Origin of the sequence: Vibrio sp. CK2-1 (assembly GCF_021726515.1) — a bacterium.
Taxonomy (GTDB): Bacteria; Pseudomonadota; Gammaproteobacteria; order Enterobacterales; family Vibrionaceae; genus Vibrio.
Window position 1 is genome coordinate 230,687 of record NZ_JAKKCJ010000003.1, and the last position, 57,671, is coordinate 288,357.

At 42.0% G+C, this 57,671-nt stretch carries 52 protein-coding genes and 1 tRNA gene (2 of these 53 running past the window's edge); 37 read left to right on the plus strand and 16 right to left on the minus strand.

What is annotated here, in order from left to right; translation table 11 throughout:
* The 3 genes from L3V25_RS09725 to L3V25_RS09735 form a co-directional block, all read left to right on the plus strand.
* Positions 1-354: the 3' portion of a tripartite tricarboxylate transporter TctB family protein gene (locus L3V25_RS09725; protein ID WP_237295173.1), read on the plus strand. Its footprint begins 99 nt before the window's first position; the window shows 354 of its 453 coding nt (coding positions 100-453); the start codon falls outside the window, past its left edge; it ends in the stop codon at positions 352-354.
* A gap of 10 nt (positions 355-364) precedes the next feature.
* On the plus strand, positions 365-1,885 hold the full coding sequence (locus L3V25_RS09730; RefSeq protein ID WP_237295174.1) for a tripartite tricarboxylate transporter permease: 1,521 nt from the start codon (positions 365-367) through the stop codon (positions 1,883-1,885).
* A 113-nt stretch (positions 1,886-1,998) separates the two neighbouring features.
* A tRNA-Arg gene (locus L3V25_RS09735) sits at positions 1,999-2,075 on the plus strand.
* Between the two features lie 74 nt (positions 2,076-2,149).
* Here the strand turns inward: L3V25_RS09735 and L3V25_RS09740 are convergent.
* A complete protein-coding gene (locus L3V25_RS09740) occupies positions 2,150-2,692 on the minus strand; it encodes a hemerythrin domain-containing protein (protein ID WP_237295175.1) in 543 nt (180 codons plus the stop codon).
* 221 nt (positions 2,693-2,913) lie between these two features.
* Between L3V25_RS09740 and L3V25_RS09745 the strand changes: the two genes are divergently transcribed.
* The 3 genes from L3V25_RS09745 (at position 2,914) to L3V25_RS09755 (ending at position 4,506) form a co-directional block, all read left to right on the plus strand.
* Positions 2,914-3,486 carry a hypothetical protein gene (locus L3V25_RS09745; protein WP_237295176.1) on the plus strand — a complete coding sequence of 191 codons (573 nt, stop codon included), beginning with the start codon at positions 2,914-2,916 and terminating at the stop codon, positions 3,484-3,486.
* A 78-nt stretch (positions 3,487-3,564) separates the two neighbouring features.
* The gene (locus L3V25_RS09750) at positions 3,565-4,035 is read left to right on the plus strand and encodes a GIY-YIG nuclease family protein (protein ID WP_237295177.1); all 471 of its coding nucleotides are present in this window, start codon (positions 3,565-3,567) and stop codon (positions 4,033-4,035) included.
* Positions 4,036-4,086: 51 nt separating this feature from the next.
* Positions 4,087-4,506: a GNAT family N-acetyltransferase gene (locus L3V25_RS09755; RefSeq protein ID WP_237295178.1), complete on the plus strand. Its 420-nt coding sequence runs from the start codon at positions 4,087-4,089 to the stop codon at positions 4,504-4,506.
* 166 nt (positions 4,507-4,672) lie between these two features.
* Here the strand turns inward: L3V25_RS09755 and L3V25_RS09760 are convergent, their stop codons facing one another.
* Positions 4,673-5,371 (minus strand): hypothetical protein, encoded by a 699-nt coding sequence (locus L3V25_RS09760; protein ID WP_237295179.1) that lies wholly within the window; start codon positions 5,369-5,371, stop codon positions 4,673-4,675.
* Positions 5,372-5,777: 406 nt separating this feature from the next.
* On the opposite strand from L3V25_RS09760, the gene L3V25_RS09765 reads away from it, so the two are divergent.
* From L3V25_RS09765 to L3V25_RS09840, 16 genes are all read left to right on the plus strand, one after another.
* Positions 5,778-7,019, plus strand: a complete 1,242-nt coding sequence (locus L3V25_RS09765; RefSeq protein ID WP_237295180.1) for an aromatic amino acid transporter — start codon at positions 5,778-5,780, stop codon at positions 7,017-7,019.
* 174 nt (positions 7,020-7,193) lie between these two features.
* Positions 7,194-7,742 (plus strand): hypothetical protein, encoded by a 549-nt coding sequence (locus tag L3V25_RS09770; protein ID WP_237295181.1) that lies wholly within the window; start codon positions 7,194-7,196, stop codon positions 7,740-7,742.
* Between the two features lie 132 nt (positions 7,743-7,874).
* Positions 7,875-8,510 (plus strand): hypothetical protein, encoded by a 636-nt coding sequence (locus L3V25_RS09775; protein WP_237295182.1) that lies wholly within the window; start codon positions 7,875-7,877, stop codon positions 8,508-8,510.
* Positions 8,511-8,649: 139 nt separating this feature from the next.
* Positions 8,650-9,369 (plus strand): response regulator transcription factor, encoded by a 720-nt coding sequence (locus L3V25_RS09780; RefSeq protein WP_237295183.1) that lies wholly within the window; start codon positions 8,650-8,652, stop codon positions 9,367-9,369.
* Positions 9,370-9,407: 38 nt separating this feature from the next.
* Positions 9,408-10,853 carry an ATP-binding protein gene (locus tag L3V25_RS09785; RefSeq protein WP_237295184.1) on the plus strand — a complete coding sequence of 482 codons (1,446 nt, stop codon included), beginning with the start codon at positions 9,408-9,410 and terminating at the stop codon, positions 10,851-10,853.
* 204 nt (positions 10,854-11,057) lie between these two features.
* On the plus strand, positions 11,058-12,308 hold the full coding sequence (locus L3V25_RS09790; protein ID WP_237295185.1) for an ABC transporter substrate-binding protein: 1,251 nt from the start codon (positions 11,058-11,060) through the stop codon (positions 12,306-12,308).
* A gap of 190 nt (positions 12,309-12,498) precedes the next feature.
* A complete protein-coding gene (locus L3V25_RS09795) occupies positions 12,499-13,404 on the plus strand; it encodes a sugar ABC transporter permease (protein WP_237295404.1) in 906 nt (301 codons plus the stop codon).
* The gene (locus L3V25_RS09800; RefSeq protein WP_237295186.1) at positions 13,401-14,315 is read left to right on the plus strand and encodes a carbohydrate ABC transporter permease; all 915 of its coding nucleotides are present in this window, start codon (positions 13,401-13,403) and stop codon (positions 14,313-14,315) included. Before L3V25_RS09795 ends, L3V25_RS09800 begins: the two co-directional genes overlap by 4 nt.
* A 53-nt stretch (positions 14,316-14,368) precedes the next feature.
* Complete coding sequence (ugpC, locus tag L3V25_RS09805) at positions 14,369-15,475, plus strand: sn-glycerol-3-phosphate ABC transporter ATP-binding protein UgpC (protein ID WP_237295187.1); 1,107 nt, start codon at positions 14,369-14,371, stop codon at positions 15,473-15,475.
* Positions 15,476-15,983: 508 nt separating this feature from the next.
* Entirely contained in the window at positions 15,984-17,288 is a 1,305-nt protein-coding gene (gene tig / locus L3V25_RS09810; RefSeq protein ID WP_237295188.1) for a trigger factor, read from the plus strand.
* Between the two features lie 311 nt (positions 17,289-17,599).
* The gene (clpP, locus tag L3V25_RS09815) at positions 17,600-18,226 is read left to right on the plus strand and encodes an ATP-dependent Clp endopeptidase proteolytic subunit ClpP (protein ID WP_027697062.1); all 627 of its coding nucleotides are present in this window, start codon (positions 17,600-17,602) and stop codon (positions 18,224-18,226) included.
* A gap of 174 nt (positions 18,227-18,400) precedes the next feature.
* Complete coding sequence (gene clpX, locus L3V25_RS09820) at positions 18,401-19,681, plus strand: ATP-dependent protease ATP-binding subunit ClpX (RefSeq protein ID WP_237295189.1); 1,281 nt, start codon at positions 18,401-18,403, stop codon at positions 19,679-19,681.
* 129 nt (positions 19,682-19,810) lie between these two features.
* The gene (gene lon, locus L3V25_RS09825; protein WP_237295190.1) at positions 19,811-22,162 is read left to right on the plus strand and encodes an endopeptidase La; all 2,352 of its coding nucleotides are present in this window, start codon (positions 19,811-19,813) and stop codon (positions 22,160-22,162) included.
* Between the two features lie 241 nt (positions 22,163-22,403).
* Positions 22,404-22,676 carry an HU family DNA-binding protein gene (locus tag L3V25_RS09830; protein WP_027697065.1) on the plus strand — a complete coding sequence of 91 codons (273 nt, stop codon included), beginning with the start codon at positions 22,404-22,406 and terminating at the stop codon, positions 22,674-22,676.
* A 203-nt stretch (positions 22,677-22,879) separates the two neighbouring features.
* Complete coding sequence (gene ppiD, locus L3V25_RS09835) at positions 22,880-24,739, plus strand: peptidylprolyl isomerase (protein WP_237295191.1); 1,860 nt, start codon at positions 22,880-22,882, stop codon at positions 24,737-24,739.
* A 263-nt stretch (positions 24,740-25,002) separates the two neighbouring features.
* Complete coding sequence (locus L3V25_RS09840) at positions 25,003-25,269, plus strand: ComEA family DNA-binding protein (protein WP_237295405.1); 267 nt, start codon at positions 25,003-25,005, stop codon at positions 25,267-25,269.
* A 113-nt stretch (positions 25,270-25,382) separates the two neighbouring features.
* Here the strand turns inward: L3V25_RS09840 and rrtA are convergent, their stop codons facing one another.
* Entirely contained in the window at positions 25,383-25,940 is a 558-nt protein-coding gene (rrtA, locus tag L3V25_RS09845) for a rhombosortase (protein WP_237295192.1), read from the minus strand.
* Positions 25,941-25,944: 4 nt separating this feature from the next.
* Here rrtA and L3V25_RS09850 point away from each other — a divergent pair, with 4 nt between their 5' ends.
* Positions 25,945-26,565 (plus strand): DTW domain-containing protein, encoded by a 621-nt coding sequence (locus L3V25_RS09850; protein WP_237295193.1) that lies wholly within the window; start codon positions 25,945-25,947, stop codon positions 26,563-26,565.
* A gap of 30 nt (positions 26,566-26,595) precedes the next feature.
* Here L3V25_RS09850 and L3V25_RS09855 read toward each other — a convergent pair whose 3' ends face one another.
* The 4 genes from L3V25_RS09855 to L3V25_RS09870 form a co-directional block, all read right to left on the minus strand.
* Entirely contained in the window at positions 26,596-27,966 is a 1,371-nt protein-coding gene (locus tag L3V25_RS09855) for an anti-phage deoxyguanosine triphosphatase (protein WP_237295194.1), read from the minus strand.
* A 14-nt stretch (positions 27,967-27,980) separates the two neighbouring features.
* On the minus strand, positions 27,981-28,574 hold the full coding sequence (gene yfbR, locus L3V25_RS09860; protein ID WP_237295195.1) for a 5'-deoxynucleotidase: 594 nt from the start codon (positions 28,572-28,574) through the stop codon (positions 27,981-27,983).
* A 78-nt stretch (positions 28,575-28,652) separates the two neighbouring features.
* Positions 28,653-29,867 (minus strand): pyridoxal phosphate-dependent aminotransferase, encoded by a 1,215-nt coding sequence (locus tag L3V25_RS09865; protein WP_027697071.1) that lies wholly within the window; start codon positions 29,865-29,867, stop codon positions 28,653-28,655.
* Between the two features lie 275 nt (positions 29,868-30,142).
* The gene (locus tag L3V25_RS09870; protein ID WP_237295196.1) at positions 30,143-30,289 is read right to left on the minus strand and encodes a hypothetical protein; all 147 of its coding nucleotides are present in this window, start codon (positions 30,287-30,289) and stop codon (positions 30,143-30,145) included.
* A gap of 206 nt (positions 30,290-30,495) precedes the next feature.
* Between L3V25_RS09870 and L3V25_RS09875 the strand changes: the two genes are divergently transcribed.
* The 6 genes from L3V25_RS09875 (at position 30,496) to L3V25_RS09900 (ending at position 37,226) form a co-directional block, all read left to right on the plus strand.
* Positions 30,496-31,812: an isochorismate synthase gene (locus L3V25_RS09875; protein WP_237295197.1), complete on the plus strand. Its 1,317-nt coding sequence runs from the start codon at positions 30,496-30,498 to the stop codon at positions 31,810-31,812.
* A complete protein-coding gene (menD, locus tag L3V25_RS09880; protein ID WP_237295198.1) occupies positions 31,809-33,632 on the plus strand; it encodes a 2-succinyl-5-enolpyruvyl-6-hydroxy-3-cyclohexene-1-carboxylic-acid synthase in 1,824 nt (607 codons plus the stop codon). Before L3V25_RS09875 ends, menD begins: the two co-directional genes overlap by 4 nt.
* Positions 33,622-34,431 (plus strand): 2-succinyl-6-hydroxy-2,4-cyclohexadiene-1-carboxylate synthase, encoded by an 810-nt coding sequence (menH, locus tag L3V25_RS09885; RefSeq protein WP_237295199.1) that lies wholly within the window; start codon positions 33,622-33,624, stop codon positions 34,429-34,431. Before menD ends, menH begins: the two co-directional genes overlap by 11 nt.
* Before the next feature lie 6 nt (positions 34,432-34,437).
* Positions 34,438-35,466 carry an o-succinylbenzoate synthase gene (gene menC / locus L3V25_RS09890; protein WP_237295200.1) on the plus strand — a complete coding sequence of 343 codons (1,029 nt, stop codon included), beginning with the start codon at positions 34,438-34,440 and terminating at the stop codon, positions 35,464-35,466.
* Positions 35,467-35,488: 22 nt separating this feature from the next.
* Entirely contained in the window at positions 35,489-36,913 is a 1,425-nt protein-coding gene (gene menE / locus L3V25_RS09895; RefSeq protein ID WP_237295201.1) for an o-succinylbenzoate--CoA ligase, read from the plus strand.
* A gap of 136 nt (positions 36,914-37,049) precedes the next feature.
* Entirely contained in the window at positions 37,050-37,226 is a 177-nt protein-coding gene (locus L3V25_RS09900) for a hypothetical protein (protein ID WP_237295202.1), read from the plus strand.
* 18 nt (positions 37,227-37,244) lie between these two features.
* Here L3V25_RS09900 and L3V25_RS09905 read toward each other — a convergent pair whose 3' ends face one another.
* A complete protein-coding gene (locus tag L3V25_RS09905; RefSeq protein WP_237295203.1) occupies positions 37,245-38,177 on the minus strand; it encodes a putative sulfate exporter family transporter in 933 nt (310 codons plus the stop codon).
* Between the two features lie 129 nt (positions 38,178-38,306).
* Positions 38,307-39,602 (minus strand): MFS transporter, encoded by a 1,296-nt coding sequence (locus L3V25_RS09910; protein WP_237295204.1) that lies wholly within the window; start codon positions 39,600-39,602, stop codon positions 38,307-38,309.
* Between the two features lie 256 nt (positions 39,603-39,858).
* On the opposite strand from L3V25_RS09910, the gene L3V25_RS09915 reads away from it, so the two are divergent.
* Positions 39,859-40,734 carry a TIM44-like domain-containing protein gene (locus L3V25_RS09915; RefSeq protein WP_237295205.1) on the plus strand — a complete coding sequence of 292 codons (876 nt, stop codon included), beginning with the start codon at positions 39,859-39,861 and terminating at the stop codon, positions 40,732-40,734.
* A 424-nt stretch (positions 40,735-41,158) separates the two neighbouring features.
* On the opposite strand, the gene pta is transcribed toward L3V25_RS09915, so the two are convergent.
* Both pta and L3V25_RS09925 read right to left on the minus strand, forming a co-directional pair.
* A complete protein-coding gene (pta, locus tag L3V25_RS09920) occupies positions 41,159-43,300 on the minus strand; it encodes a phosphate acetyltransferase (protein ID WP_237295206.1) in 2,142 nt (713 codons plus the stop codon).
* Between the two features lie 92 nt (positions 43,301-43,392).
* Positions 43,393-44,589, minus strand: a complete 1,197-nt coding sequence (locus L3V25_RS09925) for an acetate kinase (RefSeq protein ID WP_237295207.1) — start codon at positions 44,587-44,589, stop codon at positions 43,393-43,395.
* 330 nt (positions 44,590-44,919) lie between these two features.
* Between L3V25_RS09925 and yfbV the strand changes: the two genes are divergently transcribed.
* The 5 genes from yfbV (at position 44,920) to L3V25_RS09950 (ending at position 50,019) form a co-directional block, all read left to right on the plus strand.
* Positions 44,920-45,369: a terminus macrodomain insulation protein YfbV gene (gene yfbV, locus L3V25_RS09930; protein WP_237295208.1), complete on the plus strand. Its 450-nt coding sequence runs from the start codon at positions 44,920-44,922 to the stop codon at positions 45,367-45,369.
* A gap of 214 nt (positions 45,370-45,583) precedes the next feature.
* A complete protein-coding gene (locus L3V25_RS09935) occupies positions 45,584-46,552 on the plus strand; it encodes an ABC transporter substrate-binding protein (protein WP_237295209.1) in 969 nt (322 codons plus the stop codon).
* Positions 46,553-46,695: 143 nt separating this feature from the next.
* A complete protein-coding gene (locus tag L3V25_RS09940) occupies positions 46,696-47,595 on the plus strand; it encodes an ABC transporter permease (RefSeq protein WP_237295210.1) in 900 nt (299 codons plus the stop codon).
* Positions 47,592-48,386 (plus strand): ABC transporter ATP-binding protein, encoded by a 795-nt coding sequence (locus tag L3V25_RS09945; RefSeq protein WP_089123220.1) that lies wholly within the window; start codon positions 47,592-47,594, stop codon positions 48,384-48,386. The genes L3V25_RS09940 and L3V25_RS09945 overlap by 4 nt, the downstream gene beginning before the upstream one ends.
* Before the next feature lie 148 nt (positions 48,387-48,534).
* The gene (locus L3V25_RS09950; protein ID WP_237295211.1) at positions 48,535-50,019 is read left to right on the plus strand and encodes a diguanylate cyclase; all 1,485 of its coding nucleotides are present in this window, start codon (positions 48,535-48,537) and stop codon (positions 50,017-50,019) included.
* A 29-nt stretch (positions 50,020-50,048) separates the two neighbouring features.
* Here L3V25_RS09950 and dusC read toward each other — a convergent pair whose 3' ends face one another.
* Complete coding sequence (gene dusC, locus L3V25_RS09955) at positions 50,049-50,987, minus strand: tRNA dihydrouridine(16) synthase DusC (RefSeq protein WP_237295212.1); 939 nt, start codon at positions 50,985-50,987, stop codon at positions 50,049-50,051.
* A gap of 174 nt (positions 50,988-51,161) precedes the next feature.
* On the opposite strand from dusC, the gene L3V25_RS09960 reads away from it, so the two are divergent.
* Positions 51,162-51,785 (plus strand): SEC-C metal-binding domain-containing protein, encoded by a 624-nt coding sequence (locus L3V25_RS09960; RefSeq protein WP_237295213.1) that lies wholly within the window; start codon positions 51,162-51,164, stop codon positions 51,783-51,785.
* Positions 51,786-51,845: 60 nt separating this feature from the next.
* Here L3V25_RS09960 and dsbB read toward each other — a convergent pair whose 3' ends face one another.
* Both dsbB and nhaB read right to left on the minus strand, forming a co-directional pair.
* The gene (dsbB, locus tag L3V25_RS09965; protein WP_237295214.1) at positions 51,846-52,364 is read right to left on the minus strand and encodes a disulfide bond formation protein DsbB; all 519 of its coding nucleotides are present in this window, start codon (positions 52,362-52,364) and stop codon (positions 51,846-51,848) included.
* Positions 52,365-52,514: 150 nt separating this feature from the next.
* Positions 52,515-54,107 (minus strand): Na(+)/H(+) antiporter NhaB, encoded by a 1,593-nt coding sequence (nhaB, locus tag L3V25_RS09970; RefSeq protein WP_237295215.1) that lies wholly within the window; start codon positions 54,105-54,107, stop codon positions 52,515-52,517.
* Positions 54,108-54,521: 414 nt separating this feature from the next.
* Here nhaB and fadR point away from each other — a divergent pair, with 414 nt between their 5' ends.
* A complete protein-coding gene (fadR, locus tag L3V25_RS09975; protein ID WP_237295216.1) occupies positions 54,522-55,361 on the plus strand; it encodes a fatty acid metabolism transcriptional regulator FadR in 840 nt (279 codons plus the stop codon).
* 99 nt (positions 55,362-55,460) lie between these two features.
* Here the strand turns inward: fadR and L3V25_RS09980 are convergent, their stop codons facing one another.
* Together L3V25_RS09980 and metG are read right to left on the minus strand one after the other, a co-directional pair.
* A complete protein-coding gene (locus L3V25_RS09980; RefSeq protein WP_237295217.1) occupies positions 55,461-56,297 on the minus strand; it encodes a hypothetical protein in 837 nt (278 codons plus the stop codon).
* Between the two features lie 295 nt (positions 56,298-56,592).
* A protein-coding gene (gene metG / locus L3V25_RS09985) for a methionine--tRNA ligase (RefSeq protein ID WP_237295218.1) crosses the window boundary here: on the minus strand, positions 56,593-57,671 show its 3' portion. 970 nt of this gene lie beyond the right edge of the window; the window shows 1,079 of its 2,049 coding nt (coding positions 971-2,049); the start codon falls outside the window, past its right edge; its stop codon occupies positions 56,593-56,595.

Consider the following 57,671-nt stretch of genomic DNA (forward strand, 5'->3'; position numbering starts at 1 on the left):
ACACCTGAAAACATGATCTTAATTCTTCCTGTCAGTGTGATTGCGTTAATTCTTTGTGCAATTGAACTCATTCAGCAGGTATTAGGAAAAGCTCAATCAGTTGAAAAAGGCCAACCAGTGAAAGAAGTGGCACCTATTATGGGGCTATTTACGGCTTACGTATTATCACTTGAATGGATTGGCTTTGATGTTGCAACCGTCTTATTTGTTGCTAGTTTTTTATTGGTTCAAGGTGAGCGCCGTTGGGTATGGATTGTTGGGTACAGCATTTGTTTCGGATTAGTTATGTCGGTGTTTTTTGCCCAAATGCTGCCGTACCCAATGCCAATGAGCTTGTTACCAACGGATTATTAAGGATTTAATCATGTTAGATTTTGATGCGATTTTTGCTGGAACAAACTTGGTGTTTTCCTCTTTTGGTCCATGGCTAGTGGTGATTCCTGGGATCATTATTGGTTTGATTTTCGGCGCTATTCCAGGCTTGCAGATCTCGATGGCAATGGCGATATTTTTGCCTGCTACTCTGTATATGGATTTCTTAGAGGCGATGCTTTTCTTAACGGCCATTTTCACCGGGGGCTCGTTCGGTAGTGGTATTCCCGCTATTTTGATGAATATTCCGGGAACCTCGTCGGCGATCGCGACCGCTTTTGATGGCTATCCAATGGCGAAAAAAGGTGAGCATAACAAAGCACTTGGTGTGGCATTAGGTTCTTCGTGTTTTGGGGTTTTATTTGGCTACATCATTTTATTCCTATTGATCCAACCGATATCCGGCTTTGTTTTACAACTTGGGCCGTCGGAAATGTTTATGGTGATCTTATGGGGTATGACATTGATTGCCAGTCTGCGTGGTGATGCAATGGCGAAAGGTTTGTTATCCGGCTTTATCGGACTTTTGATTGGCACGATTGGTTTCTCTGAGGCAGGCGTATTGCGTGGCACCATGGGTAATGAATATTTGCTCGATGGCGTACCTGTGATCCCAGCGATGATGGGCATGTTCGCCGCGTCTGAATTATTTAAACTAGTGAAGACCAACTATTTAGTTGAAAACCAAAGTGCCCGTAAAGTGAGCGTAAAAGAGATTTTATCTGGCTTTAAGAGTGCCTTTGCGCATCCGTGGATCATGCTACGTGGCAGTATCATTGGGGTGTTTGTTGGCGCGGTTCCGGGAGTAGGCTCTTCGGTTTCAAACCTTCTGTCTTATATCGAAACCAAACGTCGTGACAAAGATCCTGAGTCATTCGGTAAAGGTAACCCGAAAGGCGTGATTGCAGCGGAATCTGCTAACTCGACATCGGAAGCCGGTTCAATGGCGACTCTATTAGCTTTAGGTATTCCCGGTGGTGGGGCAACCGCTGTCATGCTAGCGGCATTTGCCATGCATAATATTACCGGTGGCCCACAGTTTATCCGTGAAGAAACCGACGTGGTGTATGCCATCATTATGGCTAACTTCGGACAAGTATTGATTCTATTAGTGCTTGGTCTGCTGTTTATTCCATTGCTTGCCAATGTGGTGAAAGTGCCAATGAACTACCTAATTCCTTCTGTACTTTCCATGGCGGTATTTGGCTCATTTGGGTTAACCGGTAACATCGCTGGCCCTGTAACCGTTCTGGTGTTTGCTTTGCTTGGTTGGGTGTTTAGCCGATTAAATTACTCAGTGCCGGCAGCCGTAATCGGGATCTTACTTGGCGGCATGGCAGAGTCTTCGCTATTACACAGTTATCAAATCAGTGGTGGACAATTAAGTTATGTATTTGATCGCCCAATTACCTTGGTGATTTTAGGATTGTTATTGATTTCACTGTTTGGTGGCAAGGTAACATCGATGCTGACCAAGAAAGCATCCGTAGCAACGGAAGATAAGCTGGCATAATGAGTTCAAGCGATGGGGTTTATGTTGATTGATCTTTTTTTCAGCACTTACACCATGATATGAAATAAAGGCGTTGATCTTATGGGGGCATCTCGTATAATCCTCCACTCAAAGCGCCCTTAGCTCAGCTGGATAGAGCACCTGCCTTCTAAGCAGGTGGTCACAGGTTCGAATCCTGTAGGGCGTGCCATATACAAAGAAACCCCAGATAACTTAATCAGTTGTCTGGGGTTTTTTGCATTCTATCTATAATCTTTTTGCAGCTTAATCAGCCAGCTCTATCGCAGCCGGAAAGAGAATCGTATCTTCTACATGTATGTGATTGATTAAATCTTGGCAAAATTCTTCGCAGACTTTATAGCAACGTTGCCAAGTTTGGCAGGCTTCTTCTGGAGCTTGGAAGTTTTGAGTCACTTGTTGTAATGCCACTACAATTTGATCAGCTTCATTATGCTCATGGGTCATAACGCGGATAGGGTTACCAATGTGACCAAAGCAGGTTTGCTGCGGTGTTTGTGTGGCAAGACCTCTAATCGCTGGGAATAAAATTTGCTCTTCTTTGTATAAATGTGGAGTGAGTTCATTCACTAAAGCATGAATCAAAGGTGTCAGCTTCTGAATAGTCTCAGATTCTTCGCCATGTACTCGTAACAGTTTATCTGCCATTTCAATTAATTGTGGCCCTGTTTCTCGAATATATTGATGGTGAGTAGATTCAATCAAATCAGCAAGTTGATCTGCTGGCATCGATTCTAGTTGGCTTAATTGATCTTGAGTTAGGTTTGTTTTTCCACATTGTAAGCTCATAATATGCTCCATTAATCAGTGCAGTGTTCATCATAACTCTTAAATGAAACATGGCCATCGGCTTTAAGTGGTATTTTAAATGCAACTTAAAGTTGCTTTGATTTAAATCAAAATAAATGGTAACCACTATTGTCCTCGTTGCGATTGTGCTTGGTATGTTAGTTATGGTGAGCTATACGGATTTTTCCATATATTAAATTGTTATGTGATCTGGAGGATTAGTGAATAGAATCGAGCAAATAATCCGTGCAACTGACGTGAAAATTCGCAGAGATATAGATCTAGAGACTACTTGGTCATATAGTGATTATGAGCATATGGTTGAGGAGGCGCTGTCTTATCATTGTCCTAAATATAACATTAGTGACCTTTTAAAACTCCAACTGTCTCAGTTATATCACCAAGGGTACGTTGTTATTGAAAATATTGCAGTCGCTGTTCCTGTCACTTCGGTGTTGTCTGTTCTGGAACGCATTGGTGATATTGGTAACGGTCGGGGTAAACTGAGAAATATATCAAACAAATTAGGCTTTAAGGTATTGCATACTCATTTTGGACAGTCTTCGTTTATTGTTGAAAATTGGACGAATCACGCTAAGCGCACCAAGTTACAAGATCAAAGCTTGGATATCGAAACAATGTACCAATCGTTAATGGAGTCAGTTTCGAGTGATTACAAAACCGGTGAGTGGATTGTCTACAGCAAGCATAATGGTTCGATTACACTTTGGTGTTTGTGGTTGCATAAAGCTGGTGATGAGGCTTTGGTGCGTGAACTTAAAGCACGCACATAACAACGTTTAAGGTAGTATGCGGTAACTTCGGTATTGTGTTGCTCATACCTTAACAGGTCGTTGACTACAAGGAGATATATGGCACTCTATTTTATCATTGAAAATGAAGACTTGATGAATCAAAGAATTAAGATCGGCATTAGTAAAGATCCAGCACAGCGCCTTAAAAATCTTCAAACGGGAAACTCCCGAAGACTAGCTCTAATGGGTTGGATCAACAGCAATAATGATCGGAAGCTAGAAAAAGAATTTCACCAGAAATATAGCGATATTAACGTTATTGGTGAGTGGTTCGAAATAAATCATGAGATAGTTTTAGAACTACTTAAAGAACACAGTTACTGTAGCTACATAGCCAAACAAACTAATGCTGGTGGACTGATAGGTCATGATAGGGATGGTATTCCAGAGTATATGGATACTTGGGAATGGGCATCACTAGATATTTCAGAATTTTGCCCTGAATGTGGTAGTGGTCTAGGGCTTAGTTACAATGAAAATTACGGTGGTGAACGGTGTCTACAATGTGGGTTCACGGTGCCGTCGTAACCCTATAAACAACATCGCCTTATAAGCAAATCCAGCCTAAGAGGGTGAAAAATGGAAATTGAGTACAAAGTAAACCAACCGATATCAGTTGCACAATTTGTGAATTTGCTAAAGAAAACATCGCTTGGTGAACGTAGGCCACTAGAAAATGAAGCAACAATTAAAGGCATGCTTGAAAACTCGAATCTAATTGTTACTGCATGGATAAAAGATCAGCTTGTTGGTGTGGCTCGTTCTGTGACAGATTTTCATTATTGCTGTTATTTATCAGATCTAGCGGTTGATGAAAGTGTTCAATCTAGTGGTATTGGTCAATACCTTATCTTGGTTACTAAAGAAGAGTTGAGTCCCAGTTGTAAGGTGATTCTACTGTCAGCTCCTCAGGCTCAAGGCTATTATCCAAAAATTGGCTTTGAGCCTCATAATAGTGCTTGGGTTTTATCCAATGTTGAACAGTTAAAAATGAGTTAGTTTAAGTCTATCGATTGCCTTAACTTAACCCAAAAGAATCCAGCGTAAACTGAAACAACTCGGCTTGTTGCTTGACGAGTCGTGTCATATACAAAGAAACCTCAGATAATTTAATCAGTTGTCTGAGGTTTTTGTGTTTAAGTAGTATGGAATTAAAACCAGTTCTTTATGTGTTGAATATTTCAGGCATCAGACAAGCCGTAACTTTTTCATCTTTATATATTACCGATTCTAATAATTTTCCGCCTTCAATTTTAATCGGTGGAAGTTTCATTGCTTTCATGTCATCTAACGTGTAATACCAACCCAATGTTTGTTTGCTTTTTTGGCAGGTATTGAATTTGGTTTGTCCATAAGTTGTAATATTGATGGCAACATCCATATCTTGTAAAAATTGATATTCTTTACCTCTTAGTCGTTCCAGATAAGGGTAAAAGTCATCCCACTGGCTATTAGGAATACTTTGTTTCCATATAGCATTACTTTGTCTTGCCCCTCCATGCCAACCTAATAGAGTGTCTTTTTTAATAGTGATGCTGTGGGCTGCCGGTAATAAATAGTTGGCACAGGCAGAAAAGCACAGTTGGGTAATGATTAAATCAAGATTATTTTCTTTGATGAAATAGCCTAACTCTATACCCGGTTCAATCATTCCACCTGGACTGGTGATTTGTAATTTCGTGATTTTCGTTGGGCTGTTTCTGGCGATGCGTTGTGCGGTTAATACGCCATCTCCAGAGATTATGCCGTTATAAATAAGCATGTCATCTTTGAGGCTAATCTGTGGGAAGGGAAATGGTTTAGGAAGTTGGCTCGTACAGGCAGTGAGAAATAGTAAGAGACCGATTAATATTGTCATGCGCATAAGAGCTCTCCAGTAAGTCTAAATAAATTGGCTAGATTTATACTATTTCTAGAAGCTGGTTAGGTAATAAATTTAAATATCAATTGGTTATGTTTTATTTGTTTGAATACAAGTCTTACTGGAATGTAATTGATATTTTTACTGTTTACCCAAGAGGCGATATTATCTGCGTTCAAATCTTAATCAGATCTTCTTTTAATTCACAAAATCACGACATTGTATCAGCTAACTAGTTTACTAGTCTGGTTGTTATCGCTATGATGAGCGCATACATCAGCACAGAACTTGGTTGCCTTTCTTTTTGAATACCGTTTTCGGCCAACTTCCTATCTTCTTCGCTTGATGCTTGTTTGTTTTTAAGGGGTACAGGATGTACTTGCTTAATTTAGCGTAAAGAGAATCTATTATGACTACCGTTACAACAACGACAACAACGAAACAGCCTTCATTGGTGGGGGGCGCTTGTATTATTGCAAGTGTCTGTGTTGGTGCAGGTATGCTTGGGCTGCCGAGTGCAGGAGCTGGCGCATGGACGGTTTGGTCTGTACTGGCGATTGCTTTAACCATGGCGGTAATGACGGTGTCGGGTTGGTTATTGCTAGAAGCATTTAAGCATTACGATTTGAATGTGTCGTTTAATACGGTGACATCCGATTTATTAGGTGAAAAGGTGAATGCCTTTAATAACTTAACGGTGTATTTCGTGGGTGGGATTCTACTTTATGCCTACACCACATCGTTTGGATTGATTCTACAAGGCTCACTTGGGCTGGAAAGTAAAACGGCATCGGTGTTGTTTGTGTTTATTGCTTCTAGCGTAGTGTGGCATTCAACTCGCGCGGTAGACCGTATTTCAGTGGTGCTAATTTGTACCATGCTGCTAAGTTTTGTTTTTGGTGTGTTTGGTTTAACTGTTCATGTCGATTTCTCTTTATTGATGGATGCGGCAAACCAGCAAGGTGAATACGCTAAATACGCCATGGCATTGCTGCCGATAGCTTTAACCTCATTTGGTTATCATCACTCTGTTGCTTCGATGCGTGCTTATTATGGCGAAGAACGTAAAGCCAAATATGCGATTCTAGGCGGGACTTCAATTGCTTTATTCTTATATGTGATTTGGTTGGTGAGCATTTTTGGTCACTTATCTCGAGATTCATTTGGTCCGGTGATCGAGCAAGGCGGTAATGTTGACGTACTACTGGGCGCACTAGGTACCGTAGTGGCATCCGATAAAGTCTCGCAAGCGATTAATATCTTCTCGGTGTCTGCGATTTTATCCTCCTTCATTGGGGTCGGTTTAGGGGTGTTTGATTACATTGCTGACTTATTCCGCTTTGATAACCGCAGCAAATCAGGCCGTACTAAAACTTGGGCGGTGACTTTCATGCCACCTCTAGTGCTATCGTTATTGTTCCCATTTGGTTTTATTTTAGCCATTGGTTACGCAGGCGCGGCAGCAACAGTGTGGACTTGTATCATTCCAGCATTGCTTGTATTGAAAGCTCGCCAACGCAAAGGCGCAGAGCAGGGCTTTGTGGTTGCAGGCGGTAAAGTGATCCCATACGCAGTGTTACTATTTGGTGTGGCGACCGCGGTGTTCCACTTCTTGGCCATGCTAGATATTTTGCCTGTATTCAAAGGCTAATGCTGAAAGGCGAATTGAGTCTGGTTTATTAGAAATAACATTAACCCTCAGTGTGAAAGTGCTGGGGGTTTTGTTTTATCGAAAAAAGAGATTTGGATGATAGCTTTGAAATCTGCATCTTAAAGTCACTTGGGTATATACTCTGAATGTAATTTTGTTATGAAGGAATAAACAATGGCTCGTATTGGAATGGTGATTCAGGCGGTATTAGCCGCGTCGATTTTTTATCTGGGGTATACCATTTATAGCTTCACTTCTACGGTAAATACGGTAGTCGATAGGTACCCCGAGATGCTGACGGAAATTTCAAATACTGCGCAAACATTGAAAATCGATCAGTGGCTTGAGGTAGCAGATAAGTTTGCCACCATCACACCGGATGCCGTGAAAACCGCGCAAGATATCAATAAGACTATTGGTGAAGTGAATACTACGGTAGGTGAGGTCAATAAAACCGCCTCTGCAATCAATACGAATATTCCAAGTGTATTGGCTGAAGTGAAAGCGATTCGGACACAGGCGCTTCCTGGTGTTTTAAAAGAATCAGCTCAACTGCGTCAAGATGTGCCGCCTATGTTAGCCAAAGTAGATGAGCTGATGGATAAAAGTGAAGAGCTATCCAAACAAGCGGCGCAAGGGGCAGTAAAAGGGGTAATTTTATCGCCAATCGATTTATTAAAAGATGCCGGAAGCGGTATTAAATCTCGAGTGAAAGATGAGTAACAAATCTGCACTGTTATATTTTTAAGTGATGCTGAAAAATATCATGACAAGATCCCACCTAGTTCCGATTAGGTGGGATTTTTAATTGGGTATAATTAAGGTACAGTGAAGAAGTATTCTAGGAGAGTTATTATGCTATCGGTATTCAAAAAAATAGTCTTCAAAAAAACAGCCTTCAAAAAAAGTCAGTGTATTTTAGTTAGCTTGCTGGTTGCGATATTAGCTGGCTGTTCTTCTTCTTCATCTGTTCCTTCTACCTCAACTAATTACTATTACACCGATAGCTGGTGGCATGATGATTTCTGGTTTTATCAAGATCATGTTTATCCTGATTGTTGTCACACTGATGGTGAGTTTAAGCAAGTTGTCGAGAATTGGTGGCATACGCTTGATCCTGAAAAACAAGATCAGATTAAAGATAAGATTGATGGCTGGAAAGAGGGCGATGGCCCAGATATCCCCGCATTGAAAAAAGATTTTAATCAGAAGTTTGAGTCACTGCCGGAAGATAAGCAGCAAGCGATAATGGAAAAGCGTGAAGCGGTACGCCAGAAAGTGTCGGATACTCAGCTCACCACCGAGCAAAAACAAACGCTGCAAACTAAATGGAAAAGTAAACAAAGGCCCACTTTAGATCGTGCACCGAATAAGCCGGTTACTCGACCTGCAACAAGACCAACTACTCGACCAGCAATTCGCCCTAATATTAGAAGTGGTAATTTTGGAGGAAGAACGGGTGGGGGAAGGCTAGGGGGCGCAAGGCGTTAGTTGCTACCCTAGACTTAGGTCAAGTTATTACAACCTATCTTGAGGAATTCCTCGCCTTGAGAACTGATTGTTACTATTGTGTTAACAAATGCCTTTGCCAATGGAATAAGCAAAGTATAAACACTTAGGTTGTAGGGAAATGACGCAGAAATATAAGCATATATTAGTCGTGGATGATGATGAGGAGATCCGAGAGTTACTTGATGAGTATTTAAGTAAGATGGGGTTTGTTGTCTCGACGGTCAATGATGGTGATGAAATGCGTGATTATATTGCGCAGCATAGCTATCCCGATCTATTACTGCTCGATGTCATGCTACCTGGCGAAGATGGCTTTAGCTTATGCCAGCATGTTCGTAAGCATTCTAATGTGCCAATTATTATGCTGACCGCGGTATCCGATGAAGCCGATCAAATTGTCGGTCTGGAAATTGGTGCCGATGATTATATCGCCAAGCCGTTTAGCCCTAGGCAGCTTATGGCGAGAATTAAAGCGCTGTTACGCCGCACTCATATTGATGAACAAGCCAACCCTAGTGTGATCTCATTTGGTGATTGGAAACTAGATACTCTTTCTCACACCGCTTATCACACCGAAACACAAGAAAAAATTGAATTGTCAGGCAGTGATTTTTCGCTCTTGATGCTATTTTTGTCTCGCCCCAATGAAGTACTCGATCGCGATACTATTTCCTATGAAATCAAAGGCCGTGAAGCTTTGCCACTTGAACGTGGAATTGATGTACAACTAAGTCGCTTACGCCAACGTTTAGGCGATACTGGCAAGCAGCACAAATACATTAAAACCATGCGAGGTAATGGTTATATTTTTACCGCGCCAGTGCATTATGGTCAGTAATCTCATGATGTATTTTCAGTCTAGGGTGGCGTAGTCGCATGCGCTATTTTTGGAAGTCTCAATCCTTAGTTGCACGTACACTCATGCTCACGCTATTAACTGTAGTGCTTGCTCAAGGTATCTCGACCGCCATTTGGTATACCAATTCTCGTCAGCAAGAAGAGGCGGGAATTAAAACCACTACAGTGAGTATGGCGTCATTATTTGCCTCTACCGTATCTTATTTTCAAGCGCTACCGGTGAACTATCGTCATGTGATCATGGAGCAATTACGCAAAATGGGCGGCACGCGATTTTTCGTGTCGTTTAATCATGAGTACCTTGATATTCAACCGATTAACGATAGCCGCTTAAAACAAGTGGCAATAAATTCAATGGCTGAAGCGCTTGGCGATAAGTTGAATAATGTTCGTTCGATTCATGTGGAATTCTCTAAGCCGGAACAGCTAAAGATTTTAAAAAACGATATTTATTTAAGTGATCTCCCTAAATCCTGGGCGCACTATACTCTGACGCTAGAGCCATTGGATCCGCCGATTATGGTAGTGCAAATTGAGCTTGAATCGGATGAATGGATTTATATTGCCGCGCTATTACCGCCACCTTACAACACGTTAGAAGACACGATTTTACCGCCATCTCAATGGTTGTATTTGCTTCTTTCTACTGCCTTATTGCTGCTTTTTAGCTACTTTATGATCCGTCGTCAGGTGCGACCTTTACGTAACTTGGCCAGAGCGGCTAATCAGATGAGTATTGATGGCGAACAGTCACCTTTACCAGAAGAAGGCGCGAATGAGGTCGTGACCGCAACCCTTGCGTTTAATCGTATGCAGCAACGTATTCGTCATTATGTGATGGATCGAGAGCAGCTGTTTTCAGCGATTTCTCATGATCTTAAAACTCCGATTACTCGCTTACGTTTAAGAGCGGAACTACTAGAAAATGACGTAAAGCGCGCCAAGTTTAATCAAGATTTAGATGAGCTCGAAATGATGGTTAAAGGGGCACTACAGTGTGTGCATGACACTGAGTTGCATGAAAACTCAAACCTCGTCTATCTCAATGAACTGTTGCTTGCGGCGGCAGAGACCCATAATGTTCATCACACTAAAGTTACCTTACCTAAAGAGACTATCGCTCCAGTATTAGGCAAGCCGTTAGCCTTAAAGCGAGTGATGACTAATCTAGTCGATAATGGGGTCAAATATGGCAATAGCCTCAATATTACTTGCCAGCAAACTCAAGATTATGTGGAACTCAATTTTGTCGACCAAGGCTCTGGAATCCCAGAAACCCAATTAGAATCGGTGTTTGAGCCTTATGTTCGGTTAGCCAAAGATAAAGAAGGGCACGGTTTAGGTCTGGGTATTTGCCGTAATATTTTGCATGCTCATGGCGGCACTATTCATATTCGAAATGCCCCTAATGCCGGTTTACATGTTCAAGTGATCTTGCCGTTTAATACTCAACTCCCCCAGTAGATTTGTAGTGAATCATAGTGACAAAACTCACATGTAACACATTTGTTACAGTGGTGTTACCTTTCGTGCCGATGCTCTTACCACTCTTTGCATATAGTGATGTTAAGCCAAACCACTGCTGGGCCAATTAGGATGATTTACGGTGTCTGGCTCTAATCCAATAAGCAATAACCAACAACCAATAACTAAACATGGACGATGACGATGAATACAATGAAAAAAAGTCTTCTTACCCTTGCGCTGCTTTCTACATCACAACTATCTCAAGCGGGGGAAGTCGAAGTACTTCACTGGTGGACTTCAGGCGGTGAAGCGAAATCGGTCGCGGTACTTAAAGAGATGATGGAAAAAGATGGTCACTCTTGGAAAGATTTCGCGGTAGCCGGTGGTGGTGGTGAAAGTGCCATGACAGTGCTGAAAACTCGCGCGGTATCGGGTAACCCTCCGGCTGCGGCGCAAATGAAAGGTCATAACATTCAAGAATGGGCAGACTTAGGCTTTTTAACCAACCTTGATGATGTGGCTAAGCAAGGTGATTGGGATGGTATCTTGCCGAAAGTCGTTGCGGATACTGCGAAATATGAAGGTCACTATGTGGCGGTACCCGTCAATGTACACCGTGTAAACTGGCTATGGGCGAACAAAGCGATTTTTGATAAAGAAGGCTTGAAAGTACCGGCCTCTTGGGATGAATTTTTTAAAGTGGGCGATAAGTTAAAAGCCGACGGTATTATTCCTTTAGCTCACGGCGGTCAGCCTTGGCAAGATGCGACATTATTCGAAGCGATTGCACTTGAGAAGCTAGGTAACGCAGATTACAACAAAGCCTTTGTCGAGCTAGACCAAGATGTATTATCGGGCGATAAAATGGTTGAGGCTTTCACTACCTTTAAAAAGGTTCGTGACTATATCGATAGTAACTCGCCAGGTCGAGATTGGAACGTTGCCACATCAATGGTAATTAATGGCCAAGCGGCAATGCAAGTGATGGGCGACTGGGCGAAAGGTGAATTCAGCGCGGCCAATAAACAGCCGGGTACCGACTATACTTGTTCACCAACACCGGGCACTTCTGATTCATTTACCTTCAACGTGGATAGCTTTGCCTTCTTCCAAATTAAAGATAAAGAGAATCAAAAAGCGCAGCAAGATTTGGCGAAAACCATTTTGTCTAAACCTTTCCAAGAAGTTTTTAATTTGAATAAAGGCTCGATTCCGGTTCGTCTAGATATGGATATGTCGAAGTTTGATCAATGTGCCTTAGATTCGATGGCAGCATTTAAAGCAACGGCGGATACAGGTGGTTTAGTACCAAGTATGGCGCATGGCATGTCCACAACCAGCTATGTACAGGGCGCGATGTTTGATGTGATCACTAACTTCTTTAACGATAAAGATGCCGATCCAAAAGCGGCGGCTGAGAAACTCGCGAAAGCGGTTAAAGCGGCTCAATAACCCTTCTTAAATATAAATCTCACTGAACTTAGGCTGCGTGTGAATTCACGTAGCCTAGATAACCTTTGCCTAAAATTCATTCAATTGCATTTTAGGTATGGATGTAAACAAAGGATCGGTTATGGACAACGCTTTCGATTCCACTAAGCATCAACCTCACGAAAGGGGCGGTGCTCAATCAGGCTCAGCCATGCCTACTCGGCGAGCCGCGCCAAAACTTAAATTGGCAGATAGGCTGCAACATTGGCTGCCTAAAATTGTACTAGCACCTACCTTGGTGATTACCGTGGTGTGCATCTATGGCTACATTATTTGGACAGGGGCTTTATCGCTCACCAATTCTCGCTTTTTACCTAGCTTTAATTTCACTGGCTTTGGCCAATATGCCAAGTTGATGGAAAACGACCGCTGGATCACCTCGATCACTAACTTAGGTATTTTCGGGCTGTTATTTCTAGCCATTGTGATTGTATTAGGGGTAGGGCTGGCAATATTCCTTGATCAAAATATCCGTAATGAAGGGGTGATTCGCAGTATTTACCTCTACCCAATGGCGCTGTCATTTATTGTCACAGGTACCGCTTGGAAATGGATATTAAATCCCGGCCTTGGCATTGAAAAAATGGTACGAGATTGGGGCTTTACAGACTTCACATTCGACTGGATTGTTGACTCGGATATGGTGGTTTATACCTTAGTCATCGCTGCGGTTTGGCAATCATCCGGCTTTGTGATGGCGATGTTTCTAGCTGGGCTTCGCGGTATCGATTCTTCAATTATTAAAGCGGCGCAAATTGATGGTGCCAGTCTGCCGCGTATTTACTGGAGCATTGTGATGCCATGCTTGCGCCCAGTGTTTTTTAGCGCGGTGATCATAACTTCACATATCGCGATAAAAAGCTTCGATTTGGTCACAGCCTTGACCGCAGGTGGGCCTGGTTATTCCTCTGATTTACCCGCGCTATTTATGTATGCCTATTCATTTACCCGTGGTCAAACCGCATTAGGTTCGGCGAGTGCCATGATGATGTTGGCTGGGATATTAGCCATTTTAGTGCCGTACCTGTATTCAGAATTAAGGGAGAAGAAGTCATGATGGCCCAAAATCTGAAACTTCAAAACCGAACGTCTCAACCTAAGAAAACCAATTATTTTAATTCCAAGCGAGTCGGACGCATCGCGATTTACAGCTTGCTGCTTTTTTTCTGCGTGCTGTATTTGATGCCGCTGTTTGTCATGGTGATCACTTCATTTAAAAGCTTGGGCGATATTCGTACCGGTAACCTAATGTCGCTGCCGACTGAGTGGGTTTTCGATGCATGGCATAAAGCTTGGTCGACATCTTGTACTGGCGTGAAATGTGAAGGGATCAAAAGTTATTTCTGGAACTCCTTTCAGATGGTGATTCCAGCGGTAGCGATTTCAACACTGATGGGCGCCTTTAATGGTTATGTGATCAGCAAATGGCAGTTCAGAGGATCCAACCTACTGTTTAGCTTATTGCTATTTGGCTGCTTTATTCCTTTTCAGGTGGTGTTACTTCCAATGGCGGCAACGCTAGGTTTCTTTGGTTTAGCAAACACGACAACAGGCTTAGTTTTCGTCCATGTTATTTATGGATTGGCCTTTACCACGCTATTTTTCCGTAACTTTTATGTTGGGGTTCCTGATGAATTGGTCAAAGCGGCTAAGTTAGATGGCGCGGGGTTCTTTACTATCTTCTTCCGCATCATGTTGCCGCTTTCTACTCCTATCATCATGGTGACGGTGATCTGGCAATTTACTTCAATTTGGAATGATTTCTTGTTTGGTGTGGTGTATTCCGGTTCGGAAACTCAGCCGATTACCGTGGCGCTTAACAACTTAGTCAACACTAGTACCGGGGTCAAAGAATATAACGTTGATATGGCTGCCGCCATTATTGCTGCATTGCCGACTTTGTTGGTCTATGTCGTGGCAGGGAAGTATTTCGTGAGAGGGCTGACTGCTGGTTCCGTGAAGGGATAGCGGAAACACAAAGCCTCAAACAACGCCAATTTAGCTTAAAAGGAAAAATAATAATGGCTGCTTTAGAACTTAATCAAATTCGTAAAACCTACCGCAATGCGGACAATGAAACACTGAAAGGGATTAATATCCAAATAGAGTCGGGCGAGTTTTTAATTCTGGTCGGCCCATCGGGTTGCGGTAAATCTACCTTGATGAATGCTATCGCAGGGTTGGAATCAATTAGCTCGGGTGAGATTGTGATCGACGGTGTGGATGTCTCGAATGTTGAACCTAAAGATCGTGATATTGCTATGGTATTCCAATCTTATGCCTTGTACCCAAATATGACGGTGCGCGGCAATATCGCGTTTGGTTTGAAGATCCGCAAAATGCCGCAAGTCAAAATCGATGCAGAAGTGAATCGCGTAGCGGAAATGCTGCAAATCGATCATTTACTTGATCGAAAACCAGCACAACTTTCGGGGGGACAACGTCAGCGTGTTGCCATGGGGCGTGCGTTGGCTCGTCAGCCTAAATTGTATTTATTTGATGAGCCGCTTTCTAACTTAGATGCGAAATTACGAGTGGAAATGCGCACACAAATTAAACGCCTGCATCAACAATTAAATACCACCATAGTCTATGTTACTCATGATCAAATTGAGGCTATGACACTCGCTGATCGTATCGCGGTGATGAAAGATGGTGAATTACAGCAATTAGGTACACCAAAAGAAATCTATAACCAACCCAATAATATGTTTGTAGCTGGCTTTATGGGCTCGCCATCAATGAACTTTATTAAAGCGCGAGTGGATCTCGATTCAGAAGATAAACCGCAAGGTGAAATTTGGACCGGAGATGGCAAAGCCCACAAAATCAATCTACCTGATCGCTTGCGTAAGTTTGATGGCGAGACGGTGATTATTGGATTACGACCTGAATACATCACTGAACAACCGAGCGAAGAAGAGCGCACCTTTACTGAAATCCCGATGCAAATTGATGTATTAGAACCAACTGGGCCAGATACCATCGCGATTGTTGAAATCAATCAAGAGCATGTCGCTTGTCGTCTATCGGCAGAATTTGATGCCAAGGTAGGCGAAACCGTGCCACTGTATTTTGATTTATCCAGCGCGGTGTTTTTTGATGTTCGAACTGAGATGCGGATTTGATTAACTTTTCAAACAGCGATCGTTGCAACTTATAGCTTTAATGTGCCGATAGTTGCGATATTTTTGACCAGTTAATTCAAAAACAATCGTAACTCCCTTGAAAAAGAATTGAATGACCCCATCTCTGAAACGTGATCATTCTCTGCTATGGATAAAAAAGCAGAGAATGAGCGCGTGAGAATTTAGGACTTGACTCGACAGGCTCAATTCATACCGCTAGAATGGCGCGTCTGAAATTTATCCTGAGACTAATAGGAGAGGCCTTTTTCTTTGTTTTTGATTATCGATTCTATCTTTAATAAAAATGAAGAAGGTTTCACTCATTAGTTCAATCATCGGTTTAATTGTGTTTACTTTAATCATGTTTACATAGTTACGTTGGTTGATGCTCACCATTTTTATGTGTCCAAATTGGGCACAACACAAGGAATGAGGCGAACACTTATCCAAAGGGTAGGTCTAGCTCATATGCTCATAATTACTGAGCCAGTTTTGAGGTTTATAAATAATGCAAGCTACTGTTGAAACTCTAGAAGGCCTAGAACGCCGTCTTACTATTACTGTTCCTGCTGCTAACATCGAAGATGCAGTAACAGCTGAATTGCGCAACATCGCGAAAAACCGTCGTTTCGATGGTTTCCGTAAAGGTAAAGTACCGATGAAGATGGTTGCACAAATGTACGGCCAAGCAGTACGTCAAGACGTGATGGGTGAAGTGATGCAGCGTCATTTCATCGAAACAATCGTTAAAGAAAAAATCAACCCAGCGGGCGCACCAACATTCGCTCCAGTTGAAACTGAAGCAGGCAAAGATCTTGTTTTCAACGCAACTTTCGAAGTTTACCCAGAAGTTGAATTGAAAGGTCTTGAAAACATCACTGTTGAGAAACCAGCAGTAGAAGTAAAAGATGAAGACGTAGCTGAAATGCTTGAAACACTTCGTAAGCAACAGTCTACTTGGGCTGAAGTTGAAGAAGCAGTAAGCGCTGATAGCCGTGCAACAATCGATTTCGTAGGCTTCATCGACGGTGAAGAATTCGAAGGCGGTAAAGCAGAAGCATTCCCTCTAGAAATGGGCCAAGGTCGTATGATCCCTGGTTTTGAAGACGGAATCCTAGGCAAGAAAGCGGGCGAAGAATTCTCTATCGACGTAAACTTCCCAGAAGATTACCACGCTGAAAACCTAAAAGGTAAATCAGCTAAGTTCGACATCAAACTAAGCAAAGTTGAAACTCGTGAGCTTCCTGAGCTAACAGATGAGTTCGTTGCTAAGTTTGGCGTAAACGAAGGTGGCGTTGAAGCACTGAAAACTGAAGTACGTAAAAACATGGAACGTGAGCTTAAGCAAGCGGTTAAAGGCCGTATTAAAGAGCAAGCGATCAATGGTCTTGTTGAACAAAACGAGATGGACGTACCTTCTGCACTTATCGATCAAGAAATCGAAGTGCTACGTCAACAAGCAGCTCAACGTTTCGGTGGTAACCCTGAAGCAGCGGCTCAACTTCCACGTGAACTATTTGAAGAGCAAGCTGCTCGTCGCGTAAAAGTTGGCCTACTTCTAGGTGAAGTAATCAAGTCTGAAGAGCTAAAAGCTGACGACGATCGCGTTAAAGCGCTAATCGAAGAAATGGCGACAGCTTACGAAGATCCATCAGAAGTGATCGCATACTACGAGCAAAACGAGCAGATGATGAACAACATCCGCAACGTAGCACTAGAAGATCAAGCTATTGATGCAATCATTGCTAAAGCAAAAGTTTCTGATAAAGAAGTGAGCTTCAATGAGTTAATGAACCAGCAACAACCTGCTTAATCACTCAATTTATTAAGTGAAATCAGGTTTCGCTGAGTAGAAGAGTTGACAGCGTTTCGACTCTTCTGCTAACAATGGCTCGATATGACACTCTACTATTTAGAGAGGTTCATTCGGGCCATTTTATTTTTTAGCTTATTTAGGCTATTTATTTTGGCTTGCAGACCATTTGATGGGGTTTCAAACTATCTACAAGTTTTCAAGCTATCTAAATGGTATTGGTAAGCATCTAGGTTTATGATTAACACAGTTTTGTTTATTATTAGTAATCAATCATATTGGTAAACCTATCTACTACAGGGAAAGCGAAAATGAGCTACCAAGAAAATAATACAATGTCTCCAATTGTTGATGCGCTTGTGCCAATGGTGGTAGAGCAAACTTCTCGTGGTGAGCGTTCTTACGATATCTATTCTCGCCTACTAAAAGAACGTATTATCTTTTTAACCGGACAAGTTGAAGATCACATGGCAAACCTTGTGGTCGCACAATTATTATTCTTAGAATCTGAAAGCCCAGATAAAGATATTTTCTTATACATCAACTCACCTGGCGGCTCTGTGACTGCAGGGATGTCGATTTACGATACGATGCAATTTATTAAGCCAAACGTAAGTACGGTATGTATGGGGCAAGCTTGCTCTATGGGTGCATTTTTACTTGCTGGTGGCGAAAAAGGTAAGCGTTTCTGCCTACCGAATTCTCGCGTGATGATTCACCAACCATTAGGTGGTTTCCAAGGTCAGGCTTCTGATATTCAAATTCATGCGCAAGAAATTCTAACGATTAAGCAACGTTTGAATAATCTATTAGCAGAACATACTGGCCAACCGCTTGAAATCATTGAACGTGATACTGACCGTGATAACTTCATGTCAGCTCAACAATCAGTGGATTACGGCTTGGTTGATGCAGTATTGGAAAAACGCCCAGCATAAATGAACAACCCTCACTTTATTGAGTGAAAGATCGCAGTAATAAATACGGTCTTGTTCACTAAATAGAGTGAGGTTTATTGGTCTCAACCTAGTACATTGTCTTTTATCAATAAGGCATTGTGAGTCAAATTGTTGTAGACTGAACAGAAGAATTAAAGGCTAAGAGGTTAGCGAATGACAGATAAAAGCAAAGAGGGTGGTAGTACTAAACTGCTGTATTGCTCTTTCTGCGGTAAAAGCCAGCACGAGGTTCGCAAGCTGATCGCAGGTCCTTCCGTTTACGTATGTGATGAATGTGTCGATTTATGTAACGACATCATACGTGAAGAAGTGAAAGACGTAGTTCCAAAGAAAGAGTCGGAAGCGCTTCCGACACCTAAAGAAATTCGTGCACACTTAGATGACTATGTTATCGGCCAAGACTATGCCAAGAAAGTGCTGTCTGTTGCGGTTTACAACCACTATAAGCGTTTACGTAATGGTGATAAGACCAAAGACGGTGTTGAACTAGGTAAAAGTAATATCTTGCTTATCGGTCCAACCGGTAGTGGTAAAACTTTGCTAGCTGAGACTTTGGCTCGTTTTCTTGATGTACCGTTCACTATGGCAGATGCGACTACGTTAACCGAAGCAGGTTACGTTGGTGAAGATGTAGAAAACATCATTCAAAAGCTGCTGCAAAAATGTGATTACGACGTTGCGAAAGCAGAGCGCGGTATCGTGTATATCGATGAGATTGATAAAATTTCTCGTAAAGCGGAAAACCCATCGATCACTCGTGATGTATCGGGTGAAGGTGTACAGCAAGCATTGTTGAAACTAGTTGAAGGTACCGTTGCATCGGTTCCACCACAAGGTGGTCGTAAGCATCCTCAACAAGAGTTTTTACAAGTTGATACGTCTAAAATCCTATTCATCTGTGGTGGCGCGTTTGCTGGCCTAGATAAAGTGATTGAACAACGTGTTGCTGTGGGTACTGGTATTGGTTTCGGCGCGGAAGTGCGCAGTAAAGATGAAGCGAAAAGTGCAGGTGAATTATTCAAACAAGTTGAACCAGAAGATTTGGTGAAATATGGTTTGATCCCTGAATTTATCGGTCGTCTACCAGTGACTACTACCTTGACCGAACTTGATGAAGAAGCGTTGATTCAGATCCTTTGTGAACCGAAAAACGCACTGACTAAGCAATACGGTGCCTTATTCGATTTAGAAGGTGCTGAGCTTGAGTTCCGTGAAGATGCGCTTCAAGCGATTGCTAAAAAAGCAATGGAGCGTAAAACCGGTGCTCGTGGTCTACGTTCTATTTTGGAGTCGGTTCTGCTAGAAACCATGTATGAGTTACCTTCTGATAAAGAAGTGACCAAAGTGGTGATTGATGAATCTGTAATCAAAGGCGAATCTGAGCCATTGTTGATTTATCAAAACGCTGAAAACCAGCTCGCTAGCTCTGAATAATTCGAGTTATCACCAAAATATGAATTTAAAGGAGGCTTTGTGCCTCCTTTTTTTATTTTGTTATTGAAACTAGCAAGATAGCCCCCATATACTTTTCAATGAATGTGCAAACGGAATAGAGAGAATAATATGAACTTGGAGCGTTCCGAGCGTATCGAGATTCCCGTATTACCCCTACGTGATGTTGTGGTTTACCCACACATGGTCATTCCACTTTTTGTTGGCCGTGAAAAGTCGATTCAATGTTTAGAAACCGCAATGGATACCAACAAGCAAGTTTTGTTGGTGGCTCAAAAAGATGCGGAAACCGATGAACCCAACATCGATGATTTATTTTCAACAGGTACAGTTGCCACTATTTTGCAGTTATTGAAATTGCCAGATGGTACGGTAAAAGTATTGGTTGAAGGGCAGCAGCGTGCCAAGGTGCATGCTTTTTCTAATGAAGAATTCTTCACTGCCGATGCTGAATATTTAGCAACCCCTGACATTGATGATCGTGAACAAGAAGTGATTGTTCGTAGTGCGATTAATCAATTTGAAGGTTTTATCAAGTTAAATAAAAAGATCCCACCAGAGGTTCTGACTTCGCTTAATGGTATTGATGAAGCTGCGCGCCTTGCAGATACCATCGCCGCTCATATGCCATTAAAACTCAATGATAAACAACGTGTGCTTGAAATCACCGATGTCGTTGAGCGCCTAGAGTTTTTAATGGGCATGATGGAGTCAGAAATTGACTTGCTGCAAGTTGAAAAACGCATTCGTGGCCGTGTTAAAAAGCAGATGGAGAAATCCCAGCGCGAGTACTATTTGAATGAGCAAATGAAAGCTATTCAAAAAGAACTTGGCGATATGGACGATGCTCCAGATGAATTCGAAGCTCTGCAAAAGAAAATCGAAGACGCGAAAATGCCAAAAGAAGCTCGTGAAAAAACCGAGCAAGAGCTACAAAAGTTGAAAATGATGTCGCCAATGTCGGCAGAAGCAACCGTGGTTCGTGGTTATATCGACTGGATGGTTGGTGTACCTTGGGCGAAACGCTCTAAAGTGAAAAAGAATTTAGCTAAAGCGGAAGAAGTGCTTAATGAAGACCACTACGGTCTAGAACGCGTGAAAGAACGTATTCTTGAGTACTTAGCGGTGCAAAACCGTATCAACAAGCTTAAAGGGCCGATTCTGTGCCTAGTTGGGCCTCCAGGTGTAGGTAAAACCTCTCTTGGTCGCTCAATTGCTGCCGCAACGGGTCGTAAATATACTCGTATGGCGCTAGGTGGCGTGCGTGACGAAGCGGAAATCCGTGGTCACCGCCGTACTTATATCGGTTCTATGCCAGGTAAACTGATCCAAAAAATGTCGAAAGTGGGCGTGAAAAACCCATTATTCCTATTGGATGAGATTGATAAAATGGCGTCAGATATGCGTGGTGATCCATCATCAGCATTGTTAGAAGTCCTTGATCCTGAGCAGAACAACTCATTTAACGATCATTACTTAGAAGTGGATTTCGATCTTTCTGATGTGATGTTTGTTGCGACGTCGAACTCAATGAACATTCCAGGTCCATTATTGGATCGAATGGAAGTAATTCGTTTGTCGGGCTATACCGAAGATGAAAAGCTTAACATTGCTAAACGTCACCTAGTGGATAAGCAGATTGAACGCAATGGTCTGAAGCCTCACGAGATTGTGATCGAAGATTCAGCGATTATCGGTATTATCCGCTATTACACGCGTGAAGCAGGTGTACGTAGTCTTGAGCGTGAAATCTCGAAGATATGCCGTAAAGCGGTTAAAAATATCTTATTGAACAGCGAGCTAAAATCAGTGACCGTCACTATGGATAACTTGAAAGAGTATCTAGGGGTACAACGTTGTGATTATGGCAAAGCCGAAGAAAGTAACCGTATTGGTCAAGTGACAGGGCTTGCTTGGACTGAAGTGGGCGGTGACTTGCTGACCATTGAAACACAATCCATGATTGGTAAAGGTAAATTAACTTATACCGGTTCACTGGGTGATGTGATGCAAGAGTCTATTCAGGCTGCCATGACGGTGGTTCGTTCTCGTGCAGAAAAACTGGGTATTAACCCTGATTTCTACGAAAAACGTGATATTCACGTTCACGTACCAGAAGGCGCAACTCCGAAAGATGGCCCGAGTGCTGGTATCGCAATGTGTACCGCATTAGTCTCGAGCTTAACCGGTAATCCTGTACGAGCCGATGTTGCGATGACAGGTGAAATTACGCTACGTGGTGAAGTACTTCCGATCGGTGGTTTGAAAGAAAAACTGTTGGCAGCACACCGTGGTGGAATCAAAACGGTCATTATTCCAAAAGAAAATGAGCGTGATTTGGAAGACATTCCAGCCAATGTTATCGGTGACTTAAATGTCAGACCAGTACAGTGGTTAGACGAAGTTTTACCGTTAGCACTAGAAAATGACCCTACAGGTTGTGTGATTGAAGTCACAAACTAGTGATATTCAACAAATTTAGTTAAAAGATTGACGCTGACGAGACAGAAAATGCTTGTCAGCGTTTTTTTTCAAGGCTAAGTTAAGTTTCGATAGACCTGAGCCAAGGGTTATTAGGGCGTAAGCCTTTTAAAAGCTGATCAAATAAAGGCCAGTCTAATTTTTTATCTTTACGACAACGACAATTTTTTATTGGAACGATTGCTATTAATATTTATGTTGGTAGCTAAAAGGGGAACAACAAGTGAATAAAACTCAACTAGTAGAAAAAATTGCAGGCGACGCAGATATCTCTAAAGCAGCTGCAGGCCGTGCACTAGATGCATTTATCGAAACTGTAACTGAAACACTGAAATCAGAAGACCAAGTTGCCCTAGTTGGCTTCGGTACTTTTAGCGTTCGTACTCGTGCAGCTCGCACAGGCCGTAACCCTAAAACTGGTGATGTGATCCAAATTGCTGAAGCTAAAGTACCAGCATTCAAAGCAGGCAAAGCACTAAAAGACGCGTGTAACTAATTTGTCCCAATAAGTGTTTTCCCTTTTTGGCGAAAATTCTTGAGGTTTTTACGTCGAACCTCAATCTTTGTTTATCAAAAAGCGCATCTTACTGGTGCGCTTTTCTTTTTCTGATATCATCGACACATATTTTTATTCTATCAAGCATAGAGTCGTAAGACGCTGTAATTGGTAACCGACAGTATTTAGAGAGCAGTCAGACTATGATGGATCGACTACGCGAAGGCGTAAATGGTATAGCAGTTAAAATTATACTTGTTTTAATTATCCTTTCTTTTGTATTTGCTGGTGTGGGCAGCTACTTAGTAGGCGGTGGTAGCACTACTGCTGCAAAAGTTGGCAACACTACTATCGACCGTGGTGCCTTTGAGCAAGCGTATCAAAATGAACGTAACCGCATGCAATCACAAATGGGAGATTATTTCTCTACTTTGATGGGTGATCAGCAATACGTACAAACTTTCCGTAAAAGCGTGCTTGATCGCATGATCAACGATGTACTGCTTGAGCAATATGCACAGTCTTTAGGCTTACGTGTCAGCGATGACCAAGTTAGCCAACTGATTTTGACTATGCCGGAGTTTCAAACTAATGGTAAGTTTGATCAAGATATCTATGCGGCTACATTACGTCGCGCTGGTTTTAGTGCCGATAGCTTTGCGGAATATTTACGTAAAGACCTATTGAAAAACCAAGTGATTTCAGCGGTTCAAAACAGTGAATTTACACTGGACAATGAAGTTGAGCAGCAATCACAATTACTTACTCAAACGCGTGATATTCAAACTATTACCCTCAATGTAGGTGAGTTTGCGAATAAAGCACAAGTGACCGATGAAGAGCTGCAATCGTACTATAAAACGCATTCAGAGAACTTCGAGCGTCCAGCGCAGATGAAAGTGGCTTATGTTGAGCTTTCTGCAGAGCAGTTAAAAAAATCAATCCAAGTGACGGATGAAGATGCTCAAGCTTACTATCAAGAGCACCTAGATAAATATTCAACTAAAGAGCAGCGTAAAGTACGCCATATCTTAATTAAAGATGATCAAGCAAAAGCAGACGAAATCTTAGCGAAATTGAAAGCGGGTGAAGATTTTGCAACCGTTGCAAAAGAAAACTCTGAAGATGTGGGTAGTGCTAGACAAGGTGGCGATTTAGGTTGGATTGAAAAGGGGGTGATGGATCCTGCATTTGAAGAAGCCGCGTTTGCCTTAGCATCGAAAGGTGATATTTCAGACGTTGTGAAATCAGATTTTGGTTACCACATCATTCAACTAGAAGATGAAAATGCACCAGATGCTAAGCCGTATTCAGAAGTTGCTACTGAAATAAAATCAGAGTTGCTTGATGAAAAAGCAGTGGACCAATTTTACAAGCTTCAAACTGAGCTAGAATCGGTTGCTTTTGAATCTCCTGATTCATTAGATGAGTCAGCGAAGGTTGTTGGTCAGAAGATCCAGACGACAGATTTTATTTCTCAAGCCGATGCGCCTGAAATCTTAAAAGTACCTGCCGTTGCTCAAGCATTAGAAAGTGCTGATGTTAAGCAAGAAGGCATGAACTCTGAAGTGTTAGAGATTGCTCCTGAGCATGTCATTGTCGTGCGTGTTAATGAAGTACGTGATGAAACATTATTGCCTCTTGAAGAAGTAAAAGACCAAGTGAACGCGCACTTGCTTGCAACCAAAGGCGAGCAGAATGCCCTTGATTTAGCTTCTAAAGTGGTGACATCACTACAGAAAGGCGATGACAGCGTGTTAGCCGACAATCAACTAAGTTTTGCTGATGAGCAGAATATTGACCGTCGTTCACCATTGGCACAAAACGTATTTGCTTTGCCACATCCTGAAGATGGCTCAGCGACATACGGCCAAACTAAAGATGAGCAAGGTAATATCGTGATTGTTAAGCTAAATAAAGTAACAACCGGCAGCGATGCTCAGTTTGAGCAACAAATTGGTTCTCAGTTACTACGTATGAATAACCAACAAGATTTAGAAGTGATCTTAAATTCACTACGTCAATCAACATCAGTGGAATACCACGCTCTTGAAGAGCAATAATCGATATTGATTGGTATTGAGTAATACTTACAAAGGCTGCCTTAGGGTGGCCTTTGTACTTTTAGGGCGCCCTAAATAATTCGCTCATTGACGTCTATAGCTCACTGAAATATGTAATTAATATGTTTATGAGTAGTCTGCAATTTGGTGATGACTCTCATGTCCATTTTTAAGACAAATCGACATAGTAGTTTCATTTAGTCTTTTCCTTTTAGTGCTCAAAAAGGAGAGAACAAATGATGTTATTACGTTTATGTTTAGTCATGTTGCTGTCGATTGGTAGTGTGTCCAATGTGGCTTTTGCCAATACCGAAGCATCGCATGATGGCATTGAGATCACCGTCAATATCAATACCGCTAGTGCCGAAGAAATTGCCACTATGCTAAATGGCATTGGTGAGAAAAAGGCACAAGATATTGTGGAATATCGTGAAGCCAATGGTAGTTTCAAGTCGCTTGATGAGTTAACACAAGTAAAAGGGATCGGCGAGACTACCGTAGAAAAGAACAAACAGCGAATTTTGCTTTAGTCTTCTTACCGCTGAAGTAAAGCTGAGCTGTCGCCTGATTAGATTGCTATCGTTTGAAGTGTTCAATCTTTGAATGTTGAATTAAGAGCCTTGCACTGCGGTGTGAGGCTTTTTTATTTATTAGCCCCTACTTGCTTAGGTTTGATGCTAACGGCAAGCACAGCGCCGGATATTGCGCCAAATAGGTGTGCATCAATGGCAACTTTAGCGCCAATTAATGTTTCACTGCCCGTCGCTGAGCCGAACCATTGTTCCCAGAGGATTTTTGCAGTTAAACCGATTAATAGTAGCGCGTTGCTTTTTCGGCCCAATCGATATTCGACAAGTGCATAAAATGCAAATAAGCCGTGCAGCACACCAGATAAACCAACGTATATTTGCATTGAGGTAAACAGAAGTAGACTACCTACACTAAGACACAAGCCGATAAATACCAGTAAAAATTGTCGCGCTTCGATGTGAGCACGAAAAATAAAGCTGATAATCCATAAACCCAACAGGTTCATCGAGAGGTGATAGAGATTGGTATGGGTTAAGTTTCCTGTTACGATCCGCCACCATTGCCCCGTCATAATGGCGTTATGATCCCATTGCATCCACCCTTGTAAACTCGGTAGTTGGGATAGACCCATTAGTACGCTAATGCTGAAAAGTAAAAGGATCGCTCTCATTCCCATGTCTCGATATTGTTTACAGTGTGGAAAGGCTAATAATGCCTGTATTTGTGATTGGATTAAACCAATAGATTGCTCGGTACGAGTGGTGATCTTGCAACATCCCAGCGAATCTAAAAGGCCAATGGGCACGGCAAAAATACTGCAATTAAGTTTGAGTCAGTGTGACATCTGCATTGGTGAAGACTTTTCGCAACATTCAGAGTTAAACGCCTTACTACAAGATGAGCAAACTGAGTCGCTAATTCTATATCCAAGCGAGAATAGTCAATCACTGGACAGCGTCGCTCTTAGATGTGATGAACTCGTTGCTGAGAATAAGCGCTTATGTTTGGTTTTACTCGATGGTACCTGGAAGAAAGCCTATAAAATGTGGCAGCTTTCGAGCAACTTACATTCACTGCCGTGTGTGGCGCTACCGAGTCACTTGCAAGGTAATTACCGCATTAGAAAGGCACCCACAGAGCAGCACCTTTCTACCGTTGAGGCTGGCTTTCATGCATTATCTGCTATCAAGCCGCAAGTTGATTTCTCACCATTACTTACCGCATTTACCAATATGGTCGACTTTCAGATTTCCCAAATGCCAGAAGGGGTCTTTGAGCGTAATTACAACCCTTAAACCATAATCCTAAGTTCAATAAGAAGAATTTTAAAACGACACATGAGCCGAGAATAACTGCTGATGAACTTTTTGCGCATAGCCATCGGTCATTGCTGAAATATAGTCGGCTAAAATTCGGGTTCCACCTTGGTGATCTTGTTCCGCTTCTTGCCATTTTTGCTTGGTTGCTTCTGGCAATAAGCGCATAGGATCGGCATTGAGCGCTTCAAATATATCCATGATGATTTGTTGCCCTTTATATTCAAATTGCTGAACTTCCGGCACATGAATCACATATTGATTTACAAAGCTTTTAAACACTTCTAATGCATAAGCCATCGGCGCGTCTAAATAGGCATTAATATTCAATAATGGCTCATCAAAAGCCGTTTCTGAGTAAACTGGTTTTAGAGCAATACTGGTCAGCAGTGCATTAACAATGCCACCAATCGCATCTTTACGCTCATGATGTTTGCCTGAGAACAGTTTATCACTGAGGGTGTTGATGTTTTTCTCAAACCATTCATCACCGCACTCTGCCAGTTTGCTCGCCGCACCTTCTTGCCATTGCTTACGGTTAATCATGTTTAGGACAATCGCATCTTCTAGGTCATGAACGCCATACGCAATGTCGTCGGCTAATTCCATAATAGAGCAGTCTAATGATTTGAAGCGCGTCTTATAATGGCTATAGGGACTAGGTTCAGGTTGACTACGTTTGGTGCTTAATAACACTTTGTCATGCTCAGATAATGGGGCCAGCACCCAATCTAAAAATGGACTATCAATGTCGTAGATGCCTTTTGCAGGTAACCAGTCTTGCGCTTTAAGTTGCCTTGGAGTTGCCACATCTTTTGGTCGATGATTGCTTTGTACTTGGCTTATCAGTGCTGGGTACTTCAACAATCCGAGTAGCGTTCGCCTAGCTAAATTCATACCGTGATGCTCAGTGTAGGGCTCTAATTGAGTCATGATACGGAAGGTTTGCGCATTGCCTTCAAAGCCACCGTGATTACGTAACATATAATTGAGTGCCACTTCGCCACCATGACCAAAAGGTGGATGGCCAATATCATGCGCCAAACATAAGGTTTCAATTAGGCTTGCCGGAGGCAGTAAGTCATTATATTCAGGTTGCTTTTGTTTAATTTGCTCGAGAATACCACTGCCAATTTGTGACACTTCAAGTGAGTGAGTTAAGCGAGTGCGGTAAAAATCATTTAAGCCAGTTCCATGAACTTGAGTTTTTGCTTGCAGGCGACGAAATGCCGCTGAGTGTAGTACTCGAGCACGATCTCGTTGGTAGACATCACGGTGATCATTACGTCTTAACTTCTGTTCATTATTGTTACGAGCTTGCCATTCTTGCTGAGTGATCGGAGCAATATGATTGGTCGTCTTTTTTGAATTATCATCCATGATGCTAAACCTTCTTAACTGATTTCATCGAGAGTAAGCTGAAAGCTCGGAGCAAACACATCCAAGAAGTAACGCATTTCTGGCGTCTCCCGTTCTTTTAATGTGGTTTCTAAGCGACTTTTTGCCAGTTCATATTCATGATTACCTGCCGACAGCTCTTCCAAGCATTTTAAATAAGCACATAAGCTATCGGCTTGTTTTACCATCGCTTTATCGCTTGCATCAATTTCTTCGCTCATCAGGAATGGCGCAAAATCTTGTTGAAATTCTTCCGGTAACATAGAGACCAGCTTTTTCTCTGCAGCGAGCTCAATTTTTTTGTATTCGTTCGCAATCGCTGGGTTGTAGTATTTGACCGGAGTTGGCAGATCGCCAGTGAGCACTTCACTGGTATCGTGATACATACCGAGTAATGCAATTCGCTCAGGGTTTACGTTACCGCCAAACTTCTTATTTTTAATGATTGCTAAGGCATGGCCAACAAATGCCACTTGAAGACTGTGCTCTGAAATATTTTCTGCTGAAATAGAACGCATTAGAGGCCAACGTTGGATCAGTTTCATGCGGGCAAGGTGAGCGAAAAAATGACTAGGTTGAGGTGTGGTCATGAGATACCTCCGGGAATAATGGGTTAATTAAGTTTGAATGCAAAACAGGCTTCCCATAATGAGAAGCCTGCGTGTTAATTATTGAGAATAGGTTGTTAAGAAGCGTTCAAGTCTGCCTATAGCCATTTCAAGATCTTCTACATGAGGCAAAGTAACAATTCGGAAGTGATCCGGTTGTTTCCAGTTAAATCCTGTGCCTTGTACTAACAACACTTTTTCTTGGACTAAAAAGTCGAGTACGAACTTCGCGTCATCTTTAATGTTGAATTTCTTCACATCAATTTTCGGGAAAAGGTACATGGCGCCTTTAGGCTTCACGCAAGTGATCCCAGGAATTTGCGTGAGTAGTTCATAAGCGCGGTTACGTTGCTCTAATAAACGGCCACCTGGCAAAATAAGCTCATTGATACTTTGGTAGCCACCAAGTGCGGTTTGGATAGCATGTTGCATTGGTACGTTGGCACACAAACGCATAGAAGCCAGCATATCTAAGCCATCGATATAACCTTTGGCAAGATGCTTCGGACCGGTTAAGAACATCCAACCGCCACGGAAACCACATACACGGTAAGCTTTAGATAGGCCATTAAAGGTAGCCATTAATACGTCATCGGCAAGCGTGGCAATCGAAGTATGGATTGCACCATCGTAGAGCACTTTGTCGTAAATCTCATCCGCAAAAATGATCAGATTATGTTGACGGGCAATTTCAACCACTTCCAACAAGAAATCTCGGCTATACACCGCACCGGTTGGGTTATTCGGGTTAATCAACACAATACCACGGGTTTGCGGGGTGATTTTGCTTTTGATGTCATCAAGGTCAGGGTACCAATCTGATGATTCATCGCAAATATAGTGAACAGGGTTACCGCCGGCAAGTGATGCGGCCGCAGTCCAAAGTGGGTAGTCAGGAGCGGGGATTAAAATTTCATCGCCATTATTAAGCAAAGCCTGCATCGACATCACGATAAGCTCAGATGCACCGTTCCCGATATAAACATCTTCAACTTCTAGCTCACGTAAGCCTAGTTTTTGATAGTGCTGCACGACCGCTTTACGGGCAGAATAAATCCCTTTCGAATCACAATAGCCTTGTGACGTCGGTAGGTTACGAATTACATCAACAAGAATCTCATCAGGGGCGTCAAAACCAAATGGGGCAGGGTTACCAATATTCAGTTTTAAAATCTTTTGCCCTTCCTCTTCCATGCGCTTGGCATGTTTTAGGATTGGCCCTCGAATGTCGTAACAGACATTATCGAGTTTTGATGACATCTCGATGTTGTTCATAGCCTTATACCCGTTTCTTAATATGTTAGTGACCCATCAAGTTACACTATTTTTTCAGGGCAAACCATATCCAGAACGACTGTAAACAGTATATTTGTGCGAGTTTGATGGTTATTGAATAAAAAGTATCTGTTTCCTTTCTAAGAATGACCAATTTTCACAATTATCACGATGATATACCCAAGTAACTTCAAGATGCGAGTTTCAGCAAGAATAAAACAAGCTTTAGGCAAGACAAATTGAATATGCTCATAGTCATTCTATTTCTGTTCAATTTAACGCAGCATAAAGCTTGTTTTAACTTGCCCTTCGGGAGCTTCATTCAAATCTTTATCCAGCGTCAGATCGGTTTGAAAGGTTTCTACATTCCTTCGCCAACCTTCCTTGCCTAAAGATTTGGATGATAGCTCTGAATTCTGCATCTTGAAGTCACTTGGGTATATATACCGAGTTCTCTTCAGTGGTGACATGTCGCCGATTATTTAACGATAAACCTAGAGAGAAAGTCGCTTACTGCTTGATTTGCATCACTTGAAGCCATAGAGTATGCGGCAAAATATAAGATAATAATCAGTCATAAAGCTATACTTAAGCGTTAAGGCTGTAGAAATCAAAATGAGAGGTCGACTTGTCTGAATTACCCCAAGTGATTGAGCTAATAATTGAACGAATTAGACGTGGGCAAGTTTCGAGTGAAAACCGTATCTCTGAAGTAGTCAATCTCCCCGAAAATTTTAGTGCTATCGACTGGCTAGAAGGGCAATCTCTGTATCCTCGCTTTTATTGGCAGTCTCGTGATGAGCGTGAAGAAGTCATTGCTTTAGAACAAGTGAATAGCTTTACCAACCCACTAGATGCTTACTCCATTCTTGCTGAGCAGCAAAGAGTGTGGGGTGGTAAAGCTTTCGATAGTGAGCATTCCAACACGCCTGAGCTTACCAGCTATTTTTTCTTACCTAGAATCGAATTCATTCGTCAAGATGAACAATGGACACTCAATGCTAACATTGGTCCAGAAGTTGAATTGACGATTGATGCTTTGCTGCAACTAAAAGCGCACTACCAACCAATAGAAGCGCTTGTACCTCAATCAAGCCAAGTTTACTTTTCCCCGCAATTTGATGAGTGGAAACATATTTTAAGTAAGGCACTAACTGCGATTGAAGACCGAGAATTCGAAAAAGTGGTGTTAGCCAGAAAAACCTTGGTTGAATTACCTAAACCAATTAGCGCCGCTCAATTACTAAAGTCGAGCCGTGAGCAGAATCATAATAGTTTTCACTTTTTAGTCTCCTTAGAACCCAATCGCAGTTTTGTGGGTTCGACGCCAGAACGTTTGTATCGCCGTTCGGGAGATCAGGTAGAGACCGAAGCATTAGCGGGCACGATTGGTCGTAGTGATGATCCTGTTGAAGATAAAAAGTTGTCTGATTGGTTGATGAACGATGATAAAAATCAGCGAGAAAACCAAATAGTCGTTAATGACATTATTGAACGTTTAGGTCCGTATACCGAAAATATTGCGGTGCATCCTGAAGTGCAATTAATTCAACTGCGCAGAGTTCAGCATTTAAAGCGTCATATTAGTGGATCGCTATCATCGGAAACCAAAGGCATTCAACTTTTATCTGCTCTACAGCCGACTGCAGCTATTGCTGGTTTGCCGCGTGAAGCATCACTCAATTTTATTCGCATGAATGAGCCTTTTACTCGTGGTTGGTATAGCGGTTCGTTAGGCTATTTTGGTCATCATCAAGCAGAGTTTTGTGTTTCCATTCGTAGTGCTTCATTAGTTGATAACACAGTCAAACTTTATGCGGGCGCGGGCATTGTTCCCGGGTCGGAAGCGGAGTTTGAATGGCAAGAATTGAACCGTAAAACCGCCACATTATTAAACCTTATTACCGACTATCCGATTGAAAACGAACGTGGTGAAAGTGTATGAGCCAAGCTGGATTAAATCGAATTTGGGCGCAGGCTATTTTAGAAACACTCGCTCAATCTGGTGTGAAACATATATGCATCGCGCCGGGCTCTCGCTCAACCCCTTTAAGTCTTGAAGCATTAGAACTTGCACAACGCTCAGAACTCACTGTACATACCCATTTTGATGAGCGTGGTTTAGGTTTCTTGGCTCTAGGGATTGCCAAAGCGACTCAAGATCCTGTCGCGGTGATAGTTACCTCGGGTACAGCAGTGGCGAACTTATTGCCAAGCGTAGCGGAGTCTGGTTTAACCGGCGAAAAACTTATTTTGTTAACTTCTGATCGTCCGCAGAGTTTAATCGGTGTCGGTGCAAACCAAGCAATTGTGCAAAAAGGGATCTTTTCTTCGCATGTGAGAAAAAGCGTTGAACTTACTAGTCCGAGGCGAGACTTAAACCAGCCTACGCCACAAGCATTGATTCAAGCGCTGAGCGATATTAATCATGCTTTAGCTTATCAACATACCGTATCTGGCTCGTTGCATATCAACTGCCCATATCCAGAGCCTTTGTATATTCAAAGCGAACAAGAAAAACAGCAATACCAGCCAGATTTAGTACAAGCGATGGCCGCACAGAGTCATTATTTAGAATTGGCCAAATTGTATCCAAGTTACAACGTCCCTGAATTGACCAATGGTACTCAACAAGAAATCATCAATCAGTTTCCTCACTTAAAAGGGATTATCTTGATTGGTAAAATGCCGTTGGATGAAGCGCAAAAAGTTTCACAGTGGGCGAACACATTAGGTTGGCCCGTTTTTGCTGATCCTCAATCTGGTGTCAGCAGCCAATGGGCGCATTATGATTTATGGCTGCAACAACCGGCTTATTTTGAACAACTATTGCAAGCCGATTGTATTTTGCAGTTTGGCGCACGTTTTGTGTCAAAGCGTATTGGGCAATTGATAAAACAAGCAGTCACGGATCATCAATGCCATTACTGGGTATTTGAGCCAAACATCAGCGTGTTTAACCCAGACCGACTACCACAACAAAGAACCGTAGCGGCGATAGGTGATTGTGTGGCGATGCTTGAAAATGCTTTGTCAGCACCGACTAACCCAATGTCGAGGTGGGCAGATAAGCTACAACAGGCCAAAGTGCTGGTTGAGCAAGCCGCAGCGGATATTCAACAAAGTCACCCGTTAACCGAATGCCAATTGGCGCTGAATTTAGCTCAATTGACTTCACAGCTACCTAGTGCCGAACTCTTTATTGGTAACAGTTTAATTGTGCGTTTAGCGGATATGCTATCGACTATTGAATCTACTCAGGTTTATACCAATCGAGGCGCATCTGGTATCGATGGTTTAGTGGCGACCGCGACCGGTGTTCAGCGTTCGAAAAATATCCCACTATTCACTCTGCTAGGCGACACATCACTGCTTTACGATTTGAATTCATTAGCATTATTGACGGCGGTGTCACAACCTCATGTCGTGCTTGTGACTAATAATGATGGTGGGGCGATTTTTGATCTCTTGCCAGTACCGACTGAGCAGAAACAATATTTATACCAAATGCCGCACGGCTACCAATTTGAACATGCAGCGCATCAGTTTAAACTTAATTATGCTGCGCCTGATTCATGGTCGGCTTTACTTGAGAGCGTGCAGCAATACCTAGTCAATTTTGAACAAGGTGATACCCGCTCAGCATTATTGGTTGAAGTGGTAACACCGCCCGAACAAGCTTCACAGCAAATAAAATCCATCGTATCTAAAATGACCGAATTACTTAACACTACCGAACAGGCGGGAAAATCTCATGCTTTATAGTCATATTGTCGACAATCAAGAAGGAAGTGGGATTGAAAAACAGCAAGCGATTCCTGTTTTTTTGCATGGTTTTTTAGGATCTAGCCGAGATTGGGATGGTTGTTTCTCCCACCTTAATGTATCCCATGCGATTCGTGTCGATTTACCATGCCATGGTTTGAGTAAATATTGTGAAGTGGAAGATTTCCAACAAGCCTGTCACCAAGTCCAATTAACCGTTCTTGCTAAGCTGAAAAAAGAAAATATGGATGCGTCAACGCCACTGGTTTTCGTTGGCTATTCATTAGGCGCGCGTATTGCCATGTACGGCTTAGCAGAAAAATGCTTTGAAGGACTCAATATTCAAGGTGCAATTCTTGAAGGCGGTAACTTTGGTTTGCAGACTGAAGAAGAAAAAGTACTACGCTGGGAAAATGATAAGCATTGGTCAAAACGCTTTGCGACAGAAGCGATTGATTATGTGCTGTTTGATTGGTATCACCAGGGCGTGTTTGCCTCTTTGAACCCTGACCAACGAGAAGAGTTAGTTGAACTGCGTAGTGATAATCTAGGCTCTCAATTAGGCTGCATGCTGCGTGCTACGTCACTATCAAAACAGCCTTATCTTTTAGATACCTTAAAGCAACTCACCATCCCGCTGCTTTATATTTGCGGTGAGCAAGACCAAAAATTTAAAACATTGGCTGAGCAAAGTGGCTTGCAATTTAAATCTGTCCCACAAGCGGGTCACAATGTTCATCATGAAAAACCAGCTGAATTTGCTGCATTAATCTCTGATTTTATTAACCAACTAAAGTAATTCTCTATGTCTATTGTTAAACCTCAAACTCGTACTGCGAAACTGTATCGCTATAATTTACCAATGGACAGCGGCGTGATCGTTCGTGATCAACGCTTATTACAAAGAGAAGGCTACATTGTTGAGCTTACCCAAGGCGGCAACATGGCCTATGGCGAATGTGCGCCGTTACCGGGTTTTAGCCAAGAAAGTTTACAGCAAGTAGAGTCTGAACTGATTGAAGCTCTGCTAGCTTGGCAGCACAGCGGTGAATGGTGTGATTGGAATACCATGAGCCCAAGCGTTGCTTTCGCGCTATCGATGGCACAATGCGAGCTTGATGGTTTACTTCCTCAGCAGGGAGAATATCGCGCAGCGCCTTTATGCAGTGGCGATCCTGACGAGTTAATCCCAGTGTTTGAAAGCATGGCGAAAGATGGCCGTCAAAAAGTCGCTAAAGTAAAAGTTGGTTTATATGAGCCAATTCGCGACGGTATGTTAGTCAATTTGTTTTTAGAATCGATCCCTGATTTACAACTACGTCTTGATGCGAATCGTAGTTGGACCCTAGAGAAAGCACTTAAGTTTGCTCAGTATGTGTCTCCTGAATATCGTGAGCGGATCACTTTTCTCGAAGAGCCATGTAAAACCCCAGAACTAAGCCGTGACTTTGCTCAGCAAACTGATATCAACATTGCTTGGGATGAAACAATTCAACAAGCGGATTTTAATGATTTCGAGCTATCTTCTTTGCTCGGCAATCATGTTGAAGCGATAGTGATTAAACCTACCTTAATTGGCTCTGTAGAACGTTGTGTGTCCTTGATTGATTTTGCCCAGCAGAATGGATTACAAGCTGTGATTAGTTCGAGTATTGAATCGACGATTGGCTTAACTCAGTTGGCAAGATTATCGGCTTGGAAAACGCCGCAACAAACACCCGGCTTAGACACTTTACAGCTTTTTCAAGCCCAATTAGAAATCACTTGGCCAGAAAGCAAACTGCCGGTTTCAGCGTTAACTGAACAGACCTTGATTAAGCAATTTGTCGATTAGTCATAGACCCAAAGGCAGTAATGTGGATTTGATACAGCAATGGTGTGTAGAGCATGCCGAAAAGACGGCGTTAGTCACCCCAACGAATTCTTATACTTGGCAGCAGCTAGATGAAGAAATCTCGCAGTTGAGTTTGCAGTTAAAAGCTCAAGGGGTGAGTAATGGTCATATCATTGCAGTGATCAGTAAAAATGAGCCAGAGGCAGTCTTTTTGTACTTGGCTGCATTAAGGATTGGCGCTTTATGTGCCTTAATGCCACCTCAGCCGATGGTGGCGATCAAACAAAAGCTCAATATCATTCAAGCTAAATTTGTCTGGTTATCTAAAACCATTGATTCAATTGATGAGAATGAACTTAGCCTTCCTAGCCTATTGTTTACTTTAGGTAAATTGTCGTCATTAGCTCACTCTCCAATAGATACCGCTTCAAGAAATACTGTTCAACCTTATCACTTTAACTCGCAACAATTTGCCAGCATCGTTTTTACTTCGGGCTCGACAGGTACTCCAAAGGCGGTGGTGCATGCGGTGAAGCATCATATCGCTAGCGCGCAAGGTCTTACCCAAGAGTTTTTGTTTGAAGCGCATGATTCTTGGTTGTTGAGCCTACCTATCTACCATGTGTCAGGCTTGTCGATTATTTGGCGTTGGCTTGCTAAAGGAGCCAAGCTAGTTATTGGTAGCGGTAATTTACAATCTGATATCCAGCAAGTCACTCATGCTTCACTTGTTCCGGTTCAATTACAACGCTTGCTCGATTCCGGCCAACCTATTCCACTAAAACGAGTGTTACTTGGTGGCTCTCATATTCCACTATCGCTTACCGAAAGAGCAAGCAAGCAGGGGATAGAATGCTGGCTAGGTTATGGCATGACGGAAACCGCTTCTACCGTGATTGCTAAACAAGTGGATGCGAATCCAACCGCTGGCGCGTTATTACCTTTCCGAAAAATTAAACTGCAAGATGGGCGAATTTATGTGGCAGGGGAAACCTTGGCCGCAGGCTATTTATACCAAGGGCAACTTACACTACTCGTGACTGATGAGCAGCCTTGGTTTGATACCAAAGATCTCGGGCGATGCTATCAACAAGCAGGCAAGCCACATGAATACATTATTTTAGGCCGTGCCGATAACCAGTTTATTTCTGGTGGTGAGAATATTCACTGCGAAGAAATCGAAGCGGTGCTCGTTCGTCACCCAGATATAAAGCAAGCCTTGATTATTCCTGTTGAAGATAAGCAATATGGCCACAGACCCGTGGCGTTTATTGATACGGAAACACTGCAAGATCCTAAGGTTTATCAAGCGTACTTGTTATCTCATTTAGATAAGTTTAAATGCCCTGATGCGTATTATTTACTGCCAGCACATTTAATGAATTCTGGAATTAAGATTTCCCGCGCAGATCTGAAAAAGTACTATCAACAAGTTATCGCGTCATAAGTGTCTGGGGTAGTGATCGTGGCGATAGTGACAGTTGCTATAGTGAGAATAGTTATTTAATAGCACTAAACAGAATTTATTGATTGAGCGAAAATTCGGCATACTTATTTCATCGTTAACGTATTTAAGGATGAATATGATGAAGTTACTTGTCGTTGCAGCAGTGGTTGCTTTAGTTGGTGTGTCGATTATTTCCAGTGGTTTGGTGTCGGCTTTGGCTGAGCTAGGCGCTTTTGCTGTGGTGATCGCTTGGGTTCTAAAAAGTAAGCAAGCGGTAAAAAGAAAAGAGGCCCAAATTGAGCCTCATGTATAACCAAGAATGTATTCCGGCCTATTGGATATGAGTCATAATATAAGTTAGTGAGCTTATCGAGATAACCGCCCACAATGTCACACCAAAGATCATCGGTTTAGGACCAGTTTCTTTAAGTTTCCCAACTGAAATACCGCAACCAATTAAGAATAAGCACAGTACTAGTGTCTGCTTGGCTACGCTATAGATGGCGTGATAAGCCTCTGAGAACTGTGGTACTTGGTCACAGAAAATAATGGCTGCACAGTAAAAGATGATAAAGAAAGGAATGGTGATTTTTTTACTTTCGCTTTTAAACATCATTGCGCTAAGGAAAGCCACAGGCACAATCCATAATGCACGAGCCAGTTTTAAGGTGGTGGCGATTTGTAATGATTGTTCGCCATAAGCTTGCGCAGCACCAACTACAGATGATGTGTCGTGAATCGCAATTGCGGCCCAAGTACCAAATTGTACTTGGCTCATATCTAATGCATGACCGACTACTGGGAATAAAAATAACGCCACAGAGTTAAGAACAAACACTACTGCTAATGCCATGCCAACCGGTTGGTCTTTCGCATTGATTGCTGGTGCTACCGCTGCAATCGCACTGCCTCCACAAATAGCGGTTCCCGCTGCAATTAAATGACCTGTTTCTCTCTCTAGCTTCATCTTTTTCGCAAGTAGTGTACCGATAAATAACGTACAGAAAATACTTGTGACAATAATGCCAAAACCTTGCTCTGTTGCATGAATCGCTTGGTCAATATTGATCCCAAAGCCTAAACCGACAATTGAATAAGCTAAGAGCTTTTTAGTGATTTTGGTAACAGGAATCGTGTGGGGAACAAAACCAAAGCTTGTTAATAAAAAGCCAAGAGTTAATGCAATAGGAGAACTTACCCAAGGTGTAAAACAAGCTAAAGCAGCAAGGGCAAATACACCATAACTGCGAATATAAGAACGCATAACAAACCTAAAAACGTATAAATAATTAAGACGCAGGATACCTGAAAATAGAGGTTTATTAAGTCTTAATATTTTAAACGCATTGTTTGGTTTTTGTTAACGACCTCGGTTTGATTACCTAGTAAGCATTTAAGGTGAGGATAGGGTTACTGGGCTCTGAAAGAACTTCTTCAAGAAAGCTATCATAGCGAGGTTTAATAGCCCAAGTACGATAAAGAAATCTGTGATCGAGATATTAATAATGCTTAAGCAAACAATTCCCATAACGGCACTACCAACCATAAACAAGGCATTGAAGATATTGTTAGCTGCGATGACTTGAGCACGCGTTTGGTCAGAAGCTAAGGTTTGCATCAAGGTATATAAAGGCACGATGAACAATCCACCACAAATTCCTAAACATAACAGCGCAATAAACACTGGGTATAACTGGCTAGAAGTGAACAGTGTTGAAATGGTAATTAGAGATTCTGATGGTTTAGGCGTTGCTAGTCCTAATACTAAGCTGCAAACGGTAATCCCAAATCCACCGAGTAACATTAATTTAAAATTGATTTTTTGATGGGATAATTTGGCACACAGCAGCGAACCCACTGCAATACCGACCGAAAATAATGCCAATAAAAAAGATACGCTGGTGGAGTCGCCATTCAAATAGTGCTTAGTGAAATTAGGAAACTGGGTTAGATAACTCGCGCCGAGGAACCAAAACCAGCTGATCGCGATAATGGCGGCATAAATGGTTTTATGTTGCTTCACCAACAGTAAGGTTTGCTTAGTATGCTGTACAGGCTTCCACTCAAATTTGACCGCTGCAATTTTAGCTTCGGCTTTGGGGATAAATAGGCTAGAGAGTAGGCCTAATAGGGCAAACGAGACTACCGCCATTGCCGTAATGGAATAAGCAGAAGGCGCAGCCACAATAAAACCTGCACCTATTGTGCCGAATAAAATCGCCAGAAAGGTGCCAGTTTCGACCCAAGCATTGCCTTTGAGGAGTTCTTGTGGCTTTAAGTGTTGAGGTAAGAGGGCGTATTTTACCGGACCAAAAAACGCCGATTGTGCCCCCATAAGAAACAATAGAAACAGTAATGCAATGTAACTTTGCGTAAGAAAGCTAATTGCGCCAAGTAGCATAATCACCACTTCAGCCAGTTTAACCATACGAATTAGTGTCGATTTTTCACACTGATCGGTTAACACACCGGCACTCGCCGAAAAAAGGAAAAACGGTAAGATAAACAGACCTGCGGCGAGGTTAATAAATAAGGTGCTCGACATAGGTAGATCATCAACACTGGCAAAGGCAACAAAAAGCAGTAGAGCATTTTTATAAATATTATCGTTAAAGGCGCCTAAAAACTGAGTGACAAAATAGGGGAAGAAACGCCTTGAAAGAAAGATCGGTGCTGGTTGATTATTCATTGTTATCCTTGAAACAGTGCGTAAAGCTCTAGGGTCTGTTGACCTTTAGTGATGAGTTTGCCTTGTTAGTAGCTTCAATATGCTTTATTCACGTTATCGTTACAACTAGATTTTGACTACTCGTTATCCGCCGTTGAGGTTACTTATTGCGCAGCTTCTAACCAATTGCAATATTCTGAAACATAGCAGTAGTGTACACCTTGTGTATTACCGCTATGATGAATTCAGTTTTACTTATTATTATAAAAGGGATCGTATGAATCGACTTTTTGTCATGGTGGCCTTGATCATGGTATCAATGGTTACTGCTCCAATCGCTGAAGCAAAACGCTTTGGTGGTGGTAAGTCTTTTGGTAAAAGTTTTAAAACCGCACCAGCACCAAAACAGAACGTGCAAAACACTAACACGTTAAATAAAAAGCCGGATGCAACCAATACTCGTCGTGGTGGCATGATGGGCGGTATGCTAGGTGGTTTATTGGCTGGTGGTCTACTTGCTTCTTTATTTATGGGCGGCGGTTTTGAAGGTATCCAATTCTTCGATATCTTAATTCTTGGTCTGATCGCTTTTGTCGCATTCAAATTCTTACGCGGCATGATGGGAGCAAAACAAGGTTCGATGAACCGAGGGCCTCAAGCAGCGTATTCTGGTGCGATGAATCGTCAGCAATTCGAGCAACCGAATGTACAAAATTTTGAGCAACCTCAATCTTCAGGTGGTTTTGGTGCAACAGGGCAGTCTGATGTTCCTCATAACTTCCCTCCAGGTTTTGACCGTGTAGCATTTGTGGAAGGTTCTCGTGAACATTACCGCACACTACAAGGCGCTTGGAACTTTAATCAATTAGATAAGATTGAAGAGTACGTTACTCCAAGTTTGTTCGAAGAGCTAAAAGCGGAGCGAGCACAACTTCAAGGTGATCAACATACCGATGTAATGTACGTTGATGCAGAGATTGTACGTGGTGAATACGATGCTTCAAAAGCACAACTAAGTATTCAATTCACTGGTCGTTACCGTGATGCTGTAGAAGGCCTTGAAGAAGACATCGATGAAGTTTGGCACTTAGAGCGTGACTTAATTGCTAACAATGCACCTTGGTTGATTGTCGGGATTCAAACTAACTCGTAATCTAACCCAGCAAAGTAATATGAGAGAGCCAATGAAGAAATTCGTTGGCTTTTTTGTTTAAATTCTACGGTGAAATTTGAACGGTAAACTGGGTATTCCACATGTCAGATATTGGCTGTATGGCTTGAGTGACCGCATAATGATCTGTGCTTAAAAAAGACAAATATAATGTCTCTGCTTTTTGGGTGCATTGGGTTAAACCTTCAAGATCGTGTATCCGTTGAAAGAAAACCTCTTCATCTGTAAGGCATCTAAATATTGGTTTATCCAGCTTAATAAGAATCTCCATAATTTCGTCTCCAATAATAGATTCATAACCCCTTTGTGAGTTTAGCTGAGGTTGACTTAGTGTAGGTTAGATATAAAAAAATCCCCGCTGATTTTCATCAACGGGGATTATTCGTTTTAGCGTACAGTGAATAGATTATTCAGCTTGTGCCGCTTGAATTGCTGTTAGTGCAACTGTGTAAACGATATCGTCTACTAGAGCACCGCGAGACAAGTCATTAACAGGCTTACGCATGCCTTGAAGCATTGGACCGATAGAGACTAGGTCTGCAGAGCGCTGTACCGCTTTGTAAGTTGTGTTACCAGTGTTTAGGTCTGGGAATACAAATACAGTTGCTTTACCCGCTACAGGAGAGTTAGGCGCTTTAGAAGCAGCAACGTTTTCCATGATAGCAGCATCGTACTGTAGAGGACCGTCGATAACGAGATCAGGACGTTTCTCTTGAGCGATCTTAGTGGCTTCACGTACTTTATCTACGTCTGCACCTTTACCAGATGTACCGGTAGAGTATGAGATCATAGCAACGCGTGGGTCGATACCGAACGCTTTAGCTGAGTCAGCAGACTGAATTGCGATTTCTGCTAGTTGCTCTGCGTTTGGATCTGGGTTGATCGCACAGTCACCGTAAACCAATACTTGGTCAGGTAGTAGCATGAAGAACACAGAAGATACGATTGACGCACCAGGAGCCGTTTTGATGATTTGGAACGGAGGAACGATAGTGTTAGCCGTGGTGTGAACCGCGCCAGATACTAGACCGTCAACTTCGCCAGCTTCTAACATCATAGTGCCTAGGAATACTGAATCTTCCAGTTTCTCGCGAGCCACAACTTCAGTCATGCCTTTCGCGCCACGTAGTTCGACTAGACGCGCTACGTAGTTTTCACGAACTTCATCAGAGTTGATGATGGTTACACCAGCGCCAAGTTCAACACCTTGTTGAGCGGCAACGCGTTTGATTTCATCAGGGTTACCTAGAAGTACACACTCTGCAATGCCGCGTTCAGCACAGATTGCTGCCGCTTTAACTGTACGTGGTTCATCACCTTCAGGAAGTACGATACGCTTGCCAGCACGACGAGCAAATTCAGTTAACTGGTAACGGAATGCTGGTGGGCTTAGGCGACGAATGCCTTGAGTACCTTCAGATAGAGAATCAATCCAAGGACCATCAATGTGGCTTGCCACGTGATCATTGATGAATTCGATACGCTCTTTATCATCTGCGGGAACTTCTAGGCTAAAGCTTTGTAGGTTTAGTGACGTCTGCCATGTGTTACCTTGCGCTTTGAAGATTGGTAGACCAGCGTCAAATGCAGGCTTACATAAATCAGCAATTGAAGCAGGGATGTCGTAACCACCGGTTAGCAAGATCGCACCGATTTCTACGCCATTCATTGAAGCTAGAGCAGCTGCAACGATAACGTCTGGACGGTCAGCTGACGTTACAAGTAATGAACCTGGCTTAAAGTGCTCAATCATATTTGGTAGAGAGCGTGCACAGAAAGTGATGCTCTTAATACGACGAGTGTTAATTTCACCCGCGTTGATGATGTCCGCATTTAAGTGTTTCGCCATATCGATAGCACGAGTGGCAATTAACTCAACTTTCCAAGGCACACAACCTAGCACGCGAATTGGGCTAGAGTTGAAGATTTGCATTACTTCGATATTCGCTTGAGCTGTGTTATCCGCTTCGTCAAAAATCTCAGAAAGATCTGGACGAGTACGGCCAGCTTCATCAACCGGTGCATTTAGCTTGTTGATGATAACGCCTGAAATAGATTTGTTCTTAGTGCCACCAAAGTTTGAACAAGCAACATCAATACGCTCTTTTAATTGCGCAGGGTTGTTTGTTCCAGGAGTAGCAACAAATACAATTTCAGCACCAAGTGTTTTGGCAATTTCTGCGTTTACTTGGTTAGCAAAAGGGTGCTTACGAGTTGGTACTAGACCTTCGATAAGAACCACTTCAGAGCTGTTGCTGATGGCGTTATAACGCTCAACGATTTGCTCAAGAAGCACATCCATTTTCTCATTACTGATCATGGATTCCGCTTCTGACATCATCGTTGGTTCAGCAATTTTGATATCACTGCTTGCTGAGATAATTGATGATGTTAGATCTGGGATATCATCGCCACTACGAGGTTGAGCGATAGGTTTGAAAAACGAAACATTTACACCCTTACGCTCCATAGCACGTAAGACGCCTAAGCTCACGCTAGTAAGACCAACACCAGCGCTAATAGGAACAAGCATAATAGTACGAGACATAGAATTATTTCCTCTAACTATTGAAAGTGACTGAGTAGAAAATACACAGCCATAAAAGAAAACAGGCTAACGCGAGGTTAGCCTGTGAAGTATTAAAGACCCGCTAGACGCGCTGTATCTTCAGCGATAACCAATTCTTCATTGGTTGAAATAACCATCGCTGGTACGCGGCTGTTGTCTGAAGTGATTACACCTTCGCCACCAAAGCGAGCAGCAAGGTTTTTCTCGCTATCTACTTCAACACCTAGAAGCGCAAGACGCTCTAGAACAAGTTGACGGATAGGACCAGAGTTTTCACCGATACCACCAGTAAATACGATTGCATCTAAACGGCCATCAAGTGTTGCTGTGTAGCCAGCAATGTATTTAGCAAGACGGTGGCAGAATACGTTCATTGCACGAGCCGCTTCTGGTTTGTCTTGGTAGTTGTCTTCAACGAAACGACAATCAGAAGTTACTTGAGTTAGACCTTGTAGGCCAGACTCTTTAGTAAGGATAGTGTTGATTTGCTCTACAGAGTAACCAAGTGCATCGTGCATGTGGAAGATGATAGCAGGATCGATATCACCACAACGTGTACCCATTACTAGGCCTTCTAATGGTGTTAGACCCATTGAAGTATCAACTGACTGACCATTTTTAACTGCACAAACTGATGCGCCGTTACCTAGGTGACAGTTAATGATATTTACTTCATTTGCTGGTTTACCTAGTAGGTTCGCTACTTCACGAGTAATGAATAGGTGAGAAGTACCGTGCATGCCGTAACGACGGATGCCATTTTCTTTGTATAGGTTGTAAGGAAGCGCGTATAGGTATGCTTCTTCAGGCATTGTTTGGTGGAACGCAGTATCAAATACAGCTACGTTTTTCAAACCAGGGAATGCGATTTTAGCCGCTTCGATACCAGCAATTGCTGCAGGGTTATGAAGAGGTGCAAGAGTGATGCAGTCCTCAATACCTTTCATTACTGAATCATCGATTAATACAGACGATGTAAATTGCTCGCCGCCGTGTACAACACGGTGACCGATAGCGCCAAGGCCTTCACCTAGTTCTGGTTTAGAAGCAAGAATAGTGTCAACGATGAATTTTAACGCTTCAGCGTGTGCTGCACCGTTACCAAGTTGAGCTTCATGCTTTCCATCTAGTTTCCATTTAATACGTGCTTCTGGAAGACCTAAACATTCAGAAAGGCCGGTTAGAAGCTCATCGCCAGATTCCGCATCAACGATTGCAAATTTTAGAGAAGAACTACCGCAGTTTAAAACTAGGACTAGCTTTGACATGAGTGAATACCTGTATTCGTTCAAAAAATGACTGTAATGAAATAAAACAATTTCAAGAATAGACGACAATCGGGGATCAACGTATTATTCTTTAAATATGCCCTTACTTTTGATGCTTAATTGCATGAGAAGCAAAGGCGGTAAAATTGATTTAATGCGACACAATTCTCGGTTTGCTTTGTAATCAAGCAACTGAGATTATAAAAGTGCGCAAAGGATAACGATTATATCCTAAGATAACAAAAAATTTTTAATGAATATTAACTTTAGTCAATTTTATTGCAGTTTTTGTTGATTTTTTGTTGTTTTATTTTAGTGGGCGGAGGGCTTATGAGTCAAACAGGGTTTATTCACCGTTTTAAAGATGGCCAGCAGTACATGGATCTTTGGCCGGTTCGTAAAGAACTTGCTCCTATGTTTCCTGAGCAACGCATAATAAAAGCCACTAAGTTTGGTATTAAAGCCATGCCTGCCGTCGCGGCCATGAGTGTGTTACTGCAAATGAGTTTGCAAAATTACAGTGCAATGCCGCAAGCGATCGTGATTGCTTTGTTTGCGATTAGCTTACCTTTACAAGGAATTTGGTGGCTTGGAACTCGTTCTAATACCGTATTACCGCCTAGCCTTGCTAATTGGTATAGAGAGTTATATCAAAAAGTGGCGGAATCAGGCGCAGCACAAGAACCTATAAAATCCAATCCGCGTTATAAAGAGTTAGCCGCTATGCTTAAAAGAGCGTTTCGTCAACTTGATGAAAGCGCTTTAGAGCGTTGGTTCTAAACCTCAATCCTTGCCTCTGTTCAACAAAAACAAAGCCCTAATAATTAGTTATTAGGGCTTTGTTGCTATTTTGTTATCTGTGACTTCCTTTTATATAGATTAACTGGTAAGAATATGGTCATGGCAGATCGGATCTGTCTGGATATTAATAATAAAGTTACCCAGATAACTAGGGTATAAACACAACATTTTATTGCTGAATCAAGGAGTCAAGATGAAAGCAAAACAACTTTTCGCAAGTGCAATTTTTGCAGGTGCGGCGTTACTCACTACCACAGGTGCTATGGCTGAAACTTACAAAGTATCAGTTTCACAAATCGTTGAACATCCAGCGCTTGATGCCTCGCGTAATGGATTAATTGATGGCTTAAAAGCTAAAGGATATGAACAAGGTAAAAACTTAGAGTTTGAATATCGTACTGCTCAAGGTAACCCTGCCATCGCTTCTCAGATTGCCCGTCAATTTGTCGGTGAAGGCGCTGATGTACTAGTTGGTATCGCGACGCCTTCTGCCCAAGCATTAGCGGCAACCACCAAGAACATTCCTATCGTCTTTACGGCAGTGACCGACCCTGTAGAGGCTAAGTTGGTTAAGAGTCTTGATAATCCTTCTGGTAACGTAACTGGTCTTTCCGATCTATCTCCGATAGGTCAGCATATTGATCTGATGAAAGAGTTACTTCCGAATCTGAAAACGATTGGTGTGGTATATAACCCAGGTGAAGCCAATGCGGTTGCTTTGATTAACCTACTTAAAGCCGAAGCAAAAACTCGTAATGTTCAAATTATTGAAAGTACAGCATTGAAGAGTGCGGATGTTCAATCGGCGACTCAAGCTATCGTGGCAAAATCAGATGTGATTTACGCGATGATCGATAATACAGTTGCGAGTGCGATTGATGGTATGGTTGCGGCTGCGAATCAAGCGAAGAAACCTGTTTTTGCTGCTTCAACTACTTATATTGAAAGTGGTGCAGTGATTGGTCTAGGTGCAGATTACTACCAAGTTGGCGTACAAACGGCTGATTATGTTGCAGCAATCCTTGAAGGTAAGAAACCTACAGATCTGCCTGTTACGGTTGCTAAAGCGTCTGATTTAATTATCAATCAACAATCAGCGGATAAACTAGGGGTTGAGATTCCTCAGTCGATCCTAGATCGCGCTGAAGTGTATAAAAAGTAAGGTTGTAGACCGGGCGGCTAAGTTTAGGACTGTTAAGTTCAGCTTAGCTGCCTTTTAATATTGGATTGTATTCTCCAAATTGAATTGGGGATTTTATTACCAGCCGTTAAATGGCGGTAATAGTAAGCAGCGAAGGAGTATTTATGTCTGCTTTTGCCTTTTATGGCGCTTTAGAACTAGGCCTAGTCTATGGCTTAGTTGCACTAGGTGTTTACCTTACTTTTCGAGTTTTAGACTTTCCTGATCTAACGGTGGACGGCAGTTTCCCAATGGGAGCCGCGGTTGCGGCAGCTGCATTGGTGTCTGGCGTTAACCCGTGGATCGCGACAGCAATGGCATTTTTTGTGGGCGGGATGAGTGGTTTAGTCACAGCATTTCTCGCGGTACGTTGTGGGATCTTGCACTTACTTGCCTCTATTTTGACCATGCTAGCGGCTTTCTCGATTAACATTCGCATCATGGGAAGACCCAATTTATCCCTACTAGGTGAAGAAACGATATTTACGCCATTAGATGCTTTTTCAGGTACTTTGTTTGTTCGTCCTTTAGCAGTGGCGATTATCGTTATCATTTCTGCGTTAATTATTATTCGTTTGCTTAATAGTGATTTTGGCCTTGCTCTGAGAGCGACAGGTGTTAATGCTCGAATGGTTGCTGCTCAAGGTGCAAGTACTGGGTTTTACACATACTTTGGCTTGGCACTTTCAAATGGACTCGTTGGTTTTGCTGGAGCAGTGTTGGCTCAAACCAATGGCTTTGCAGATGTGACCTCTGGGGTAGGGACGATTGTCGTCGGCCTGGCTGCGGTTATTCTTGGTCAGACATTGATCCCTAGTCGTAAAATTTGGGTCGCGGTAGTTGCCGTAATCGTTGGCTCGGTTTTATATCGTATTGCTATCCAGTTTGCGCTCAATACTGGCATGTTTGGTATGCAAGCATCGGACTTGAATTTAGTGACGGCTATTTTGGTTGCTGCTGCTCTGGTTGCACCGAAAATCAAAAGCAACATGAAAGCCAAGCGCGCAGCTAAGGGGGCTTTATGATTGAACTCAAAAATATTGAGGTGACATTTAACCCGGGTACGGTTCTTGAAAATAAAGCATTAAGAAAAGTATCGTTGAATGTTCCTCAGCATCAATTTTTGACAGTAATAGGCTCCAATGGTGCGGGTAAATCGACTTTACTCGGTGCCGTAACCGGTGAAACACCCATGATTGGTGGTAATGTCATTATTGATAATGTTGATGTGACAAAGCGTTCTGTTGATCAAAGAGCCAACATGTGTGCGCGAGTCTTTCAGGATCCACTTGCGGGTACCTGTGGCGATCTAACCATCGAAGAAAATATGGCCATTGCTTATATGCGTGGTAAGCGTCGAGGTTGGACAATGGCGCTCACCAATAAACGCCGTAAGTTATTTCAAGAGCGAATCAGTATCCTAGGTTTAGGACTTGAAGATCGTTTAGGTGACAACATTGGTTTGCTTTCAGGTGGCCAACGTCAAGCGGTTAGCCTTATTATGGCAACATTATCTGATAGTAAATTACTGCTTCTTGATGAGCATACTGCGGCGTTAGATCCACGAATGGCGGCTTTTGTTATTGATTTAACCAAAACGGTGATTAAAGAGTTTGATCTTACTGCGATGATGGTTACTCACTCGATGAAAGATGCGCTAGATTGTGGTGATAGAACCATCATGCTGCATCAAGGTGAAATCGTACTCGATGTCGAAAGTGATAAACGACAAGGCATGCAAGTATCAGATTTACTTGAGATGTTTAGCAAGGTGAGGGGAGAAGAACTCTCAGACGATAGCCTATTACTGGGTTAAATTAAGAACGGTAATTTGATTCACTCCTCTTATCGATATTTATTTATTATTGATCGGGGGAGTGATTTCTTTTTACTGACCTTAAGCGGATAGTGTAGAATGACGTTCTATTTTTTGGATGTCATCAATCTAGGTTCTTATTTTTCAAATGGTTTATCGTTCTCGCCTAACATTCAAAGTGGTTTTTTTAGTCCCTCTCATTCTAGCTATGACAATATTAGCTTTTATTGTTACTGGCTACGCCAAAGATATAAATAAAGATTTAAACGCAGAATATAGCAGTATTAGTCGTAATATTGAGCACTCAGTTAAGCTGCTTAGTGGCATGAACTATAGTTTTGCATTGTATTTTAATGATCAAGATGAACATCAGCATCAAATAAGTAAACACGATTTGCATACGCAAGAAATGGGTGCCGATGGTTTATGCCTGTGGTTACCAAAGAGCCGAAAAATTCAATCTGCTTATCGTGCAGATGCTCGTGAAGTGTTGAAGCTGGATTATGCCGCTAAAGGGTTTGCTAAAGGGTGTGAACCTGGATCTGAGTTATATAAAGATATTGAAAGCAAGTTGGTATTAGCACCGAATTTTTCATTTGTGAATGGCATTGAGGATTATATTTTAGGTCTATATTACATTTCACCTAAAGGTTACCTTATTGCCTCACCTGCTCATATGGTCGACAACATGCATCAAAATACTGTCAATATTCTTGAACAACGAGAATATTGGCAGGAAGCGAAAAGCGGCATAAGTTCTATTCGTATTAATGGGCCAGTAAAAGACATATCTACCGGTAATAGAATCTTAATTATTTCGGCTGGATTATTTGATGAAAATGAATTCCGTGGTGTAGTGGCGCTTGATGTTTTGGTTTCTAAGCTTTATACCGAAGGTTCTTCCATTGGTGAGCGAATTCAGTTTATAAACCTTAATAATGCGGCTCTACCAAATAATGCATGGATGCCTCGTACTTTATGGATTGATGGTGTTAAAACCAATCAAATGATGTACTTCAACTGGCAGTGGTCACATGAAGTTCATAGCTTCTTGGTCAATAGTGCTCCTTCTCTTTTCATGTTGATCGCGCTATATGCCGTTCTAGTTATTGGTTTAATATATATAAAAATCACCAATGAAAAGAAACATTTTAAAGACTTATCACAACGAGATCCTTTGACTTCTTTGTTGAATCGCCGAGGTTTTGAAGTCGCTTACAAAAGTTTTGATAAGCAGAAATATGAAGGGCTAGCGGTTTTTGATATTGATGACTTCAAAAATATCAATGATGCTTTTGGGCATGATGTTGGTGATGATGTAATTTGTGCGGTTGCTAATTGTTTAAATCGCAATACACGTTCAACCGACGTTGTTGCGCGCTTTGGCGGTGAAGAGTTTGTTTTATATATGCAAGGCACAGATGCAGACAAAATGATTGAAGCGATTCAGCGTATTCAATCGGAAATTGGCTCAACGTCTACGAAGATCATTGAGCAAGGCTATACAATCTCAGCCGGTTTTACGATTAAGCTGACTAGTGAAAACTCGGGCTTAGAGCAACTCATTAAAGAGGCGGATGATAAGCTTTATATGGCGAAAAAAATGGGTAAAAACCAAGTCGTTATTGATTAAGCTTATCCGAGGTTATACAACTCAGCGCATTAACTTTGAATGGATTTAATATAGTCCACAATGGGCTGTGCTTTATTGTAGCGGCGAATATTTCGGAATAAGTCATCAGCTTGTGTGTATTCATGACGCAGATAAGACAGCCATTGTTTGATTCTATTCGGGTAGTACAGGCCTTTATCTCCCTCAATTTCAAACTCAGAGTAGTTGAGCATCAGATCAACGACTTGCTCCCAAGGCATCGCGCTTTCATTGTATTTCACGACATTTCCCAAATTGGGTAAATTAAACGCGCCTCGGCATACCATTAAAGCGTCGGCTTTGGTTTGTTCAAGGCAAGCTTGCCCATCTTGATAGCTCCAAATCTCACCGTTGGCAATAACCGGTATCTGGCTACGCTGTTTTATTTGTTCGATATATTCCCATTTGATTTCACTGGCTTTATAGCCTCCCATCTTGGTACGGCCATGTACGGTTAACTCATCGGCACCCGCTCGTTGTATGGCATCTGCAATCTCAAAACAATCTTGCGGATCTTCCCAACCTAAACGAATTTTGGCCGAGACCACAATATTACTTGGTACGGCTTTACGACAAGCGGCAACAATTTGATATATCAATTCAGGATGCTGTAATAAAGCCGCACCACCTTTACTCTTATTGACCATTTTGGCTGGGCAACCAAAGTTAAGATCAATACCTTGTGAGCCTAGTTCAACGGCACGCACCGCATTCTCTGCCATCCAGTCAGGGTTTTGACCAAGTAGTTGTAGTCGGACAGGCGTTCCTGAGCGAGTTTTTGAGCCTTGAAATAGTTCTGGACACAAGCGAGTAAAAACATGTTCTGGTAATAGTTGGTCGACAACACGCACAAACTCAGTGACACAAAGATCGTAATCATTAATATCAGTCAGTAATTCACGCATTAAATGGTCAAGCACACCTTCCATCGGGCCTAGTACGACTCGCATGGTTTTTCTCCAGAACAGTTTAAAAATAGGCTGCAGATTGTAGAGGGTTCCATCTGCATTGTCACTGGATTCTGGGCCTTGAAGTCATTTGACTATGAAAGGAAGTCACTTGGTAGTTTGGGCTCGAGTGGTTACACTATGTCGATAGTAATCAGTATGCAAAAAGAGATTCAAATGAAGTTAATTGAAAGCGTCGATTTAGAAAACACCGAATATACGCCAGCCTTTATAGAAGGGGCTATTTTGGCCGCTAATATGACGCCAAAAGTTTTGCAGCCTGATGTTTGGATTGCGCCTTTGGTTGAGCTAGATAAGCAGCAAGCAGAAGCCAATTTAACGCGTCATTTTGAATTGCAATATGCGCACTTGATGGCTTGCGAATATGATGTGTTAGAACTATTAAGCATTGAGCCAAATGAACATCAAGGCTTAGCCGAGTTTGCCGAAGGCTTTATGACGGTGTGGCCTGTGATTGAAGCAGGTTGGAATGAAGTAGCAGAAATCCCTGATGGCACAGTACGAATGCTGCAAGGGTTATTAACGACTTTGATGCTGGCGATTGATGAAGAGGCAACACAACAACAAATGATAGAGGCAGGAATCAAAGTGCCACCGACTCTATCGGCATTATTACCTCAACTTAATATCATGATTAACGAAGTAGCCAAAGCTGCCGATGAAGCTCTGCAAGGCACAAAAGCACAAAGTATCAACCCATACAAAGAGATTGGCCGTAATGATGCGTGTGTATGTGGTAGTGGTAAGAAGTTCAAACATTGCTGTGGTAGAACTGAATAACTTATTGCTATAGAGCTATAGAGTGATAAAAGATAGGGCAACGAAAGTCGCCCTATTTTTTTATTTGGATTTTACGAATTGAGATAGCACGACGACAGCAAGTACCGCTAAATTGATGCTGAATATGACCACGAGCCATTGCGGCATTGAAAGGTCTAAAAATTGCCATACGATTTTAGAACAATCACCCGTTGGTTCAAACATCCAAGGAACCCATTGGTTAAGTGGTGCCCAACTCGGGAACTGAGGGAAAATATCGCAAGTAGCAAAAGGTGAAGGGTTAAACTGATAACCAACATGCTCTAAAGCCAGCTGTAAGCCGCGAAAGCTTGTATAGCCCCATGCTGCTAGCCCCGTCCAGCGAACCCATTTATTCATCGGGTTTAAGAGTCCGATAATGGCTGATGCGCCGATACCGATAAAAGCAACACGCTCATAAACACACATCACACAAGGTGCTAGCATCATAACGTGTTGGAAATACAAAGCGGATAATTCAAAAAAGGCCACACTAGAGAGTAATAGTATCCATGAGAGTCTTTTTTGCGAAAATGTATGAATAGAGGATAACCAAGCCACAACGACTTCCTTATGTCTAATGCGATAAATACAGTGAAAGAAATACAACTTGTAGCATCAGAGTGTTAAATTGATCAATAGTTCAAAATTATGAAGTGGGAAATGCTGCCTGTAAACAACAATTCCCACTTAATCTTAATCAATGGATTATTAGTGACCAATGATAGGGCTACCTTGAGTAGCAATTTCAATGGTAGATGATGTAACCCATCCCATAGAGTGGAAATAGGCGGTCATAGGCTCTAAAAGGAATTGAATGCCAAAGTAGCCAACGACAGCTAACACTAATGTGTACGGTAGCGCCATAATGACCATGCGGCCATAAGATAAACGAATTAACGGGGCAAGTGCCGAAGTTAATAAGAATAGGAAAGCAGCTTGACCATTTGGTGTTGCAACAGACGGCAAGTTGGTTCCGGTGTTGATCGCTACTGCCAGTAAATCAAATTGATCTCGGGTAATGGCACCATCTAAAAGTGCTGTTTTCACTTCGTTGATATAAACGGTGCCGACAAAAACGTTATCGGAGACCATGGATAGCAAGCCATTGGCGATATAGAACATAGTGATTTGTTGATTGCCTTCAAGTTCCAACACGGCTTCAATGATAGGTTTAAACAAATGTTGATCGATAATAACGGCAACAACGGCGAAGAAAACCGCTAATAAGGCGGTAAATGGTAGCGCTTCTTCAAAGGCTTTACCTAATGAATGCTCTTCGGTAATGCCAGTAAATGAAGTGGCTAAGATAATCACGGATAGACCAATAAGGCCGACAGCAGCTAGGTGAAAAGCAAGACCTACGATAAGCCAGATAGCAATAATCGCTTGCACATAAAGTTTTGCGATATCTTGTTTAGTGCGTTTTTGTTGCTGTTGATAGTCAAACTCTAATAAGATTTTTCGAACATTATCAGGTAGTTCTGCGCCGTAACCAAAAACTTTGAATTTTTCAACAAGTGCACAAGTCAGTATGCCAAATATAAACACAGGGAAGGTTACAGGGGCCATACGCAAGATAAATTCACCAAACTCCCAACCGGCTTGGTCAGCAATAATTAAGTTTTGCGGTTCACCTACCATTGTCATTACACCGCCCAGTGCCGTACCAACACCTGCATGCATTAATAAAGAACGTAAAAAAGCACGATAATTTTCTAAATCATTGCGGGTAATTTCAGGAATTAGCTCATCGGTGGAGTGATCGTGATGGGCTTCAGAATCAGGGTTAGAAACCACTTTATGATAGATAGCATAAAAACCAATCGCCACACTGATGATAACGGCGATAACCGTTAGTGCATCTAAAAATGCCGATAAGAAAGCTGCGGTCACGCAAAAAGAAATGGAAAGTAAAATTTTAGAACGAACACCAAGCAAAATTTTAGTGAACAAAAATAGTAGCAACTGCTTCATAAAGTAGATGCCAGCTACCATGAATATTAATAGCAGTAATACTTCGATATTAGCAGCAAGTTCATGTTTGATTTGTTCTGCGGTCGTCATTCCCATCGCTACCGCTTCAATGGCTAATAGGCCACCAGGTTGTAATGGGTAGCATTTTAGCGCCATAGCTAAAGTGAATATAAATTCAGCAACTAATAACCAACCAGCGGTAAAAGGGTCAATAAAAAAGAATACGATGGGATTAATGACTAAAAAGGCCACAATAGTAACTTTATACCAATCTGGGGCCTTGCCCAGGAAGTTTTTAATGAAGGCGTTTCCTAAAGACATACTCATGAACTTACTCTTTTCACTCCAAAAATTTGAACTTATGCACAGTATGACGAGATTAGTATATCAATATGTGAAGCGGATCAATATTTCGCTCGTCAATATAAAACTATTTCGTCGTTATGGTGGAAAGTTGCTATTAAGTTTATGTTTTTGTTACTAGTGTTGTGATTTTGTTTGTTTTTTGTGGCGATGAGAATACAGGCAAACTAGAAAGAGTAAAATGACTAAAATAAAATAAGTGGAAGTGAGTTATATTTTTGTCATAAAAATTGAATAAAGCTTCGGAGAGATCTCTCATTTTGAGACATTTATGAGAGATAGGTCTTCTATACAACATGGAATCATGGTTTTCAGGAAGTTGGAAGTAGTGGTATGATGAGTGTAATTTTCATTCCTAAAACTAGGTAAAGTGAATACATGGTTATTAAGGCAAAGAGCCCTGCAGGATTTGCAGAAAAATATATTATTGAAAGTATCTGGAACGGACGTTTTCCACCTGGCTCTATTTTGCCGGCAGAGAGAGAGTTATCTGAACTGATCGGTGTTACTCGAACAACGTTACGTGAAGTGTTGCAGCGATTGGCTCGTGATGGATGGTTGACTATTCAGCATGGTAAGCCAACCAAAGTGAATAATTTCATGGAAACATCGAGTTTACACATTCTCGATACGCTTATGACGCTTGATACCGATAATGCGACAAGTATTGTTGAAGATCTCTTGGCTGCTCGTACTAGCATTAGCCCAATTTTCATGGGATATGCCTTTAAGTCTAACCCTGAAGCTTGTATTAAAACGTTAAATCGCGTGATTGACTCATGTGAAACGCTTTTATCTCATCATTCATGGGAATCTTTTATTGAAGAGTCGCCTTATGCTGAAAAAATCAAACAGTCAGTAAAAGAAGACAATGAGAAAGATGAAGAAAAGCGTGATGATATTCTCATCGCGAAGACGTTCAATTTTTATGATTACATGTTATTCCAACGTTTGGCTTTCCATTCAGGAAATCAAATCTATGGGTTGATCTTTAACGGCATTAAAAAGTTATACGATCGTGTGGGTAGCTTTTACTTTTCTAATCCAGAAGCGAGAAAGCTGGCACTTCAGTTTTATAAAGAATTACTAGTGCTATGTGAGAAAGGGGATCGCCAAGAGTTACCGAACTTGATCCGTCGTTACGGCATTGAAAGTGGCCACATCTGGATGAAGATGAAGCAAAATCTTCCAAGTAACTTTACCGAAGATGATAGCTGATTCGTTTTAGAATGTTATAGATAAAAACCTGCTACTGAATAGCAGGTTTTTTTTCGTCAATAGCTATACCTTTCGTACTTGAAATGGCAGCTTTCGGGCTTATTTACTTGTCGCTTTGCTGTAACTCCAATTATTTTGGTTAATAGCCTCTAAAGGTAAATAAATCTCTTCGCAAGTTTCTGAAAGTATTTGGTCATAAACGTTAAAAATCAAATATGAGGCTTCTAGCGACAGTTGGTAGAGTTGCTCTGGCGTCTCTACAACACTATCTTCTTGTTCCCAATGTTTTAAGGTTTGAATCACGCCATTTTGATCATTATCAGCCATGGTTAATGGGCAAATTAATGACAGCTGATTCATTCTTCGGCTTAACATGACCGCATGATGACGAAAACGTTGTTGTCCAATCGGTGTGTCGATATCCTGAATACTGATCCTAAAGCGAGTCAAACTTTCTAACGTATCGAGAATTTTTTGCCATCGGTGGTGATATTCTTCCGCAATATCATCATGATGTGTATCAATTAGCCATTCAATCATGACCTCATCAGTTAAAAACATCATTTGACGAATTAACCTACCATGCTCTAGTTGATTTTTGGCGACATTGAATTCGGTCCAATTTAGCAATACAGATTGAGTTTTATCGTATAGCACACGAATTTCTGGCCCAGTATCCGCGCCCGCACTGAGCTTTAGATTCTGCAATATTTCGATAATAGAAAGGTTGGTTTGCTTTAGAGTCTGTACAGAGTAGACCGCTGCAGCTAAATGCGCATGAGTGAGGGCTCGATGTTGGCGCGTCAAATAAATGAGCTGACGCAACTGATTAATCAGACGATAGCGATACTGGTGGCTTTTTTCTCGCGTAATGTTGAAGTAGAACAAACTGGCGAGAATACCAATGAGCAGTAATATACTGATTCCGATAAACATGAACGACCTCCTTTGGATTCATATTATATGGGAATACTATGCAAGATCTGAACCAAGGTTGGGGAGGCTAGGAAACGTTTCCCTATGATAAAAGTCAGACACTTTATTTATTCTACTTGGTATAAATTGGAGCGATATTGCGACTTATTGGTGCAATGAGTGCTGGCAACAAAGCTGCAGTTTCACCGGTATGAAGGGTATAGATATAGACGACTACATAGAAATAACCCCCAATGCTGGTTGTCCAACATTGGGGGTTATTTTATTTCGGATGGAAATCCTTACTATGAAGTGATTACATCACACGCATGCCAGGTTGAGCACCTTCGTGTGGCTCTAAAATCCAAAGATCTTTACCACCAGGGCCTGCGGCTAAAATCATACCTTCAGACATGCCAAACTTCATTTTACGTGGCTTCAAGTTAGCAACCATGACGGTTAGTTTACCTTCTAGCTCTTCTGGCGTATAAGCAGACTTGATTCCCGAGAATACCTGACGAGTTTCGCCACCAATATCTAACTGGAATTTAAGCAGTTTATTGGCTTTCGGCACAGCTTCACAAGAAATGATTTTAGCGATACGCATATCAACTTTAGCAAAATCATCAAACTCAACTTCTGCTTCAATCGGCTCTTTATCTAGCTCTGACTGTGCAGACGCTTCAGCTTGCTCTTTCGCTGCCATTTCTACTGCCGCATCTTCTTTAGAGGCTTCGATCATCGCTTCAACATGCTTAGGATCGATACGGTTAAATAGTGCCTTAAACTTAGTGACTTCGTGATCGGTTAATGGCGAAGTCATGGTTTCCCAGGTCAAGGTATCATTTAAGAAGGCTTCACTACGCGCTGCAAGTTCAGGCATAACAGGCTTCAAGTAAGTCATTAATACGCGGAATAGGTTAATACCAACCGTACAAATATCTTGTAGCTCTTGGTCTTTACCTTCTTGTTTCGCGATAACCCAAGGGGCTTTTTCATCAACGTACTGGTTGGCTTTATCGGCAAGTGCGGTCACTTCACGAATAGCACGACCAAATTCACGAGTTTCATAAAGTTCTGCAATGCGATCCGCCGCATCAACAAACTCTTGATATAGCGCCATTTCGGTAAAGTTACTAGAAAGCTTACCTTCAAAGCGCTTAGTGATGAAACCTGCGTTACGCGAGGCTAAGTTAACAATTTTGTTTACTACATCTGAATTTACGCGCTGAGTGAAATCTTCTAGGTTCAAGTCAAGATCATCAATACGGCTGTTTAGTTTAGCGGCGTAGTAATAACGTAAACATTCAGGATCTAGGTGTTTAAGGTAAGTGCTCGCTTTTACAAATGTGCCTTTTGATTTTGACATTTTCGCGCCGTTAACCGTGACATAAC

Excerpts from the sequence above, each read along its gene's own strand:
- L3V25_RS09730 (WP_237295174.1), top strand. The coding sequence starts at position 365 with ATGTTAGATTTTGATGCGATTTTTGCTGGAACAAACTTGGTGTTTTCC.
- L3V25_RS09740 (WP_237295175.1), bottom strand. The coding sequence starts at position 2,692 with ATGAGCTTACAATGTGGAAAAACAAACCTAACTCAAGATCAATTAAGC.
- L3V25_RS09750 (WP_237295177.1), top strand. The coding sequence starts at position 3,565 with ATGGCACTCTATTTTATCATTGAAAATGAAGACTTGATGAATCAAAGA.
- L3V25_RS09755 (WP_237295178.1), top strand. The coding sequence starts at position 4,087 with ATGGAAATTGAGTACAAAGTAAACCAACCGATATCAGTTGCACAATTT.
- L3V25_RS09760 (WP_237295179.1), bottom strand. The coding sequence starts at position 5,371 with ATGCGCATGACAATATTAATCGGTCTCTTACTATTTCTCACTGCCTGT.
- L3V25_RS09765 (WP_237295180.1), top strand. The coding sequence starts at position 5,778 with ATGACTACCGTTACAACAACGACAACAACGAAACAGCCTTCATTGGTG.
- L3V25_RS09770 (WP_237295181.1), top strand. The coding sequence starts at position 7,194 with ATGGCTCGTATTGGAATGGTGATTCAGGCGGTATTAGCCGCGTCGATT.
- L3V25_RS09775 (WP_237295182.1), top strand. The coding sequence starts at position 7,875 with ATGCTATCGGTATTCAAAAAAATAGTCTTCAAAAAAACAGCCTTCAAA.
- L3V25_RS09780 (WP_237295183.1), top strand. The coding sequence starts at position 8,650 with ATGACGCAGAAATATAAGCATATATTAGTCGTGGATGATGATGAGGAG.
- L3V25_RS09785 (WP_237295184.1), top strand. The coding sequence starts at position 9,408 with ATGCGCTATTTTTGGAAGTCTCAATCCTTAGTTGCACGTACACTCATG.
- L3V25_RS09790 (WP_237295185.1), top strand. The coding sequence starts at position 11,058 with ATGAATACAATGAAAAAAAGTCTTCTTACCCTTGCGCTGCTTTCTACA.
- L3V25_RS09795 (WP_237295404.1), top strand. The coding sequence starts at position 12,499 with ATGCCTACTCGGCGAGCCGCGCCAAAACTTAAATTGGCAGATAGGCTG.
- L3V25_RS09800 (WP_237295186.1), top strand. The coding sequence starts at position 13,401 with ATGATGGCCCAAAATCTGAAACTTCAAAACCGAACGTCTCAACCTAAG.
- ugpC (WP_237295187.1), top strand. The coding sequence starts at position 14,369 with ATGGCTGCTTTAGAACTTAATCAAATTCGTAAAACCTACCGCAATGCG.
- tig (WP_237295188.1), top strand. The coding sequence starts at position 15,984 with ATGCAAGCTACTGTTGAAACTCTAGAAGGCCTAGAACGCCGTCTTACT.
- clpP (WP_027697062.1), top strand. The coding sequence starts at position 17,600 with ATGAGCTACCAAGAAAATAATACAATGTCTCCAATTGTTGATGCGCTT.
- clpX (WP_237295189.1), top strand. The coding sequence starts at position 18,401 with ATGACAGATAAAAGCAAAGAGGGTGGTAGTACTAAACTGCTGTATTGC.
- lon (WP_237295190.1), top strand. The coding sequence starts at position 19,811 with ATGAACTTGGAGCGTTCCGAGCGTATCGAGATTCCCGTATTACCCCTA.
- ppiD (WP_237295191.1), top strand. The coding sequence starts at position 22,880 with ATGATGGATCGACTACGCGAAGGCGTAAATGGTATAGCAGTTAAAATT.
- L3V25_RS09840 (WP_237295405.1), top strand. The coding sequence starts at position 25,003 with ATGTTGCTGTCGATTGGTAGTGTGTCCAATGTGGCTTTTGCCAATACC.
- rrtA (WP_237295192.1), bottom strand. The coding sequence starts at position 25,940 with ATGAGAGCGATCCTTTTACTTTTCAGCATTAGCGTACTAATGGGTCTA.
- L3V25_RS09850 (WP_237295193.1), top strand. The coding sequence starts at position 25,945 with ATGTCTCGATATTGTTTACAGTGTGGAAAGGCTAATAATGCCTGTATT.
- L3V25_RS09855 (WP_237295194.1), bottom strand. The coding sequence starts at position 27,966 with ATGGATGATAATTCAAAAAAGACGACCAATCATATTGCTCCGATCACT.
- yfbR (WP_237295195.1), bottom strand. The coding sequence starts at position 28,574 with ATGACCACACCTCAACCTAGTCATTTTTTCGCTCACCTTGCCCGCATG.
- L3V25_RS09865 (WP_027697071.1), bottom strand. The coding sequence starts at position 29,867 with ATGAACAACATCGAGATGTCATCAAAACTCGATAATGTCTGTTACGAC.
- L3V25_RS09870 (WP_237295196.1), bottom strand. The coding sequence starts at position 30,289 with ATGCAGAATTCAGAGCTATCATCCAAATCTTTAGGCAAGGAAGGTTGG.
- menD (WP_237295198.1), top strand. The coding sequence starts at position 31,809 with ATGAGCCAAGCTGGATTAAATCGAATTTGGGCGCAGGCTATTTTAGAA.
- menH (WP_237295199.1), top strand. The coding sequence starts at position 33,622 with ATGCTTTATAGTCATATTGTCGACAATCAAGAAGGAAGTGGGATTGAA.
- menC (WP_237295200.1), top strand. The coding sequence starts at position 34,438 with ATGTCTATTGTTAAACCTCAAACTCGTACTGCGAAACTGTATCGCTAT.
- L3V25_RS09900 (WP_237295202.1), top strand. The coding sequence starts at position 37,050 with ATGATGAAGTTACTTGTCGTTGCAGCAGTGGTTGCTTTAGTTGGTGTG.
- L3V25_RS09905 (WP_237295203.1), bottom strand. The coding sequence starts at position 38,177 with ATGCGTTCTTATATTCGCAGTTATGGTGTATTTGCCCTTGCTGCTTTA.
- L3V25_RS09910 (WP_237295204.1), bottom strand. The coding sequence starts at position 39,602 with ATGAATAATCAACCAGCACCGATCTTTCTTTCAAGGCGTTTCTTCCCC.
- L3V25_RS09915 (WP_237295205.1), top strand. The coding sequence starts at position 39,859 with ATGAATCGACTTTTTGTCATGGTGGCCTTGATCATGGTATCAATGGTT.
- pta (WP_237295206.1), bottom strand. The coding sequence starts at position 43,300 with ATGTCTCGTACTATTATGCTTGTTCCTATTAGCGCTGGTGTTGGTCTT.
- L3V25_RS09925 (WP_237295207.1), bottom strand. The coding sequence starts at position 44,589 with ATGTCAAAGCTAGTCCTAGTTTTAAACTGCGGTAGTTCTTCTCTAAAA.
- yfbV (WP_237295208.1), top strand. The coding sequence starts at position 44,920 with ATGAGTCAAACAGGGTTTATTCACCGTTTTAAAGATGGCCAGCAGTAC.
- L3V25_RS09935 (WP_237295209.1), top strand. The coding sequence starts at position 45,584 with ATGAAAGCAAAACAACTTTTCGCAAGTGCAATTTTTGCAGGTGCGGCG.
- L3V25_RS09940 (WP_237295210.1), top strand. The coding sequence starts at position 46,696 with ATGTCTGCTTTTGCCTTTTATGGCGCTTTAGAACTAGGCCTAGTCTAT.
- L3V25_RS09945 (WP_089123220.1), top strand. The coding sequence starts at position 47,592 with ATGATTGAACTCAAAAATATTGAGGTGACATTTAACCCGGGTACGGTT.
- L3V25_RS09950 (WP_237295211.1), top strand. The coding sequence starts at position 48,535 with ATGGTTTATCGTTCTCGCCTAACATTCAAAGTGGTTTTTTTAGTCCCT.
- dusC (WP_237295212.1), bottom strand. The coding sequence starts at position 50,987 with ATGCGAGTCGTACTAGGCCCGATGGAAGGTGTGCTTGACCATTTAATG.
- L3V25_RS09960 (WP_237295213.1), top strand. The coding sequence starts at position 51,162 with ATGAAGTTAATTGAAAGCGTCGATTTAGAAAACACCGAATATACGCCA.
- nhaB (WP_237295215.1), bottom strand. The coding sequence starts at position 54,107 with ATGAGTATGTCTTTAGGAAACGCCTTCATTAAAAACTTCCTGGGCAAG.
- fadR (WP_237295216.1), top strand. The coding sequence starts at position 54,522 with ATGGTTATTAAGGCAAAGAGCCCTGCAGGATTTGCAGAAAAATATATT.
- L3V25_RS09980 (WP_237295217.1), bottom strand. The coding sequence starts at position 56,297 with ATGTTTATCGGAATCAGTATATTACTGCTCATTGGTATTCTCGCCAGT.